This is a genomic window from Caldimonas brevitalea (assembly GCF_001017435.1).
In the GTDB taxonomy this organism is placed as follows: domain Bacteria; phylum Pseudomonadota; class Gammaproteobacteria; order Burkholderiales; family Burkholderiaceae_C; genus Caldimonas; species Caldimonas brevitalea.
Map to the genome: position 1 here is coordinate 5,894,587 of NZ_CP011371.1, position 56,758 is coordinate 5,951,344.

48 protein-coding genes and 1 riboswitch (2 of these 49 running past the window's edge) are annotated in these 56,758 nt (G+C 68.0%); of the genes, 24 read left to right on the forward strand and 24 right to left on the reverse strand.

The window, feature by feature from the left end; all coding sequences use genetic code 11:
• From AAW51_RS25130 to AAW51_RS25145, 4 genes are all read right to left on the reverse strand, one after another.
• Positions 1–68: the beginning of a potassium transporter Kup gene (locus tag AAW51_RS25130; RefSeq protein WP_047198279.1), read on the reverse strand. The gene continues 1,834 nt to the left of window position 1, outside the view; only the first 68 of its 1,902 coding nucleotides appear in the window; the start codon lies at positions 66–68; its stop codon lies beyond the left edge, outside the window.
• An 85-nt stretch (positions 69–153) separates the two neighbouring features.
• Entirely contained in the window at positions 154–1,449 is a 1,296-nt protein-coding gene (gene gshA, locus AAW51_RS25135) for a glutamate--cysteine ligase (RefSeq protein WP_047196814.1), read from the reverse strand.
• Positions 1,450–1,749: 300 nt separating this feature from the next.
• The gene (locus tag AAW51_RS25140; protein WP_047196815.1) at positions 1,750–3,171 is read right to left on the reverse strand and encodes an ammonium transporter; all 1,422 of its coding nucleotides are present in this window, start codon (positions 3,169–3,171) and stop codon (positions 1,750–1,752) included.
• Positions 3,172–3,190: 19 nt separating this feature from the next.
• Positions 3,191–3,529, reverse strand: a complete 339-nt coding sequence (locus AAW51_RS25145) for a P-II family nitrogen regulator (RefSeq protein ID WP_047196816.1) — start codon at positions 3,527–3,529, stop codon at positions 3,191–3,193.
• 324 nt (positions 3,530–3,853) lie between these two features.
• Here AAW51_RS25145 and AAW51_RS25150 point away from each other — a divergent pair, with 324 nt between their 5' ends.
• Positions 3,854–5,422, forward strand: coding sequence for a YifB family Mg chelatase-like AAA ATPase (locus AAW51_RS25150; protein WP_047196817.1), 1,569 nt, complete (start codon positions 3,854–3,856; stop codon positions 5,420–5,422).
• Between the two features lie 61 nt (positions 5,423–5,483).
• Here the strand turns inward: AAW51_RS25150 and AAW51_RS25155 are convergent, their stop codons facing one another.
• A complete protein-coding gene (locus AAW51_RS25155) occupies positions 5,484–5,663 on the reverse strand; it encodes a hypothetical protein (protein ID WP_047196818.1) in 180 nt (59 codons plus the stop codon).
• A gap of 520 nt (positions 5,664–6,183) precedes the next feature.
• On the opposite strand from AAW51_RS25155, the gene AAW51_RS25160 reads away from it, so the two are divergent.
• Together AAW51_RS25160 and AAW51_RS28540 are read left to right on the forward strand one after the other, a co-directional pair.
• Positions 6,184–6,831 (forward strand): 3-keto-disaccharide hydrolase, encoded by a 648-nt coding sequence (locus tag AAW51_RS25160; RefSeq protein WP_083438564.1) that lies wholly within the window; start codon positions 6,184–6,186, stop codon positions 6,829–6,831.
• 233 nt (positions 6,832–7,064) lie between these two features.
• Positions 7,065–7,496 carry a hypothetical protein gene (locus AAW51_RS28540; RefSeq protein WP_053013894.1) on the forward strand — a complete coding sequence of 144 codons (432 nt, stop codon included), beginning with the start codon at positions 7,065–7,067 and terminating at the stop codon, positions 7,494–7,496.
• Between the two features lie 17 nt (positions 7,497–7,513).
• Here the strand turns inward: AAW51_RS28540 and AAW51_RS25170 are convergent, their stop codons facing one another.
• Together AAW51_RS25170 and AAW51_RS28545 are read right to left on the reverse strand one after the other, a co-directional pair.
• Positions 7,514–8,008 (reverse strand): HrpB1 family type III secretion system apparatus protein, encoded by a 495-nt coding sequence (locus AAW51_RS25170; protein WP_053013895.1) that lies wholly within the window; start codon positions 8,006–8,008, stop codon positions 7,514–7,516.
• Between the two features lie 61 nt (positions 8,009–8,069).
• Entirely contained in the window at positions 8,070–8,759 is a 690-nt protein-coding gene (locus tag AAW51_RS28545; protein WP_053013896.1) for a hypothetical protein, read from the reverse strand.
• 357 nt (positions 8,760–9,116) lie between these two features.
• Here AAW51_RS28545 and AAW51_RS25180 point away from each other — a divergent pair, with 357 nt between their 5' ends.
• Together AAW51_RS25180 and AAW51_RS31020 are read left to right on the forward strand one after the other, a co-directional pair.
• Positions 9,117–10,043, forward strand: a complete 927-nt coding sequence (locus tag AAW51_RS25180) for a DUF6929 family protein (RefSeq protein WP_047196819.1) — start codon at positions 9,117–9,119, stop codon at positions 10,041–10,043.
• A 152-nt stretch (positions 10,044–10,195) separates the two neighbouring features.
• Positions 10,196–12,286: a PEP-CTERM sorting domain-containing protein gene (locus tag AAW51_RS31020; RefSeq protein WP_047196820.1), complete on the forward strand. Its 2,091-nt coding sequence runs from the start codon at positions 10,196–10,198 to the stop codon at positions 12,284–12,286.
• 47 nt (positions 12,287–12,333) lie between these two features.
• Here the strand turns inward: AAW51_RS31020 and AAW51_RS31025 are convergent, their stop codons facing one another.
• Positions 12,334–13,176, reverse strand: coding sequence for a PEP-CTERM sorting domain-containing protein (locus AAW51_RS31025; protein WP_047196821.1), 843 nt, complete (start codon positions 13,174–13,176; stop codon positions 12,334–12,336).
• Between the two features lie 388 nt (positions 13,177–13,564).
• Here AAW51_RS31025 and AAW51_RS25195 point away from each other — a divergent pair, with 388 nt between their 5' ends.
• Positions 13,565–14,539, forward strand: a complete 975-nt coding sequence (locus AAW51_RS25195) for an SDR family NAD(P)-dependent oxidoreductase (RefSeq protein WP_238947693.1) — start codon at positions 13,565–13,567, stop codon at positions 14,537–14,539.
• A 68-nt stretch (positions 14,540–14,607) separates the two neighbouring features.
• Here AAW51_RS25195 and AAW51_RS25200 read toward each other — a convergent pair whose 3' ends face one another.
• Together AAW51_RS25200 and AAW51_RS25205 are read right to left on the reverse strand one after the other, a co-directional pair.
• Positions 14,608–16,257: a glycerol-3-phosphate dehydrogenase/oxidase gene (locus tag AAW51_RS25200; RefSeq protein ID WP_047198285.1), complete on the reverse strand. Its 1,650-nt coding sequence runs from the start codon at positions 16,255–16,257 to the stop codon at positions 14,608–14,610.
• Positions 16,258–16,687: 430 nt separating this feature from the next.
• Positions 16,688–17,620 carry a LysR family transcriptional regulator gene (locus AAW51_RS25205; protein ID WP_047196822.1) on the reverse strand — a complete coding sequence of 311 codons (933 nt, stop codon included), beginning with the start codon at positions 17,618–17,620 and terminating at the stop codon, positions 16,688–16,690.
• A 106-nt stretch (positions 17,621–17,726) separates the two neighbouring features.
• On the opposite strand from AAW51_RS25205, the gene AAW51_RS25210 reads away from it, so the two are divergent.
• From AAW51_RS25210 to AAW51_RS25255, 10 genes are all read left to right on the forward strand, one after another.
• Positions 17,727–19,193 (forward strand): form I ribulose bisphosphate carboxylase large subunit, encoded by a 1,467-nt coding sequence (locus AAW51_RS25210; RefSeq protein WP_047196823.1) that lies wholly within the window; start codon positions 17,727–17,729, stop codon positions 19,191–19,193.
• A 13-nt stretch (positions 19,194–19,206) separates the two neighbouring features.
• Positions 19,207–19,647: a ribulose bisphosphate carboxylase small subunit gene (locus tag AAW51_RS25215; protein ID WP_047196824.1), complete on the forward strand. Its 441-nt coding sequence runs from the start codon at positions 19,207–19,209 to the stop codon at positions 19,645–19,647.
• A 48-nt stretch (positions 19,648–19,695) separates the two neighbouring features.
• Positions 19,696–20,676 (forward strand): CbbX protein, encoded by a 981-nt coding sequence (cbbX, locus tag AAW51_RS25220; protein ID WP_083438743.1) that lies wholly within the window; start codon positions 19,696–19,698, stop codon positions 20,674–20,676.
• The gene (locus AAW51_RS25225; protein WP_047196825.1) at positions 20,673–21,716 is read left to right on the forward strand and encodes a class 1 fructose-bisphosphatase; all 1,044 of its coding nucleotides are present in this window, start codon (positions 20,673–20,675) and stop codon (positions 21,714–21,716) included. The genes cbbX and AAW51_RS25225 overlap by 4 nt, the downstream gene beginning before the upstream one ends.
• Positions 21,717–21,734: 18 nt before the next feature.
• A complete protein-coding gene (locus tag AAW51_RS25230) occupies positions 21,735–22,610 on the forward strand; it encodes a phosphoribulokinase (protein WP_047196826.1) in 876 nt (291 codons plus the stop codon).
• Positions 22,611–22,620: 10 nt separating this feature from the next.
• A complete protein-coding gene (tkt, locus tag AAW51_RS25235) occupies positions 22,621–24,654 on the forward strand; it encodes a transketolase (RefSeq protein WP_047196827.1) in 2,034 nt (677 codons plus the stop codon).
• Positions 24,648–25,367, forward strand: coding sequence for an HAD-IA family hydrolase (locus tag AAW51_RS25240; RefSeq protein ID WP_047196828.1), 720 nt, complete (start codon positions 24,648–24,650; stop codon positions 25,365–25,367). Before tkt ends, AAW51_RS25240 begins: the two co-directional genes overlap by 7 nt.
• Positions 25,368–25,373: 6 nt before the next feature.
• A complete protein-coding gene (locus AAW51_RS25245; RefSeq protein WP_047196829.1) occupies positions 25,374–26,111 on the forward strand; it encodes an HAD-IA family hydrolase in 738 nt (245 codons plus the stop codon).
• Positions 26,112–26,246: 135 nt separating this feature from the next.
• A complete protein-coding gene (locus tag AAW51_RS25250) occupies positions 26,247–27,335 on the forward strand; it encodes a glycoside hydrolase family 43 protein (RefSeq protein WP_083438565.1) in 1,089 nt (362 codons plus the stop codon).
• 358 nt (positions 27,336–27,693) lie between these two features.
• Entirely contained in the window at positions 27,694–28,986 is a 1,293-nt protein-coding gene (locus AAW51_RS25255; protein WP_047196830.1) for a hypothetical protein, read from the forward strand.
• Positions 28,987–29,001: 15 nt separating this feature from the next.
• Here AAW51_RS25255 and AAW51_RS25260 read toward each other — a convergent pair whose 3' ends face one another.
• The 6 genes from AAW51_RS25260 to AAW51_RS25285 all read right to left on the reverse strand — a co-directional run bounded on the left by AAW51_RS25260 (position 29,002) and on the right by AAW51_RS25285 (position 37,686).
• Positions 29,002–30,087 carry a zinc ribbon domain-containing protein gene (locus AAW51_RS25260; RefSeq protein ID WP_047196831.1) on the reverse strand — a complete coding sequence of 362 codons (1,086 nt, stop codon included), beginning with the start codon at positions 30,085–30,087 and terminating at the stop codon, positions 29,002–29,004.
• 28 nt (positions 30,088–30,115) lie between these two features.
• Entirely contained in the window at positions 30,116–30,412 is a 297-nt protein-coding gene (locus tag AAW51_RS25265) for a hypothetical protein (RefSeq protein WP_047196832.1), read from the reverse strand.
• Between the two features lie 95 nt (positions 30,413–30,507).
• Positions 30,508–31,410 carry a 2OG-Fe(II) oxygenase gene (locus AAW51_RS25270; RefSeq protein WP_053013897.1) on the reverse strand — a complete coding sequence of 301 codons (903 nt, stop codon included), beginning with the start codon at positions 31,408–31,410 and terminating at the stop codon, positions 30,508–30,510.
• Positions 31,411–31,896: 486 nt separating this feature from the next.
• Positions 31,897–33,330: an efflux transporter outer membrane subunit gene (locus AAW51_RS25275; protein WP_047196833.1), complete on the reverse strand. Its 1,434-nt coding sequence runs from the start codon at positions 33,328–33,330 to the stop codon at positions 31,897–31,899.
• Positions 33,327–36,470 (reverse strand): efflux RND transporter permease subunit, encoded by a 3,144-nt coding sequence (locus AAW51_RS25280; protein WP_047196834.1) that lies wholly within the window; start codon positions 36,468–36,470, stop codon positions 33,327–33,329. Before AAW51_RS25280 ends, AAW51_RS25275 begins: the two co-directional genes overlap by 4 nt.
• A gap of 13 nt (positions 36,471–36,483) precedes the next feature.
• Positions 36,484–37,686: an efflux RND transporter periplasmic adaptor subunit gene (locus AAW51_RS25285; RefSeq protein WP_157360031.1), complete on the reverse strand. Its 1,203-nt coding sequence runs from the start codon at positions 37,684–37,686 to the stop codon at positions 36,484–36,486.
• Positions 37,687–37,892: 206 nt separating this feature from the next.
• Between AAW51_RS25285 and AAW51_RS25290 the strand changes: the two genes are divergently transcribed.
• Positions 37,893–38,528, forward strand: coding sequence for a TetR family transcriptional regulator (locus AAW51_RS25290; protein ID WP_047196836.1), 636 nt, complete (start codon positions 37,893–37,895; stop codon positions 38,526–38,528).
• Positions 38,529–38,624: 96 nt separating this feature from the next.
• Here the strand turns inward: AAW51_RS25290 and AAW51_RS25295 are convergent, their stop codons facing one another.
• The 3 genes from AAW51_RS25295 to metH form a co-directional block, all read right to left on the reverse strand.
• Positions 38,625–40,166, reverse strand: a complete 1,542-nt coding sequence (locus AAW51_RS25295; protein ID WP_047196837.1) for a DUF1501 domain-containing protein — start codon at positions 40,164–40,166, stop codon at positions 38,625–38,627.
• Between the two features lie 14 nt (positions 40,167–40,180).
• The gene (locus tag AAW51_RS25300) at positions 40,181–41,962 is read right to left on the reverse strand and encodes a DUF1800 domain-containing protein (RefSeq protein ID WP_083438567.1); all 1,782 of its coding nucleotides are present in this window, start codon (positions 41,960–41,962) and stop codon (positions 40,181–40,183) included.
• 306 nt (positions 41,963–42,268) lie between these two features.
• The gene (metH, locus tag AAW51_RS25305; RefSeq protein ID WP_083438568.1) at positions 42,269–45,007 is read right to left on the reverse strand and encodes a methionine synthase; all 2,739 of its coding nucleotides are present in this window, start codon (positions 45,005–45,007) and stop codon (positions 42,269–42,271) included.
• A 42-nt stretch (positions 45,008–45,049) separates the two neighbouring features.
• A riboswitch (S-adenosyl-L-homocysteine riboswitch) is annotated at positions 45,050–45,122 on the reverse strand.
• Between the two features lie 244 nt (positions 45,123–45,366).
• Here metH and AAW51_RS25310 point away from each other — a divergent pair.
• A complete protein-coding gene (locus tag AAW51_RS25310) occupies positions 45,367–46,050 on the forward strand; it encodes a YiaD family glycine zipper/OmpA-like lipoprotein (RefSeq protein WP_047196839.1) in 684 nt (227 codons plus the stop codon).
• Between the two features lie 179 nt (positions 46,051–46,229).
• Positions 46,230–46,838, forward strand: a complete 609-nt coding sequence (locus AAW51_RS25315; protein ID WP_053013898.1) for an OmpA family protein — start codon at positions 46,230–46,232, stop codon at positions 46,836–46,838.
• A 57-nt stretch (positions 46,839–46,895) separates the two neighbouring features.
• On the opposite strand, the gene AAW51_RS25320 is transcribed toward AAW51_RS25315, so the two are convergent.
• Positions 46,896–47,942, reverse strand: coding sequence for a homocysteine S-methyltransferase family protein (locus tag AAW51_RS25320; RefSeq protein ID WP_047196840.1), 1,047 nt, complete (start codon positions 47,940–47,942; stop codon positions 46,896–46,898).
• Positions 47,943–48,073: 131 nt separating this feature from the next.
• Between AAW51_RS25320 and AAW51_RS25325 the strand changes: the two genes are divergently transcribed.
• Complete coding sequence (locus tag AAW51_RS25325) at positions 48,074–48,466, forward strand: rhodanese-like domain-containing protein (RefSeq protein WP_047196841.1); 393 nt, start codon at positions 48,074–48,076, stop codon at positions 48,464–48,466.
• Between the two features lie 40 nt (positions 48,467–48,506).
• Here the strand turns inward: AAW51_RS25325 and AAW51_RS25330 are convergent, their stop codons facing one another.
• From AAW51_RS25330 to AAW51_RS25340, 3 genes are all read right to left on the reverse strand, one after another.
• Entirely contained in the window at positions 48,507–50,804 is a 2,298-nt protein-coding gene (locus AAW51_RS25330) for an ATP-binding protein (protein WP_047196842.1), read from the reverse strand.
• A gap of 209 nt (positions 50,805–51,013) precedes the next feature.
• On the reverse strand, positions 51,014–51,292 hold the full coding sequence (locus AAW51_RS25335) for a BTH_I0359 family protein (protein ID WP_047196843.1): 279 nt from the start codon (positions 51,290–51,292) through the stop codon (positions 51,014–51,016).
• A gap of 185 nt (positions 51,293–51,477) precedes the next feature.
• Positions 51,478–52,329 carry a DUF3108 domain-containing protein gene (locus tag AAW51_RS25340; protein ID WP_157360033.1) on the reverse strand — a complete coding sequence of 284 codons (852 nt, stop codon included), beginning with the start codon at positions 52,327–52,329 and terminating at the stop codon, positions 51,478–51,480.
• Here AAW51_RS25340 and AAW51_RS25345 point away from each other — a divergent pair.
• The 3 genes from AAW51_RS25345 to AAW51_RS25355 all read left to right on the forward strand — a co-directional run bounded on the left by AAW51_RS25345 (position 52,316) and on the right by AAW51_RS25355 (position 55,681).
• A complete protein-coding gene (locus tag AAW51_RS25345) occupies positions 52,316–53,299 on the forward strand; it encodes a fumarylacetoacetate hydrolase family protein (protein ID WP_047196844.1) in 984 nt (327 codons plus the stop codon). The two genes, AAW51_RS25340 and AAW51_RS25345, sit on opposite strands and share 14 nt — an antisense overlap.
• Positions 53,300–53,489: 190 nt before the next feature.
• Complete coding sequence (locus AAW51_RS25350) at positions 53,490–54,452, forward strand: porin (RefSeq protein ID WP_047196845.1); 963 nt, start codon at positions 53,490–53,492, stop codon at positions 54,450–54,452.
• Between the two features lie 257 nt (positions 54,453–54,709).
• The gene (locus tag AAW51_RS25355; protein ID WP_047196846.1) at positions 54,710–55,681 is read left to right on the forward strand and encodes a porin; all 972 of its coding nucleotides are present in this window, start codon (positions 54,710–54,712) and stop codon (positions 55,679–55,681) included.
• Between the two features lie 84 nt (positions 55,682–55,765).
• On the opposite strand, the gene AAW51_RS25360 is transcribed toward AAW51_RS25355, so the two are convergent.
• Positions 55,766–56,656, reverse strand: coding sequence for a pirin family protein (locus tag AAW51_RS25360; protein ID WP_047196847.1), 891 nt, complete (start codon positions 56,654–56,656; stop codon positions 55,766–55,768).
• 71 nt (positions 56,657–56,727) lie between these two features.
• Here AAW51_RS25360 and AAW51_RS25365 point away from each other — a divergent pair, with 71 nt between their 5' ends.
• Positions 56,728–56,758: the start of a retropepsin-like aspartic protease family protein gene (locus AAW51_RS25365; RefSeq protein WP_053013900.1), read on the forward strand. 452 nt of this gene lie beyond the right edge of the window; only the first 31 of its 483 coding nucleotides appear in the window; it begins with the start codon at positions 56,728–56,730; its stop codon lies off the right edge, out of view.

A 56,758-nucleotide genomic window follows, 5' to 3' on the forward strand; every position in this document is an offset into this window, starting at 1 on the left:
GTGAGGGTCGCGAGTTGCGAGCCCTGGGCGCGGGCAACGGGACTGGATTGCACAGGCAGCTGCGTCATGCGGTAGATGGAGTCATTGTGCTCCCGCGGCGGCGCCGGCACCGCGCGGTTTGTTGCAGTGCAGCAACGCGGGTGCCCGGCGGTGTCAATCGTAGGTTTCGGCGTCCGGATCGGTCGCTTCCAGCTCGTAGCTGGCCGCGAGCATCGCCAGACGGGCGATCACACCATACATATAGAAGCGGTTGGGCGCGCTGGCCCCGGGCCGCATGCCGGCCTTCGGCAGCTGGTTGGACTCGGCGAACGCCAGCGGCACGAAGCTGGCGCCGGGGGCGTTCAGGTTCTCGTCGATGCCGCGTTCGGCGTGTACCCGGTAGAACCCGCCGACCACATACCGGTCGATCATGTAGACCACCGGCTCGGCCACCGCCTCGTTGATACGCTCGTAGGTCGGCACGCCTTCCTGGATGATGACCTCGGTGACCTCCTGGCCGTCCTTGATCACCGACATCTTGTTGCGCGTCTTGCGGTTCAGCTCGGCCAGGTCCTTGGCGTCGCGCACCGTCATGATGCCCATGCCGTAGGTACCGGCGTCGGCCTTGACGATCACGAACGGCTTTTCCTGGATGCCGTATTCCTTGTACTTGCGGCGGATCTTGTTGAGCAGCGCGTCGGCGTTGCTCTGCAGGCAATCGATGTTGGTGCCTTCGTGGAAGTTCACCTGGCCGCACTTGGCGAACATCGGGTTGATCAGCCAGTGGTCCATGCCCAACAGCTTGGCGAACTTCTTCGCCACTTCTTCATAGGCCTGGAAGTGGTTGGACTTGCGCCGCACCGCCCAGCCGGCGTGCAGCGGCGGCAGCAGATATTGCTCGTGCAGCCCGTCGAGCACCTCCGGCAAGCCTGCCGACAGGTCGTTGTTGAGCAGGATGGTGCAGGGGTCGAAGTCCTTCAGCCCCAGGCGGCGCTTGGTGCGCACCAGCGGTTCGAGCGTCAAATGGCTGCCGTCCGGCAGCGTCAGCTCGGTCGGCTCCTTGATGCTCTCGTCCAGCGAGCCCAGGCGCACGTTCAGGCCGGCCTGGTGGAATACCTGCACCAGGCGCTGCACATTGGTCAGGTAGAAGGTGTTGCGGGTGTGCCGCTCGGGGATCATCAGCAGGTTCTTGGCTTCGGGGCAGATCTTTTCGATCGCCGCCATCGCCGCCTGCACGGCCAGCGGCAGCATTTCCTCGGTCAGGTTGTTGAAGCCGCCGGGAAACAAATTGGTGTCGACCGGCGCCAGCTTGAAGCCGGCGTTGCGCACGTCCACCGAGGTGTAGAAAGGCGGCGTGTGCTCCATCCATTCGAGCCGGAACCAGCGCTCGATCGCGGGCATGGACTCCAGGATGCGTTGCTCGAGTTCGTTGATCGGGCCGGTGAGCGCGGTGATGAGATGGGGGACCATGCGCAATGCCTCGTCGAAGGCTGTTCCAATGTGGCTGGGGCAGACGATTCTAGGTCAGGCACGTGAGGGCGAATCGCCGCCTCGCAAGGGCGCCTCGGGCGGCAGGCGGGCGGATGTCGCCCGCGGCCGCGCCCGGCGCGGCCCAGACAGGGCGCGAGTTTTTCCTATCGTCGCGATAGCCGGGCGCCGGCGCCCGGTCACCCCCGGTGGGCGCGGTCCCTTTTTCGCCCGCCAACAAGCAAAAAGGCCTCCTTGCGGAGGCCTCCGGGCGGGTTCCCCTTGCGGGGAGCCGGCGGTGGTTCAGTTGTGATAGGCGGTCTCGCCGTGCGAGGTGATGTCGAGGCCCTCGCGCTCGGCTTCCTCGGGCACCCGCAGGCCGACCAGCAGGTCGACCACCTTGTAGGCGACCAGCGACACGACGGCGGACCACACGATGGTGATCAGCACGCCCTTGGCCTGCACGAACAGCTGGTGGGCGATCGAGAACTCGGCGGCACCGGTGCCGCCCAGGCCCGGCGCGGTGAACACGCCGGTCAGCAGCGCGCCCAGGATACCGCCCAGACCGTGCACGCCGAACACGTCGAGTGCGTCGTCCGCACCGAGCATGCGCTTCAGGCCGTTGACACCCCACAGGCAGACGATGCCGGCGACCAGGCCGATCACGATCGCGCCCATCGGGCCGACCGTGCCGCAGGCCGGCGTGATGGCGACCAGACCGGCCACGGCACCCGACGCGGCGCCGAGCATCGACGCCTTGCCCTTGGACAGCGATTCACCGCCGATCCACGACAGCGTGGCGGCCGCGGTGGCGAGCAGCGTGTTGATCAGCGCCAGGGCGGCGCCGGCATTGGCTTCCAGGTTGGAGCCGGCATTGAAGCCGAACCAGCCCACCCACAGCAGCGAGGCGCCGACCATGGTCAGCGTCAGCGAGTGCGGCGGCATCGCTTCCTTGCCGTAGCCGATGCGCTTGCCCACCAGGTAGGCGCCCACCAGGCCGGCGACACCGGCGTTGATGTGCACCACCGTGCCACCGGCGAAGTCGATCGCGCCGTCCTTGAACAGCAGGCCCTCGGCGAACCAGACCATGTGGGCGATCGGCAGGTAGCTGAAGGTGAACCACAGCACCGAGAACAGCAGCACGGCCGAGAAGCGCACTCGCTCGGCGAAGGCGCCGACGATCAGGCCGCAGGTGATGGCCGCGAAGGTCGACTGGAAAGCGACGAAGACGTACTCGGGGATCTTCACGCCCGCCGTGAAGGTGTCCGCCAGCGAATCTTTGGTGATGCCGGCCAGGAACAGCTTGTCGAAGGTGCCGATGAACGAGCCGCCCCCACCGAACGCGAGCGTGTAACCGTAAACGGCCCACAACACGACGATCAGCGCGAACACCACGAACACCTGCATCAGCACCGACAGCATGTTCTTGGCGCGCACCAGGCCACCGTAGAACAGGGCCAGGCCGGGGATGGTCATCAGGATCACGAGCAGGGTCGACGTCAGCATCCAGGCGACGTCGCCCTTGTCGACGGTGGGCGCCGGGGACGCGGCGGCGGCCGCACCCTCCACGGGCGCTGCGGCATCGGTCGCGGCGGCCGCGGCGGCCGGCGCGGCTTCAGTGATGGCGGTGGCGGCAGGTGCCGAGGCGGCGTCCTGCGCCCAGGCCAGGTCGCCGATGCCCAGGGCCGCAGCCGAGAGCGCCAGAATCGCGAGAAGTTTCTTCATTGGTAGTCTCACTGTCGCCTCAGAGGGCGTCCTTGCCGGTTTCGCCAGTGCGGATGCGCACCACCTGTTCGAGTGTGGAGACGAAGATCTTGCCGTCGCCGATCTTGCCGGTGCGGGCGGCGGTCTCCACGGCTTCGATCACCTGGTCGACCACCGCATCGTCGACGGCCGCCTCGATCTTGACCTTCGGCAGAAAGTCGACAACGTACTCGGCGCCCCGGTACAGCTCGGTGTGTCCTTTTTGACGACCGAAGCCTTTCACTTCGGTCACCGTGATGCCCTGAACACCGATGTTGCTCAGGGCCTCACGCACTTCATCAAGCTTGAACGGCTTGACGATGGCGGTCACCATCTTCATGGGTTGCTCCTTTATAGGGAAGGTGAGGCGGGATCGGCGCCCTAGCATTGCGCCCAGCCGGGAAGCCGGAGTGCATGATCTGTGCCATGAACTGACGGGGTGCACGCGCCCCATAACGGCGCTGTAACGGGCTGCAAGCGCGATTTTTCTGCACCTGTTCTGTGCTTGCCGCGACTTTGCACCAAGAAGGAACATTTTGGGCGCTTCCATCGGCCCGCGGTGTACTGACCGTGGTGCATGGAGGCTGCCGGGCCGACACGGCGCCGTCTCGCGGACGCCGGCGGCCGACCGACCGACCAACAAGTTTCGAGGGAGGGGGTTCGCATGTCGCTTGCCGTCATCCGCAGCCGCGCGCTCGCCGGTTTGCAGGCACCCGAGGTCACGGTGGAAGTGCACCTGGCCAACGGGCTGCCCAGCTTCACCCTGGTGGGGCTGGCCGACACCGAAGTCAAGGAAGCCCGCGAGCGGGTGCGCGCCGCGCTACTGAACAGCGGTCTGACGTTTCCGCACAACAAGCGCATCACGGTGAATCTGGCGCCGGCCGACCTGCCCAAGGAATCGGGCCGCTTCGACCTGCCGATCGCGCTGGGCATCCTGGTGGCCAGCGGCCAGCTGCCGCCTGAGCGCGTGGCCGATCATGAATTCGCCGGCGAGCTGTCGCTGGCGGGAGACCTGCGGCCGGTGCGCGGCGCGCTGGCCATGAGCCTGGCGCTGCATCGCCAGGGCGCTGCGCACGCGATGGTGCTGCCCTGGGCGAGTGCGGAGGAAGCGGCGCTGGTCGAGCCGGCCCGGGTCTACGGTGCCCGGCACCTGCTCGACGTGGTGCAGGCCCTGCTCGGCGAGAACAGCAGCAGCAGCAGCATCAACGGCGACGGCGCGCCCGGCCCGCACGGCGAGAGGCGCCAGGGCTGGCAGAGAGTGCGCCCCCCTGCCGCGGGCGGCGCGGCCCCACCCTGCCCCGACCTGCGCGACGTGAAAGGCCAGTCGCTGGCCAAGCGTGCACTGGAAGTCGCCGCCGCCGGAGGCCATAGCGTGCTGATGGTCGGCCCCCCGGGCAGTGGCAAGTCGATGCTCGCCCAGCGTTTCGCCGGCCTGCTGCCGCCGCTGTCCACCGACGCCGCCCTCGAATCGGCCGCGCTGCTGAGCCTGGCCGGCGGTTTCGAGCCGGCACGCTGGCGGCAGCGCGTCTTCCGCAGCCCGCACCACAGCGCTTCATCGGTGGCACTGGTCGGGGGTGGCTCGCCGCCACGCCCCGGCGAGATCTCGTTGGCCCACCACGGCGTGCTGTTCCTCGACGAACTGCCGGAATGGTCGCGCGCCGCGCTCGAAGCCTTGCGCGAGCCGCTGGAAAGCGGGCGCATCACGATCTCGCGCGCCGCCCGCCAGTCGGAGTTCCCGGCACAGTTCCAGTTCATCGCCGCGATGAACCCCTGCCCTTGTGGCTGGTACGGCTCGACCCAGCGCAGCTGTCGCTGCAGCCCGGACGTGGTGGCCCGCTACCAAGGCCGGCTCAGCGGCCCGCTGCTGGACCGCCTCGATCTGCACGTCGAGGTGGGCGCCTTGTCGCCAGCCGAGTTACGCGCCACGCCGGACGGCGAGCCGAGTGCGGCCGTGGCGCAGCGCGTGTCCGCGGCGCTGGAGCGCCAGCAGCGCCGTCAAGGCGTTGCCAATGCGCAACTCGATTCGGCCGGCGTCGACCGGCACTGTGCGCTCGGCGCCTCCACGGCCGACTTCCTGTGTGCCGCCGCCGAGCGGCTGGGCTGGTCGGCGCGCAGCTACCACCGGGTGCTGAAGCTGGCCCGCACCGTGGCGGACCTTGCCGGCGCTGACACCATCGAGCGGGCGCAGCTGGCCGAAGCGATACAGCTGCGGCGGGGGTTGGTGGCGGGATGAGCGCCGCCCGAAAGTGCGCTGCGGGAGCCGGCCCGAGCCAGGTCAGCCGCTCCCGGTAACGCTATTCGTGACGCTTGCCGGCCGCCGCCTGCGGCGCATGCTTGCGCGGGCTCTGCGTGACTTTGGTGCCCTGGCCGCGCTGCGGATCGTTCTGTGACTCAACGGGCGGACCGGCGTTCTTTTCGTTGCTTCCGGACCCGGCGCTCGGGGTACGCGGGTGATTGTGCTGGGTATGGGCCATGACTCGATTCCTTTCAGATCTCGATGGAACGATCAACCGCCACGCTTGGCGGCCACAGGTGCGGGCGCCTTCTTGCCCTCACCACCTGACTTGCGGCCCGTCGCGGCCATTCCGTGCTCCGTGTCGCTGAGCTTCCTGGCATGACTGCTTTCGTCGTTGCGGGTGTGACCGCTGTTGGTGTTGCTCGCACGATGTTTCGTAGGACTGGACATCTCGGATCTCCTTCATCACGTTGGCAGGACCAGCAGCAGTCCATGCCCATCCCTCATCGAGCAATGCACATTCCTCGATTCGGCTTTGTCGACGGCCGCCCGGCACCTCCGGGTGGCCAACGTCGACGACCGCCTGCAGCTCTCGATCCGCTGCGGCGGCAGGTGGTCTTGATCCACCGCGCCTCCCTGTTCGATCGCCAAGCATCACTTCGCCTTGGCATCCGTGCCTCAGCGGCTGCCCGAGCGATTCGAGGACGGGCGAGGAAGTGGTGAGCGGCTGCGGAACGCCACTTGCACGCACGTTGCGCATGCAAGGCAATGTTTTCACTGGCGGACCGCCACCGGGCCGTTTCGCCCAGAACCTCGACGAGGAGCCCCTACCGCCCACGCTGTGGCGAGCGTATCGAGGTGAGGGCTTTCCGCTCGACAGCTGGCAGGTGCACGACGACGACGTGATGCAGGCGATTTCCGGCGCACCGGCCGTCGATCTCGTCTCGGCCGAGCGCTACGCCGACTTCGTGCTCGATTTCGAATGGGCCCTGCCTGCGGGTGGCAACTCAGGCGTTTTGTACCGGGTGCACGAGTCCGCGTCGGCCGCCTGGCAAAGCGGACCCGAAATGCAATTGCTCGACGACACACGGCACCCCGATGCTCGCGAGCCTGTCACCCGATGCGGGTCCGTCTATGGCATCGCACCGCCGGCCCCATTCCCACTCCCGCCCATCGGAGGTTTTGTCGCCTCACGCATCGTCGTACGGGGCTGGCACGTCGAACACTGGCTCGGCGGCCGCCTGGTGCTGAGCTGCGACCTGGACGAGGGCGGGCTCCGGGCCCGGATCGCGGACACCAAGTTCGCCGAGTTTCCGAACTTCGCTCGGGAACGCGAAGGCCACATCGTCCTTCAGCACCATGGCGCTGCGGTTCGTTTCAGACGGCTCCGCATCCGCAGGCTCTAGAGCGGACGCAGTGCCCAGCAGGGCAGCCCTGCCCTCGGCCCGCGCGCCGAGCAGGCTGTTCGCATTTGACGTCTCGAATTCGCATGGCGGCCCGGCCCTGCGGCGGAGGGCGCGTTGAATCGATGGCTCTACCTCGCCGTATGGCCGGGCCCGACTGTGGTGCCGCGAATCTTCCCGCGTCCACGACCGCCCCGCCCCTTGGGACCCCACCTTTCTCACCGGACAGCGTGAACATGAACCCAGACCGCAAGGGAGCGAGCAACACCTCGGCGTCGCATCCGCACAGTGCCGCCACGGAGGAGGCTGCGGGGGCGCCGGCGCGTGCTCGCATCGAGGACGGCGGCGTACGGAAGCCTGGGCGCTTCGATCTCAGTGGCAGCCCCCGCACGCAGGCGGTGGAGCGACACCGCATCTTCGAGCCGCTGCAGGCGTGCGCCGCGCTGCTCGACCGGCTGCCCGCGCTGTTGCGGGACCCCGAGCAAGGCCCTGCCCTGCGCCAAGTCTGCGCCGCGCTGGAACAGACGTCACAGCGCATCGTCGACGCCGGCCTGGGGGATGACGAGGAATGGCGGCGCGCGGCGCCGGCCATGTATCGGGGTTTGCTCGCGGCGTCGCGGGTCCTCACCCATCTGCACGAAAAGACGCTGCGCAGCAGCCGTTGGTAGGCCAGGGGCCCAGCGAATCAAGGGGCCCCGGCCTTGGCCTGCGCGTTCTTCAAGATCGCGGTGATCCGCTGGCGCACCTGCTCCGCCTCGGCCGCGTTGGGCGCCGGATGCAGCCCGCCGGCCTGGGCTTGCAGGAAGCCGTTGAGCAACTGCAGCGCCCCGTTGCTGCCGCCCTCTCGCAACAGCTTGGCGGCATAACGGGACCACTCGGCATCGCCCATCCGGAACAAACAGCCGGCCAGCAAGGCGCTGGTCAACGCGGGATCGATGCGGGTCGCCACCTCGATCTGCTTCAGCAGGCGCACCGCGCCGATCCAGTTTTCCAGCCGGATCTGCAGCCGCACTTCGGCGAGCGTCGCCTGGCCCTCGTCGTAATGCAGGCGCAGCGCGGCGGCGAGGATGTCTTCCAGGTCGTCGTGCCGTGCGGTCGCGAGGCCCAGCGAGAAGATCTTCATCAACACCTTCAAGGCCAGGTCGCTGCCCGGAAGCGGATGGGGTTGATCGGATGACATAGGGCGAAAGGCGGAGGGGCACCTGCCAAAGGACGCCGGCGGGTGCCCGCTGACCTATGCCTCAGAAGTCGTTCTCTTGGTTCAGGTCGCCGGCCGAGACCGTCACCTGGTTGGCGTCCCAGGTCACGCTGCCATCGCGACCATCGTCGCCCTCGGCCTCGTCAGGGCCGCCAAACGCTTTGAAGATGCCCTGGTCCCCGGTCTCCAGTCGCTCCCGTTCCTTGGTGGCGCCGGAGTTGAGCGTGATGCTGCCGTCCTGGCCCATGACGCCCACGTGGTTGCCGCTGCCGTTGTACAGATTGCCCTGGCTGTCGGCCTGCAGGTGCAGCGCCTCACCACCGGCGGCGGTGTTGATCTTCACGTCGCGCAGCCCCTGGCCGGCGCCGTAGCCGTCGTCAGCGGCCGTGCCCTGACCGGTCGGCCCGGGCCCGGCCGGCGGCTGCGAGTTCGGATACTGCCCCGTCTGGTACTGCGGCTGTTGTTGGAACTGCCCGCCGTCGAACTGCTGCTGTTGGCCGCCATAAGGTTGCTGGCCACCATAGGGTTGCTGGCCCCCGTAAGGCTGCTGGCCGCCGTAGGGGTCCTGCTGATCCAACGGTGCGCCGGCGAGTTGCTCGACCAGGTTCTCCAGGTTCTCCAGCAGGTTCTGGGCTTGGGCCAGCAGTTGCGTCGGGTCGGTGGGGGCCCCAGCGCCATACGGCTGAGCGGTGGGGATGGTCGGGTGCAAATAGGTTTCGCTGATGGGATTCAAGATCGTTGCTCCTGAGTGGGGTTTGAACAAGAGGGCAAGGCGCCCGAATTCACGATAGCGACGGGTGCTAGGGACCACTTCGACGAAACGAACGCATCCATCGGAATGCGAAGCACGCGTCGTCGGATTTGGCGTCGGCGTACCTGACGAGCACGCTCGAAAGCGCGAGCGGTGTTCAACAGGTGATGGACGGTTGTCGACCCATTTCGTGGACCCGGTTTGCCCTCGGCGCTGCCGCCCCTTCATCGCATGCCGCACACTCTCGGTAGGGCTCCCGTTCGTCGGGTCCTTCCGCGCGTTCATGCTCTGCTTCCACAACGCTGCTTTCACAACGCTGCTTTCACAATGACTTCCCAGATGCTTCAAGTCACCCCCCTCCGCACCCTCCAGCTGGACCCAGGACCCGACACGACCGCCCCGCTCCACTTGAGCGCCGCGAGCGGCCTGGTGCGCGTCGGTGAACGCCTCTACGTGGTGGCCGACGACGAAAACGCGCTGGGCGTCTTCGACCTGTCGAACGATGGAGCCGGCCAGCGCTTTCGCGTCTTCGAGGGCGCGCTGCCGGCGGGCCATCCCGAGCGCAAGGCCACCAAGCCGGACCTGGAAGCATTGACCTTGCTGCCAGCCTTCCCCGACCACCCGTTCGGCGCGCTGTTGGCCGTGGGTTCGGGATCGCGTCCTACACGCTTGCGCGCAGCGCTGGTGCCTCTCGATAACCGGGGGGAGATCGACGGTGCAGCGCGGCCGGTCGACCTGACGCCGCTGCTCGAGCCACTGCGCTTGCACTTCCCCGAGCTGAACATCGAGGGCGCCTTCGTCGCGCCAGATCGGCTGTGCTTGCTGCAACGCGGCAACCGGGCGACGCCGGTCAATGCTTGTGTCACCTTCACCTGGCCCGAGGTCGAACGCTGGCTGTGCGGCGCAGGCCCCGCACCTGCCGCTGTGTCGATCACCCGCTTCGATCTGGGCCTGCTCCATGGCACGCCCCTGTGCTTCACCGACGGTTGCGCGCTGCCCGACGGCGGATGGGTGTTTTGCGCGGCGGCCGAGGACACGCCCGACAGCTACGCCGACGGGCGCTGTCTGGGCTCGGCCGTGGGTGTCGTCGACGCGGCCGGAAGCGTCCGGGCCCTGGAAGCGCTGAACCTCGTCTGCAAGGTCGAGGGCATCGACGCCACCTTGCGCGGCGACCGCATCGACCTCCTGATGGTCACCGATGCCGACGACCGCGACCTTCCCGCGCGCTTGCTGTCGGCCACGCTGAGCCTGCCACCGACGAGCTGAACGGCGGGTTGCACCGGTCTCCCGGGCCGCGCTCCCATGGCTCGAGCGAGCGCCCCCGAAGTGAGGGGCCCGGGCACGAACGCCCAGTGCTACATCTCTCGCCGGAGCCGATCCAGATTCGGACGGCGTCCGGAAAGCGAGGTTTCAGGGAGATGAACAAGACGCTGTTGGCGCCATGCGCGGCGCTCATCCTTTCGGTTCTGCACGGTCCTCTCGACGCAGCGCCGGCCTACCAGGCCTTGCCTCTGCCATACGAGCCCGACTCGGTGCGGTCCATCACACTCGGTGAACGCGGCCACTTGGTCGTCTCGGTCAGCGGGTCGCCTTCGATGTACGTGCACGGACCTGACGGCACCGTCAGCCTGCTGCCGCCGCTGGGCACGAGTCCTCGTGGCTATGGCGACAGCGTCGCGTACGGCGTCAATGCGGCAGGCCAGGTAGCCGGCCATTCGAGCTACTTCGCCTCGGGCGTGTACGGCGGCAGCCGCGCGGCGATGTGGTCGCAAGGTCGCGTCACCTACCTCGGGGACTTCGGCCACGACCGGTGGGGCGAGGCCTACGGCGTGGCCCGTTTCATCAACGCGCGAGGTCAGGTGGCCGGCGACGCCTACACCTACAACACCTCGGGCGACGTCGAGAACTACAGCACCGGGTTCCTGTGGTCCGAGGGACGGCGGGTGCAGCTGGCCGGCTTCTCGGGCGCGACAGCCGGCATCTCGGCCCGCATTGAGGCATTGAACGTACACGGTCAGATCGCTGGCAACGTGGGCTGGTCCGATGGCGAGACGCATTACTCCAAGGCGGTGATCTGGGACAGCCACGGCGTCCCGACCGCGCTGCCAGGGCCCGACAGCCGCGCCATCTCGTTGAATGACGCCGGGCGGGCCGTCGGGGTGGCCTGGGGCAGCGAAGGCGGAGCGCGCGGCCTGCTGTGGCGCGACGGTGCCGCCATCGACCTGGGGCATCTCTGGCTGGATGGCCATGGGAACAGTTGGATCGAGCCGGTCAAGATCAACAACCGCCAACAGGTGCTGGTCCAGGCCTCCAAGTATGTGAACGGGGAACCGGCCGGCTACCGGGCCGCGTTGTGGGAAGCGGGCGTGCTGCGCGAGATCGATGCGTCAGCGGTGGTGGGGCACGATGGCCGGGTGCGGCCGATCGACCTCAACGGCGCCGGGCACGTGGTGGCCGCCAGCACCGTCGCGCTCGTGTCGTTCGACGGGCGCTCCTTCCAGGACCTGAATCGCCTGGTCGACACCGCAGCGCTGGCCGGTTGGACCCTGCGGGAACCGACGCAGATCAATGATGCGGGCCAGATCGTCGTGCGGGGCTGGCACGACGCGACCGGCCGTTCGTCCTACTTCCTGTTGACCCCGGTGCCGGAGCCCTCGAAGGGCCTGATGCTGGGGTTGGGCCTGTTCGCCACCGTCCGTCGAGGACGGCGGCCTCTCGCGTTCGGGCCGTTGCGTGCGGGCGCCCTCCTCCGCGGTGTGGTGCCCTTGCTGCTGCTCGCCGGCGGTTCCGTGTCGGCGGGGGAGAACCTGCTGCGCAACGGCGAGTTCGAGGAACGCCGCCTCTACGACCCCGACCTCTACTGGCCGCTGGACGTGCCCGAGCACTGGGACACGCCCCGGTTCAGCGCCGACGATCAGATCGCCGGCGGCGAGCTGTTCCAGAATGCGGTGTTGTGGTCGGACAAGCGTCTGCCGACGGCGGACGGCCGGCCCGACCCCGCCGTCTGGATGTTCAACGCGGCGGCCTTCGGGCAGGCCTTCACGGTGACCGAGGCCGGTCACTATCGCTTGAGGTGGACCGATGCCGGCACCTACTCGGTTCGCTATCCGTGGGAGAAGAGCATTCCCTTTTACGGTGACGAGCACCGCGGCCAGCGTTATGCGGTGCAGTTGGGGGACCAGTTGCTCGGTGAGTACCAGGCGGTGCACGGGCAGGCCGACCGGTGGCACGAACTGGATCTCACGTTGACGCCGGGCACCCACTCCCTGAGCTTCGCCGGCCTCTACCACGGCGAGATCGAGCGCTTTGGCGGCTCGAACCAGTATGCGCGGCAGACGGTGGTCTACTTCGCCGCCTTCGACAACGTCTCGGTCACCGCGATGCCGGAGCCCGGCACTTGGGCGCTCGTCGGGCTAGGCTTGCTCGGTTTGGCCGGCGCCAGCCGCCGGCGCCGACACTCGTGCGAGTCGGCCGCGAACGGCGCCGGGGTCGCGAGCCGCAGCGACTGACGCCGGCGTGCAGCACCAGCGCCGGCGTCAGCAGGGGCGGCCAAGCGTCAGCGTCGGGCGCGGCGCGCCGCCACCAGCGCAGCGAGACCGGCGAGCACCAGGGCCGCGCTGGCGGGTTCGGGCACCACAGCCGTCACCCCGAAAGCCGACGCGGTGGCCCGCGCCGACAAGTAGCCGAACAGCGGCGCCGCGCTCAGGTTGTGAAAGCTGATCGACAGCAGCCCCGAGTTGTCCAGGTCGTCCACCGCCGCGTCGACCGCGGTGATGGCGCTGCGTTGGCTGAAGCTGTCCTGCGGGCCGCTGCCATCGCCCGGGTCGGCACCGCGGATGCGCAGGAAGGCTTCGGCCCGGGCATGTTCGTAGGCGTGACCCTCGGCGCCGGCGGCACCGGTGTCGAGCGCCGTCACGCTCGCGTCGGCCGTGACCGTGAGCGCCGTGTGCGGTGACACGCTGATGCCGAAGTCGTCCGCGAAGAAGACGTTGCTCTCCGCCGAGGCAAAGGCGGTCGCGCTGCCGCGCGCCAGGCTGACCGCACGCGCCTGCAAGGACGTGTCGGTGGTGCTGGCCTCAGCCTGCTGGAGGGTGACCGACCGGGTGAGGTTCAGCGTCGCGATGAAGGAGAAGTCGGCCAGGATGGCGTCGTCGTGCGTGCCCAGCCCGCTGTGGTCGACCGACACCGTCAGCTCGGTGCGCTGGCGGTTGGGCGCGTCCGGGTCGGCCACGATCGAGAACGACGGCGCGATGCCGTCGTCCGGTGCGAGGTCGACCAGCGAGAACTGCAACTCGCTCAAACGCGCTTCAGCCACGGCACCCGCTCGACCAGGGCCGGCCAGCACCATGCCGACCACGAAAACACACACCACGGACACACCGGACAGTCGAGACGGCATCGCAGGGCTCCTTGCAGTTGGGGGCAGGGGCACACGTCGAGGGCGGCAAAGGCGTTTTCACCCAGAACAGGCTCCGAACGGCACTATCGACGACAGGGGCATCGCGGGCCACCCCTGAACAAAGGGGCGAGTGCGGCTTGAAAAGTCGAGCTGCATGTTCTATTGACGCGCGCGCCTTCGTGCGTCTTTGTGCATCTTCCTTGTTGACGCGCGCGTCTTCGCTTGACGTGCCCGCCCCCGTCCTCCACAGCCGCGAGCGGGTCACTGCGCCCCTAATGCCGGCTTCACGACGTCTTCCTACAGTCAGCCCCAGTCCTCGTCGCACACACACTCGCGTGCTGCGAGGGGTACGACCTGCGTTGACACCCACCCGATGGAGATCATCAAGATGAACCAGCCCGCTGCAGATCAGGACGACACCCTCTTGGTGGCTCCGCCGCCGCTGCCCGACCCCGGCCGCCGGCGCATGCTTGGCAGCGCTGCCGCCGGGACGGTGGGCGGCCTGGTGGCCGGCCTGGCCGGAGGTGTGGCGCTGGCGCAGGACGCGCGCCAGCCGGCGCTTCCGCCCCGTGTCGGCCCGCGCCGCTTCGACGGCAAGGTGGTGCTGGTGACCGGCGGCACCTCGGGCATCGGCCGTGCCGCGGTCTGGGCCTTTGCGGCCGAAGGCGCGCGCGTGAGCTTTTGCGGCCGCCGCGACGCCGCGGGCCAGGCGCTGGTCAGCGCCGTGACGGCGGCGGGCGGCGAAGCCCACTATCAACACGCCGACGTGCTGAACGAGGGTGAGGTGCGCGACTTCGTCAACCGCACGGTGCAGCGCCTGGGCCGGCTGGACATCGCCTTCAACAACGCCGGCATCTCGATCGAAAAGCCGCTGCACGAGTTCGGCACCGACGAATGGGACCGCGTGCAGCACACCAACGTGCGCGGTGTCTTCCTGGCGATGAAGTATGAGTTGCCGCACATGATGTCGGCCGGCGGCGGCGTGGTGCTGGTCACCTCGTCGATCGCCGCGCTGGGCAGCCACCCCGGCCGCTCGGCCTATAGCGCGAGCAAACGAGCCTTGCTGGGCCTGGTGCAGGGCGCCGCGCTCGACTATGCGCGCCACAACATCCGCATCAACGCCCTGCTGCCCGGGACCGTCGACACCCCGCTGGTGCGCGGGCTGGCGGGCATGACCGAAGTGCCGGATGCCATGTGGCAGGTGATGGCACGTCAATGGGCGAAGCTGAACGTGCCGGGCCAGCAACGCATGGCCACCGCCGAGGAGATCGCGGCCTTTGCGCTGGCCTTGTGCAGCGACGACTTCCCCTACATGACCGGCTCACACATGGTGCTGGACGGCGGCAAGACGTCGCTGGGCTGACGGGCACTGGGTGACCGGTGTCGGCTCGCCTCGAGCGGCACCGAAGACCGGCCGAGGCGCGCGAGATCTCAGGCGAGGGCCGCGGCGCGCTGCTCCGTTCGCACGGGTGCGGCACCTGACGCGAAATAGGCGTCCAGCTGACGCTGCGCGTCCTGGCCGAACAACAGCCGGCAAGCCTCCGGCAACCCCTTCGACGCCTGCAGTCGCGCCCGCCCCAGCGTCAACTCGATCTTGGTGCGCCGGCGCAGGAAATCTTCCAGCGTCGTCACCATCTCGCGCCGCGCACACAGCGCCAACTCGCAGCGCATGTAGTCGGTGCCTTCGATGACGATCTCGGCCGCGCTCGGGTCGGCGCGCAGCGTTTCGAGCAGCTCGAACGCCGCCTCGCCGTACAGACGCCACAACCGCTCGCCGCTCCCCTCCTCGCCGGCCGCCGCCGAGGGGGTGGGCAGCGCCAGCTCGGCGCACTGCCGCAACAACAGCTCGCGCTGCTCGGGCCGGCCTTCACCGTACCAGCGGCGGCGCGGGTGCGGCAGCGGCACGCCCATCTTGACGATCTCTTCGCACAGTTCCTCGCCGACGTTGAGGCAGTCGGTCAGCTTGCCGCCGAAGATGCTCACGTGCCGGCGCTCGCGGTTGCTTTCGACCACATGCTTGCGCGACATCTGCAGCCAGTCGGGCGTGCCGCCACCGCCCTGCTTGACCACCAGCGGTCGCACGCCGCAGCGCTCGGCAATGATGTCGCTCGTCTGCAGCGGCCGCGCCAGTTTCAAGCGCTTGTTGATGTTGTCCAGCACGAAGCGGCGGTCGGCCTCGGTGACCTGCGGCAGCGGGTCGTCGACCCGGGTGTCGGTGGTGCCGATGCAGGTCTTGTCGCCCATCGGGATCGCAAAGAACAAGCGGCCGTCGTCGGCGAAGAAGGTCAGGATGCGGCGGCTGTCGGTGATGCGGTCGACGATCAGGTGGATGCCCTTGGAGTACACGTGCGCATGCTGCGTGGTCTGCCGGCTGCGGATGTTGTGCTGGTCGACGAAGGCGCCGCAGGCGTTGACCAAGGTGCGCGCGAGGATCTTGAAACGTTCGCCGCTGATGCGGTCGACGGCCTGCACCTGCCACAGGCCGTCGCTGCCGCGCACTGCGCTTTGCGATTCGACGTAGTTGGCGGCCGCCGCGCCGGCGTCGAGCGCCGCGCGGATGAACTGGAATACGAAGCGCGCGTCGTTGTCGATCAAATAGGCGTCCGAATACTCGAAGCCGCCGTCGCAGCCGTCGAGGTTGATGACCGGCTCCTCGGCGCGGATCGTCGCCGTCGACATCCAGCGCGGGATGCGGGTCTGGCCCCGCCCCATCAGCCAGTAGAGCCAGGTGCCGGCGTACAGCTTGGCCAGCGAGTGCCGGAAGCCCGTTTCGTGCACCGTGAAGAAGCGCATTTCGCGCACCGACGACGGATAGCTGCGCATCAAGTGGTTGCGCGACGCGCACAGCTTGTTCACCAATGCGAACTCGAACGACTCCATGTATTTGATGCCGCCCCACACCAGGTTGGACGACTGCTGGCTGGCGACGCCGGCGAAATCGCGCGCATCGATCAAGCCGACGCGGGCGCCGCGTTCGGCCAGCGCGGCCGCCGTGACCGCGCCGTTGATGCCGCCGCCGACGACCAGGGTGTCGAACACGGCGGTTTTGAGTCGGGAAACACAGGTGGAACGCAAGGACATGGCAGACAAAAGCAGGACAAAAGGCAGCCGGTGGAGGAGCGGGCCGAAGGCCACGCTGGCAACCAGTGTCAGTTGAACCGCGCCGAAAGTCAACAAAAAGGAACACACTCGATCATTACGTTTGCGTTAAACGAAAACAAACGAACATTTTTGACGGAAAAACGGCGGACGCCGCAACGTGGCGCGCAGCGTGCTGAAGGCGGGCGAGCGCCCAGGCTGGGCCTGCAAAGGGCGTGGGAACGAGCACCGGAGTCGGCCGTTCGACACAGCGCGGGCGAAAGAGGACCACGTGGGCAGGGGCGGGCCGGATTGGCCGGCATGCATGGGCGCCAGGCGCCACTTCGATCGGCACCTCTTCGGCCTGCGGCGGAGAGCGCAAGCCGTGGCCGTGTTGCCCGGCGTTGCCCCGGGCTCGCGGGCGCCGCGTCGATCAGGTTCCGAGCAACTCCCGATCGTGCGCCATCAAGTGGCGTTCGCCCTCTTCGAGGATGAAATAGCGAAACGCTTCGGCGGCGGGCGACAACACCTTGGACGACGGACGCACGACGTTCCAGGTGCGCATCACTGGCGTGCCCTCGATGGGCAACACCGCCATCAGGCCGCTGCGAAGTTCGAGGCCGATGGTGTGCAGCGACAGAAAGCTGACCCCCATGCCCGCCATCACCGCCTGCTTGATGGTCTCGTTGCTCGAGATCTCGATGCGGCTGCAAGGCTCGAAACGGTGCTCCCGGAACACATCTTCCATCGCACTGCGGGTGCCCGACCCGGCCTCGCGCACCAGCAGGGCCTCATGGTCGAGGGCCGACAGCGGCGCCGGCCCGCGCTTGAGCAGCGGATGGTCGGGCAGCCCGACGAACACCAGCGGGTGGGCGGCGAACGGCTCGGAGCGGGTCGACAGGTCTTTCGGCGGCCGCCCCATGATGGCGAGGTCGACCTCGTTGTTGGCCATCAATGTGACCAATTGCTCCCGGTTGGCCGACACGTTGAGGCGCAACTCGACACCGGGATGCTGGTCGCGAAAGCGGGCCAGCAAGCGCGGCACGAAGTACTTCGCCGTGCTGACCAGCCCGATGCTGAGTCGCCCTGCCTCGACCCGCTTGAAACGGGCCATCGCATCCTCGGCTTCCTTCAGCGTTCCGAGCAGGCGTTTGGCATAGACCAGGAAGTACTCGCCGGGGGTGCTGAGCGACACCGTGCGCCCTTCACGGTGAAACAGCTGCATACCCACACTGGCCTCCAGATCCTTGACCTGCATCGTGACGGCCGGAGGGGTCAGGTGCAGCGTCTGCGCGGCACGCACGAAGCTGAGGTCACGTGCCACTTCGACAAAGATCCGCAGCTGCCGGAAGGTGACGCTTTTCATTCAGGCGCGCTTAATCGATGGCTAACGATCTTTGAATGTACCTGAGCCTTCAGCCTTTCTACAGTGCTCCCATCGCACCCTGAACCTGGCTCGAAGGAGGCCCCTCGTGAACAAGCCTGTCGAAGAAGGCGTCATCACCGACGCCAAGAAGCGCTACAGCGCCGGCGTCCTCAAGTACCGTCAGATGGGCTACTGGATGCCCGACTATGTGCCGCGCGACACCGACACCATCTGTTTGTTCCGCATCACACCGCAAGAAGGTGTGGACCCGGTCGAGGCCGCGGCCGCGGTGGCGGGCGAATCGAGCACCGCCACCTGGACCGTGGTCTGGACCGACCGGCTCACCGCCTGCGACAACTACCGTGCCAAGGCCTACAAGGTCGAACCGGTGCCCGGCACGCCGGGCCAGTACTTCGCCTGGGTCGCCTACGACCTGATCCTGTTCGAGGAAGGCTCGATCGCCAACATGACGGCCAGCCTGATCGGCAACGTCTTCAGCTTCAAGCCGCTGAAGGCCATCCGCCTCGAAGACATCCGCATCCCGGTCGCCTACGTCAAGACCTTCAAGGGCCCGCCCACCGGGCTGATCGTCGAGCGCGAACGGCTCGACAAGTTCGGCCGGCCCTTGCTGGGGGCCACCACCAAGCCCAAGCTCGGTCTGTCCGGGCGCAACTACGGTCGAGTGGTTTACGAAGGCCTCAAGGGCGGGCTCGACTTCATGAAAGACGACGAGAACATCAACTCGCAGCCCTTCATGCACTGGCGCGACCGCTATCTCTATGTGATGGACGCGGTGAACAAGGCGAGCGCGGCGACCGGCGAGGTCAAGGGCAGCTATCTGAATGTGACCGCCGCGACGATGGAAGACATGTACGAGCGCGCCGAGTTCGCCAAGGAGCTGGGTTCTGTGATCGTGATGGTCGATTTGGTGATCGGCTGGACGGCGATCCAGTCGATGGCCAACTGGGCCCGCAAGCACGACATGATTCTGCACATGCACCGGGCCGGCCACGGCACCTACACGCGGCAGAAAACGCATGGCGTGAGCTTCCGGGTGATGGCGAAGTGGCTGCGCCTGGCCGGCTGCGACCACCTGCATGCGGGCACGGCGGTCGGCAAGCTCGAAGGCGACCCGATGACCGTGCAGGGCTACTACAACGTCTGCCGCGACAGCTACACCCGCCAGGACCTGCCGCGCGGCCTGTTTTTCGACCAGGACTGGGCCGACCTGAAGAAGGTGATGCCGGTGGCCTCGGGCGGCATCCACGCCGGCCAGATGCACCAGCTGCTCGACCTGTTCGGCGACGACGTGGTGCTGCAGTTCGGCGGCGGCACCATCGGCCACCCGCAGGGCATCCAGGCCGGTGCGGTGGCCAACCGGGTCGCGCTCGAGGCGATGGTGAAGGCCCGCAACGAGGGCCTCGACCTGAAGGCCGAAGGCCCCGAGGTGCTGCGCCGCGCCGCGCAGTTCTGCGCGCCGTTGAAGCAAGCGCTCGACACCTGGGGCGACGTGACCTTCAACTACACCCCCACCGACACCTCCGACTACGCCGTCACCGCGGCGGTCGCCTGAAGGAGAGCCGCTCATGATGACCAACCCGACCGGGCGCTTGACCCAGGGCCAGTTCAGCTTTCTGCCCGACCTGACCGACGCCGAGATCGCGCTGCAGATCGAGTACGGCCTCAACCGGGGTTATGCCTGGAGCGTCGAATACACCGACGATCCGCATCCGCGCAACACGTATTGGGAGATGTTCGGCCACCCGATGTTCGACCTGCGCGACGCGGCCGGCGTGCTGATGGAGTTGAACCACTGCCGCAAGACCTTCCCGCGCCACTACATCCGCTTGCTGGCCTTCGACTCGACCCGGGGTGTCGAAAGTGTCGCGATGAGCTTCATCGTCAACCGTCCGGCGGTCGAACCCGGCTTCGGCACCGAGCGCCAGGAAGGCCCGGGCCGCACCTTGCGCTACACCGCGCGCGCCTACTCGGCGCGCTCGCCCGAAGGGGAGCGTTATGGCCAGTGACACTCGCCGGCACCGCGGCGCCGGGGTTTTGCCTGCCGGGAGCCGATGATGGCCCAGCCCCTCTACGCCATCCCCGGCACCGTGTCCGCCCCCCCACCCCAGGCCGAGCGCGGCGATGCCCCCGACACCCCTGCCGCGACCGTGGCCGAAGTGCTGGCGCAGACACGGGTGGAAGAAGTACTGGACGAGCTCGACCGTGACCTGGTCGGCCTGGCACCGGTGAAGCAACGCATCCGCGACATGGCGGCCTTGCTGGTGATCGACCGCCTGCGGGCCCACCATGGCCTGGCGGCTGCGTCGCCGTCGCTGCACATGAGCTTCACCGGCAACCCGGGCACCGGCAAGACCACCGTGGCGATGCGCATGGCGCAGATCCTGCACCGGCTCGGCTACGTGCGCAAAGGGCACTTGGTGGCGGTGACGCGCGACGACCTGGTGGGCCAGTACATCGGCCACACGGCGCCCAAGACGCGCGAAGTGCTCAAGAAGGCGATGGGCGGCGTGCTGTTCATCGACGAGGCCTACTACCTCTACCGCCCCGAGAACGAGCGCGACTACGGGCAGGAGGCGATCGAGATCCTGTTGCAGGTGATGGAGAACCAGCGCGACGACCTGGTGGTGATCCTGGCCGGCTACAAGGAGCGGATGGACACCTTCTTCCGCAGCAACCCCGGGATGTCCTCGCGCATCGCACACCACCTCGAGTTCCCCGACTACAGCCTCGACGAGTTGCTGCGCATCGGCGACCAGCTGCTGGCGCAGCAGCACTACCGCTTCGGCGAGGGTGCGCGGGCCGCTTTCGACGCCTACCTGACACGGCGCCTCACGCAGCCTCATTTCGCCAACGCCCGCAGCGTGCGCAACGCCCTCGACCGTGTCCGCTTGCGCCAGGCGAGCCGCTTGTTCGGCGACCGCGAGCGGCGCTTCACACGCGAGCAGCTCAGCACCATCGCCCCGGAAGACATCCTGGCCAGCCGCGTGTTCCAGAGCGTGGCCCCATCGTCCCCTGCAGAGGAGCATCCGAGATGAGCAACGTCGACCTCGCGAGCTGGCTGGCCCTCCATGCCCCGGCGCTGGCACCGACCCTGGAGGCCATCGCCGCCGCCTGCGTGCAGATTGCCGAGGTGGCCCACCGCGGCGGGCTCGCGGGTCTCTACGGCGCTGCGGGCACCGACAATCCGAGCGGCGAGCCGCAGCAAAAGCTCGATGTGATCGCCGACGAACACCTGGCCGAAGCCTTGGCGGCCTGCCCGCAGGTCGCCGGGTGGGCCAGCGAGGAGCATGAGCAGCCGATCGCCTCGCCTCGCCATGCCGAGCAAGGCGAGTATCTGGTGGTGTTCGACCCGCTCGACGGCTCGTCCAACATCGAGGCCAACATCTCGGTCGGCACCATTTTTTCGGTGCTGCCGCATACGATGCGCTCGGCCGCGCCGACCACCGCGTCGTTCTTGCAGCCCGGACGGCGCCAGCGTGCGGCCGGCTATGTGTTGTACGGTCCGGCGACGCTGCTGGTGCTGAGTGTCGGCAGCGGCGTGTGCCTGTTCACACTGGACCGCGACACCCGGACCTGGCGCTTGACGCGCGAACAACTGCTGGTGCGCCCGTCCACCTCCGAGTTCGCCATCAACACCTCCAACCAGCGCTTCTGGGAGAGGCCGGTGCAGCGCTATGTGGCCGAGTGCGTGGCCGGCGAGAGCGGGCCGCGCGGGCGCGACTTCAACATGCGCTGGGTCGCGAGCCTGGTCGCCGAGGTGCACCGCATCTTCACGCGCGGCGGCGTGTTCCTGTATCCGCGCGACTCGAAGGAGCCGCGCAAGCCCGGTCGGCTGCGCCTGCTGTATGAAGCCGCGCCGATGGCGTGGCTGATGGAGCAGGCGGGCGGCGGCGCCGTCACCGGGACCAGCCACCTGCTCGACGTCGTGCCCGACGTGCTGCACCAGCGTGTGCCGGTGATCCTCGGGTCGCGCAACGAGGTGGAACTGATCGTGCGCTACCACGCCGACCCGAACGAGAACGTCTCGTGGCAGCTGTTCAAGCACCGTTCCTTGTTCATCCAGCCGCAAGCTTGAACCGCCTCCGGAGACGCCATGTCGAGGAAACACCCCATCATCGCGGTCACCGGGTCGAGTGGCGCCGGCACCACCACGGTCAAGCGCACCTTCGACAACATCTTCCGTCGCGAAGGCATCACCGCGGCGATGATCGAGGGCGACGCCTTCCACCGCTACACGCGCGTCGAGATGAAGGAGCGCATCGAGCGCGCCGATCGCGAAGGCCTGCCCGTGAGCCACTTCGGCCCGGAGGCCAACGAGTGGTCGCGTCTGGAGCAGCAGTTTCGCGCCTATGGCAGCGAGGGCCGCTGCCAGACCCGCCACTACCTGCACAACCAGGAGGAAGCGGCCGCCTACGGCCAGGCCCCCGGCACCTTCACGCCATGGCAGGACACCCCTGTCGACACCGACCTGCTGTTCTACGAAGGCCTGCACGGCTGCGTCAAGACGGCCGAGGTCGACATCGCGCGCCACGTCGACCTGAAGATCGGCGTGGTGCCCATCATCAACCTCGAATGGATCCAGAAGCTGCACCGCGACACGCGCGACCGCGGCTATTCCAAAGAGGCGGTGGCCGACACGATCTTGCGACGCATGCACGACTACGTGCACTACATCTGCCCACAGTTCGGCGAGACCGACATCAATTTCCAGCGCGTGCCGGTGGTGGACACCTCCAACCCCTTCATCGCGCGCGACATTCCCACCGCCGGCGAGAGCATGACGGTGATCCGCTTCAAGAACCCGCGTGGCATCGATTTCCCCTACCTGCTCTCGATGATCGGCGACTCCTTCATGTCGCGCGCCAACACCATCGTCGTGCCCGGCGGCAAGATGGACCTGGCGATGCAGCTGATCCTGACGCCGATGATCTTGCGACTGGTCGAGATCGGCCGCGTTCAACACGCGTGAGGTACACAGCATGAGTCCACAAACCCCTCGGGCCAACTCGACCCTGATGGCCAACGCCTTGCGCGTGCTGGCGATGGACGCGGTGCAGCAGGCCAACTCGGGTCATCCCGGCGCACCGATGGGCATGGCCGAGACGGCAGTCGCGCTGTGGAGCCGGCATTTGCGCCACGATCCGGCCGATCCGCACTGGCCCGGCCGTGACCGTTTTGTGCTGTCGAACGGCCATGCCTCGATGCTGCTGTATGCGCTGCTGCACCTGACCGGTTATTCACTGCCGATGAGCGAGCTGCGGCAGTTCCGCCAGTTGCACAGCTGCACGCCGGGCCATCCCGAGCGGGGCCACACACCGGGGGTCGAGACCACCACCGGCCCGCTGGGCCAGGGTCTCGCCAACGCCGTGGGCATGGCGCTGGCCGAGAAACTGCTGGCCGACGAGTTCAACCGGCCCGGGCACACCGTCGTCGACCACCGCACCTATGTGTGCGTCGGCGACGGCTGCCTGATGGAAGGCATCAGCCACGAGGTCTGTTCGCTCGCCGCCGCCTGGCGGTTGCACAAGCTGGTGGTGCTCTACGACGACAACGGCATTTCGATCGATGGCCCCGTCGGCCCCTGGTTCCCCGACGACACGCCGGCCCGCTTCCGGGCCTATGGCTGGCACGTCGTCGGCCCGCTCGACGGCCACGATGTCGAGGCCGTCGATGCCGCGCTGGTTGCCGCGCATGCGTGCGACGACCGACCCACCTTGATCGTCTGCCGCACGCAGATCGGCCGCGGCTCGCCGCAGCGCGCCGGCACCGCCAAGGCGCATGGTGAAGCGTTGGGCGCGGCCGAGGTGCAACACACGCGAGAGGCGCTCGACTGGTCGCATCCGCCGTTCGAAATCCCCGCCCCGGTGTACACCGCGTGGAATGCGCGGGCCCGTGGCGCCGAGCTGCGCCGCGGGTGGCAAGGGCGCATGGCGGCCTATCGGCAACAGCATCCGCGGCTGGCCGCCGAACTGGAGCGGCGGCTGCGCGGCGAACTGCCGGCCGACTTCCAGGAAAGCCGCTTGTCGCTGCTGGCCCAGTTCGGCCAGGCGCGCGAGGCGGTCGCCACCCGCAAGGCCTCGCAGCAGGCGCTCGCGGCGCTGGCGCCGCGTTTGCCCGAGCTGCTGGGCGGGTCGGCCGACCTGACCGGCTCCAACCTGACCGACTTTCCCGGTTGCGGCGCCGTGCGCGGCGACACGCCGGGTGGGCGCCACGTGCACTACGGCGTGCGCGAGTTCGGCATGGCCGCGATCATGAACGGCGTGGCGCTGCACGGTGGCTACATCCCCTATGGCGGCACCTTTCTCACCTTCAGCGACTACAGCCGCAACGCCTTGCGCATGGCGGCGCTGATGCAGTGCCGGGTGGTGCATGTCTACACACACGACTCGATCGGCCTCGGCGAAGACGGCCCGACCCACCAGCCGGTCGAGCACGCGGCCAGCTTGCGGCTGATCCCCAACCTCGACGTCTGGCGGCCTTGTGATGCGGCCGAGACCGCCGCCGCCTGGATCAGTGCGCTGACCCAGCGCAGCCGCCCGACCGCCTTACTGCTGTCGCGCCAGTCCTTGACCGCGCAGTTGCGCACCGCCGAGCAGGTGGTCGCGATCGCGCGCGGCGCTTATGTCCTGAGCGACCGGGCACGGCCCCAGGCGGTGCTGCTGGCCACCGGCTCGGAGGTGTCGCTCGCGGTCGAAGCGCAGGCCGTGCTGGACGCGCGCGGTGTGCGGGTGCGGGTGGTGTCGCTGCCCTCCACCACCGTGTTCGACCGTCAGGACCGCGGCTACCGCGACGACGTGTTGCTGCCGGCCTTGCCGCGCATCGGCGTCGAGGCGGGCGTCACGCGCTGGTGGTCGCAATACGGCTGTGCGGCGGCACTCGGCCTGGACGGCTACGGCGCATCGGCGCCGGCAGCGCAGCTGTGGCCGCACTTCGGCTTCACCGTCGAGCGGCTGGTCGATCTGGTGCTGGCCCAGCTCGGCACGCTCGAGACAGAACTGCCGCGCCCATGCTGAGCCCCACCGCCATGCCCCCCTCGTTGCTCTGTTTCGATCTCGACGGCACGCTGGTCGACACGGCGGCGGGCATTGCTGCGGCCGTCAACGCCACGCTGGACGAACTGGGGCTGGCACCCCGCCCCCTTGACGAGATCCGCCAGCTGATCGGCGGCGGGCTGCGCGAGCTGATGCTGAAGCTGCTCGCGCGCCTGGCCGACGGGTCGCAAGGCGCCGTGGCGCTCGCGATGCCCCAGCACGCCGCGCTGACACGCCTCGACCATCACTATGCGCGCACCGCTGGCCATGACGCGGCGCCCTATCCGGGCGCGCTGGCGGCACTGGCACGTCTGCGCCATGCAGGCGTGCGGCTGGCCTGCGTCACCAACAAGGAAGCGCGCCACGTGCACCGGGTGCTCCAGACGGCGGGGCTCGATGGTTGTTTCGACCTGGTGATCGCCGGCGACACGCTGGCCCACAAGAAGCCGCATGCCTCGGTGCTGCGCCACGTGATGTGCGTGCTCGGCTGCCCTGCCCAGCGCACGGCCCATGTCGGCGATTCGCACATCGACGTGCAGTGTGCGCGGTACGCCGGTGTGGCGGCGTGGGCGGTGCCCTACGGCTACAACGCCGGGCTGCCGATCGAGACCGCGGCGCCGGACCGCGTCTTCGAGCACCTGCAACAGGTCGCGGACCACGTGCTGCAGACCGACCCGGCCACCCCGCTGCGGTGACCCGCCATGCTGCGTTGTGTGATCTGGGACATCGATGGCACGGTGGCCGAAACCGAACGCGACGGCCACCGGGTCGCCTTCAACCTCGCCTTCGCATCGCTGGGCCTGCCGTGGCGCTGGGACATCGAGCACTACGGCGGCTTGCTCGGCGTGACGGGCGGTTATGAGCGCCTGCTGTTCGACATGCAGGCGCGCCCCGACGCACCGCCCACGGCCGACGAGCGCGAAGGCCTTGCGCGCGAACTGCACCGGCGCAAGAACCGCTATTACACCGGCGAGGTGCTCGCGGGCGGCATGCCGTTGCGGCCGGGCGTGCGCGAGTTGATGGACGAGTGTGCCGAGCAAGGGGTGAAGCTGGGGATTGCGACCACCACCGGCCGCGCCAACGTCGACGCACTGCTGCGCGGCGCTCTCGGCGCCGGCTGGCGCGCGCGCTTCGACGCGGTGGTGTGCGCCGAAGAGGCGCCGCTGAAAAAGCCGCACCCGCAGGTGTACCGGCTGGCCCTGCAGCAACTCGAATGTGCCCCCGGCGACGCGGTGGCGGTGGAGGACGCGCCGAACGGGCTGGCGGCGGCACAGGCCGCCGGCATCCCGACCCTGGTGACGCGCAGCCTCTACTTTCGCAACGGCACCTTCGACGCGGCGTTGGCCGTCTGCGATGACCTGACCTGGCCGCAGCGCGTCTCGCTCGATCTGCTACGGCGGTGGTTGCAGCGCTGGCAGCCGGCCATGGCTTCGCGCTGAGCGCGCAGCGCCGTGCAGCCCGCTGAAAAACGGGCGGCTCCGCGAGATTTGTCGCAGACGCCGTGGCATCGGGCCCCGCGACGGCGCGAGCGCTCACCGACAATGACGTCACCCTTTCCTCCGGCACCCGTCACGATGTCGTCGTCTCCTCTCGCCCGCCGGGTGTCCCAGCGGCTCCTGTCGCTGTTGTGTCTGTTGCCCTGGCTGGCCAGCCCGCTTGCGCTGGCCGAGCCGGTCCCGCTGTTCGCCAATCCCGTCTACGACCGCAACTTTCCCGATCCCTTCGTGTTGCCGGCGGCGGGCGGCTACTGGGCCTATGCGACCAATGGCAACGGCCACCAGGTCCAGCTGGCCTACAGCTGCGACCTGGTGCGGTGGGAAGCGCGGCCCGACGCGCTGCCGACCCTGCCGGCCTGGGCGGCCAGCGGCCACACCTGGGCCCCGGAAGTGTTGCCGGTGGCCGGCCGCTACCTGATGTACTACACCGCGCGCGACCGCGCCACGCAGCGGCAATGTGTCGGCGTGGCCGAGGCCGACGCGCCGCAAGGACCGTTCCGCGACGATCGCGACGGGCCGCTGGTGTGCCAGCCGGACGAGGGCGGCAGCATCGACGCCAGCGCGGTGCGGGCCGCCGACGGCAGCCTTTATCTCTATTGGAAGAACGACGGCAATGCCGTGGGCCAGCCGACCTGGCTGTATGGCCAACGGCTCGGCGCCGACGGCAAGACACGGGTGGGACGACCGCAACGTTTGCTGCGCAACGACACCGCCTGGGAAGGCCGTTTGATCGAGGCGCCCACGGTGTTCGCGGCCGACGGCCGCTACTACCTGCTCTATTCCGCCAACGACTACGCCGGCTCGCGTTACGCGGTCGGCTATGCGGTGGCCGACCAGCCGCTCGGACCCTATACCAAGGCCGCGGGCCAGCCCATCCTGGCGAGCGAGGGAGAGGTCTCGGGCCCCGGGCACCAGTCGGTGGCGGTCGATGCCGAGGGCCGGCATTGGCTGTTCTATCACGCCTGGACGCAGGGCCTGGAGGGCGACCCGCGCGGCCGGCGCTCACTGCGCGTCGATCCGCTGCGCTTCGACGGCGCTCGGTTGCAACGGGTGCACACCAGCCTGGCGCCACAGCCGGCGCCGGCCGTGCCGTCCGACTCGAACTGCCCGGCGTCCGCACCACCTGCTTGGGTCACGTCGAGCCCGTCTGACGTCGGCGCGCCATAGGACGAACCGTTCGGCCTTGCGACGGCCGCGCGCAGCGACGCCAGTGGAAGCGACTGTTTCAGACGTGACGCCAGGTTGAGCGAGGGCGACGCGCCGTGTCTCGGCTCGAAGACCCGTCTTTGCGGCATGCGGCCAGCGCCGGCGCGCCCAAAGCGCCGGCCCCGACCGACAGGCCTAGCGATGCCATGCGTCGTTCACGGCTGCGCTTTCAAGCATTTCACGACGTCTTGTTGCCGGTCGGCCCCCTGCTCATCAGCCTTGCGTCAGCGCACAACACCGACACTCGGGCTCGCCGTCGCCGAGGCGCTTCCCCGCGCCGTGCGCGACGCATTGCAGCGACAAGACGAAAGGACCTCCGATGTCGAGCCCTCCCCTGCGCCGGGCGGCCTGCTGGCCCCTGGCCTTGCTGGCATCCCTGTTGACCGCCTGTGGCGGTGGTGACGCCAGCACTGCCGAGTCCTCCACCGCCGCACCTGCCGCGACACCCGCGTCGGCCCCGTCGCCGGCGCAACGGCACGCCCAGCCCTTGTTGCACAGCGCCGACGACGCGGAAGACCGGCGCGCCTGGCATCACGGCATCGAAGCGGTGCCGGCGGCCGAGGGCAGCTACCTGATCTTCTTCAGCAGTTCGGGCGTGCCGCCCACCGGGCCCGACGAAAGTGGTGCGTGGACACACGACGTCTACTTCTCGAGCTGGCATCCCAACGAACGGCGCATCAGCGCGCCGATGCCGTTCATTCACAAGCCGGAGGCGCAGGAGCCGGTGTCGGCCGCCAAGAGCGGCGACGGTCACATCATGCTGAGCTTCGAGGACGGCTGGGAAAGCCCCGACCAGGTCAGCCAGCGCTACGGCGTCTATGACGCGTCGCTGCGGCCGGTCGCGCCCTACCCTCAGGTGGTCGAGCACGGCGGTCACTCCGGCCATGTGGCCGCGACACACGACAAGTTCGTGGTGTTCTATTCCGACGGCTGGATCGACGGCGGCGGTGTCGACGACCTGGGCACCGGCAACGGCGTCTATGCCAAGGTCTACGACACGCGCGGGCGCTTGCTGCACGACGTCAACGTGGTGCACGCCGAGCGCGAGTGGTGGCCGATGGTGGCCGCGTCGCCGCGGCGCGCGCTGCTGGTGTGGCAGCAGTACGTGCCGGGCCAGCTGCACGCGCGCCTGCGCACCGCGGTGCTCGACCCGGCCAGCGGCACCGTGTCGGCCTACCGCACCATCGAGTCGTCGCTGCGCTATTACACCTACAAGGTGCAGTACGTCGCGGCGATCCGCCGCTTCCTGGTCACCGGCACCACCGAGGCCGGGCGCGGTTTTGCGCACTTGCTCGACGAGGCGGGCCGCACCACCGCGTCGCTCGACTGCATGCCGCCCATCGTGCGCGAGGCCGGCATCGCGGTGCACGAGCGCAAGGCCTACACGCCGTCGGGCGAACGGCGTTTGCTGCACCTGTCGTTGACGCCGACCTCGATCGCGTTGACCGGCGTGCAGCCGTCGCCGCTGGCCTGGTCGTACACCGGCAGCGTCGGGCTGATGCGCGGTGCCAACAAGGTGCACTGGGTGTCGCTGGGCCGGCGCGGCATCGAAGAGGCCGACTTCGACCTCACCCAGGCGGCGCCGCCGTCGGCCGAAGACCTCTGCGGCTGACAGCGGCGTGCTCCGTCACGGGGCTGCGGGCAGCCCGGCCGGGGCTGCCTCGGACGGCCCGGCCGGCGTGCCCGCGGGTGCTCCGCAGGCATGGCAGAACTTCGAGAACGCGCTCTTGCGGGCGTCGCAGCGCCCGCAGTGGTCGTGCAGGCCGATGCCGCAATGGGGGCAGTAGTCGTTGGCGGGGTCCTTCAGGTCGACCGGTCGCTCGCAACCCGGGCACACCCCCTTGGCGAGCCGCGCCAGCGCCACGTCGTAGCCCAGTTCGGCGCGCCGGCGCGTGTCGGGCAGTTGCTCGGCTGCCTTCTGGCGCTCGAGGTAGCGCTGCAGGCCGAGGATGGCCTTGCGGCCGACCAGCACCGTGACGACGATGCCCACCGCATAGCGGACAAAACCGCCATAGCTCGGCAGATAGGGCACCAGCTCGACGAAAAACGCGAACAGCGCGAAGAAGATGAAACCCCAGACGAAGGGCCAATAGAGGCTGCCGCGCTTGCGGGCGAACAGCCAGCCGGCCACGCCCAGCAAGGGCAGGGTCAGCGCGAGGCGGTAGCCGAACACGCGCAGTTCCTGGCGGCGCCACTGCGCTTGCAGCTGCTCTTCGGCGGCCTGCTCGAGCGTCTGCAGCCGCTGCTGCGCACGCGCCTCGGCCTGGCGCGCGTTCAGTTGGGTCTGCTGCTGCGCCTCGACCACCCCCTGGGCGCGCCGCTCGCGCGTGCGCAGTTCGTCGAGCGCGCGGGTCCGGGCGATCAACTCCGGGTCTTGCTCGGCGCGCTCGGTGGCGCGCCGGGTGGCGATCCAGTGATTGAAGGTTTCGCGCGCCGCGGCCACGTCCGCCGTCGCGACGCGCAGCTTCAGTTCAGCCTGTTCGAGCGCCTGGCCGGCGTCTTCCTGGGCTTTCCTCGCGGTCTGGACGGCGGCACGCGCTTCGGCGGCGGCGGGTTTGTCGATGAAGTCGTCGAGGCTGTAGCGCTGCTCGACCTGCGGCAGTTTCTCGACGATGGTGCCGCCGAGCCCGATCAGGAACGACGCGAACACGGCCGCCACCAGCCACAGGCCGCGGCGAAACCATTTTTCCGACAACCTCAGGGCTTTGCTCATGGAAGGATGAATGTGTGGGGTGGCGAGGTCAGCGCCGCCGCGCGGCGCCCGCGGCGGGCACGGGCGCGCCGCTTTGCAAACGGGCCTCGATCTCGGCAAGCAGCCGGGTTTGCTCGTCCGGCGTGGTGATGCGGCAACGCGAGAAGCTGTCGCCGTGCAACTTCACGTCGGCATACAGATCGTCGGCCTCGACGTGAAAGTGCAGGAAGGCCTTGGACTTCAGATAGAAGCAGCCGGCCGATTTCTCGACCAACGCGGCCTGACCGCGCAGCGCTTGTAGCAAGCTATCGAGACGGCGCAGTGCCGCCAGGTCGGCATGTTGCATCTGGCTCCCTCCGGGCTGCGGGACGGACCCTCGCCCGTGCCCTGTCGATTCGACGGTCCGGCCTCGCCGGACGGCGCGCGTCTCGGCGGGAACGGTCAGTGCCCGGTCAAACGCTTCAGCGCCTGCCAGATGATAGGGGGCGTCGCGAGCTTGGCGGCCGTCTTGAAGTTGTGCACGGTCTCGTTGAACAGGAACAACGAGGTGTTGCGGCGTTCCCGCTCGCGGCGCGCCAGGCGGTACGAGTAGTAGTAGCAGGCGACCGAGCGCCGGGTGCGGCCTTCGGGCGCCTGCAGCGGATGCGGATGGCCGTGGTAGCTGATGTCGCTGTGGCGCATCAGGACCGTGCGACCGAAATCGGGCGGGATGCTGCGCACGCACTGCTTGCCCTCGGCATCCCACAGCTCCAGTGCGCCGCCCCATTCCGGGTTCCACTGCTCGTTCAGATAGGTGATCAGCACCATCTCGTTGTCGAGCCCGGTGCGCGGATGGCGGTTGAAGTCGCGGTGGATGCCGAAGCGGCCACCGTTGCGGGTTTCGTGCAGGCCGCCACCGTACAGCTTGGGGTCGGTGATCAGGTCTTCGACACCCGACACCGTCGACAGCAGGTCGAGGAAATACGGCGAGTTGACCAGGCTGAAATAAAGCTTGGCCGCCGGGCCCAGGCGGGCGCCGGGCGTGGAGCGGTGGGTCAGCTCCTGCTGGCTTTTCACGACGCGCCAATCCTGCTCGCGGCAGTCGTCGAACTCTTCGGCGATGAGACGCAGCAGTTGCGGCGAAAACAGGCCGTCGATCACCAGGTGCGGGAAGGGCTTGGCCTCGCGCATCTGCTCCGCCAGTTGCTGCACATATGCAGGACTGGACAAATCAGGACTCAGCAGATCGGCGAACGCGAGCTGCCGCCCGCGGATGCTGACGAAGCTGCCGGAGCTGCTGCTCGTCGGTTCAGGCGGCAGGCCGAGAGCGCCGGGCAGTGGGGAGACCGCAAGGTGGAGGCTCATGGGTGGCGACGACAGGGCCAATGTACGAAGGCCCCGATGGTGACATGTGTGTGGACATGTCAGGTCACCGGATGTCCAATCTTGGCCCCCTTCCATCGTCGCTCCCCCCGACTTGGGGGGCTGGTCGGTCGGGTCCGCGCGACACCTCCTATGGGTCACGGAAGGAGTGCGTCGGGACGGCAGACGAGGTGCACCGATCGAGGCCAGGGCACGGAAACAGGCGGTGTCAGAGGCGGCGCGAGACCCATGCGGGCCAGCGTAACCACCCACTATCGCTGCAGCGCGCACTCAGAAAGAGGCCAGTGTTTTCAGTGCCGCTCGCCGCGGTCTCCAGACCGGGCACGACCGTGAGCGGTTACTTTCTAGAACAACCTCGCCCCGCGCTGCCCGCCGGGCGGGCGACGCAAGCGTCGCAGAGGTCGGGGCCGGGGCGCACCCGGCTCCGACCTCCGCCCCCGGTGGGGAGCGGTCCCCGCCGGGTACCGATCAGGGCTGCGATGCAGCGACCACCGGGTCCACCCAGCCGCCGCCCAGCGCCTTGAACACCGCCACCGTCGCGGCCAGCTGGGCTTGCCGGTTGTCGACCGTGCGCAGGCGTGCCGTGTTGGCGGTGCGTTGCGCGTCGAGCAGCTCCAGGTAGGCGGAGTAGCCGACGTCATAGCGCTGCTGCGCCACCTGCAAGGCGCGCAGTGCGGCCTTTTCGCTGGCCTCGACATCGGCCTGCGACTCGCGCGCGGCGCGCAGATTGGCCAAGGCGTCGGCGACGTCCTTGAACGCAGAGTGCACGGCGCCCTGGTAGGCGGCCACCACTTCACGTTGGCGCGCCTCGGCCTGCTCGGTCTGCGCGGCACGCCGGCCGGCGTCGAACAGCGGCAGCGTCAGGCCGAACCCGACCGACCAGATGCGCGCCCCGCTCTTCAACAGGTCCGACAGCTCGGCGCTTTCGCCGCCGGCCAGGCCGGTCAGCGACAGCTGCGGGAACATGGCCGCCTTGGCCACGCCGATCTGGGCGTTGGCCGACACCAGCTGCTGTTCGGCCTGGCGCACGTCGGGCCGGCGCGCGAGCAGCTCCGATGGCAGCCCCGCCGGCGGCACGGGCGGCAGCGGCAGCGTCTGCAGCCGCCCGCCGGCCAGCTCGAGGCCGGGCTGAGCGGTCAGCAGGCCCAGTTGCGATTGCGCCAGCGAGCGTTGCCGTTCCAGCTCGCGCAACTGCAGCGCGGCATCGGCCCGCAGCGATTCGGCCTGGTCGACGTCGAGGCGTCCGCTGGCGCCGCCCTGCAGGCGCACGCCGAGCAGGCGCACCGCCTCTTCGCGGGTCTTGAGCGTCTCACGCGTCAGGACAATCTGCTCGTCCAGCATGCGCAGCGAGAAATACGCCTGGGCGACCAGGCCGGCGACGGTCTGGCGCACGACTTCGCCCGCATAGCCGCTCGCCAGCGCCTCGGCACGCGCGGCCTCCGACGCACGCCGCAAGCGGCCCCAGAAATCGAGTTCGAACGAGGTCGACGCGGCAAGCCGGAAGTTGTTGCCAACGGTGCCGCCGCCCGGCAAACCGGTGGCGCCGCTGGTACGCCCACGCGCGGCGTTGGCGCCGAGATCCAGGCTGGGCCACTGGGCGGCGTTGGCCTGGCGCACCAGCGCCTCGGCCTGCTCGACCCGGGCGACGGCCTGCAGCAGGTCGGCGTTGCGCGCCAGCGCGGTGTCGACCAGCGTGTCGAGCTGCGGGTCGCCGAACAAGCGCCACCAGGTCGGCGAGACGGTGGTGGGCGCGCCGGCCGCCGGCACCGCCGCCGCGTCGGCCGCGTAGGCCGGTGGCAGCGTCACGTCGGGGCGCCGGTAGTCGGGCCCCAGCGCGCAGCCGGCCAGGGTGAGGGCCGTCAGCACGGCCGGGGCGACGCGAGTGTGCAAGCGCGTCTTCATACCGGAACCTCCTCGGTGGCACCAGGTTGGTGGCTGTGCTGCGGGCGCGGCTTGCGGGCCAGCAGTGCGAAGAACAGGGGCACGAAGATCGGTGCGACGAAGGTGGCGATCAACATGCCGCCCACCACGCCGGTGCCCATCGACTGCCGCGCCGCGGCGCCGGCCCCGGTGGCCAGCATCAGCGGCAACACGCCGAAGACGAAGGCCAGCGAGGTCATCACGATGGGACGGAAGCGCAGCCGCGCCGCTTCACGCGCCGCTTCGGCCGCACTCTTGCCGTGCTCCATGCCCTGCATCGCGAACTCGGCGATCAGGATGGCGTTCTTGGCCGCCAGGCCGATCAGCACCACCAGGCCGATCTGGAAGTAGATGTCGTTCTCCATGCCCCGCAGCATCACGAACAGCAGCGCACCGGTCAGCGCGAACGGCACCGCCAGCACCACCGCCATCGGCACCCCCCAGCGTTCGTAGAGCGCGGCCAGGATCAGATAGACCATCACCAGCGCGAACCCGAAGGCGAAGATCGATGCGCTGCCAGTGCGCTTTTCCTGGAAGGCCTGGCTGGTCCACTCGTAGCCGTAGCCGGGCGGCAACGTTTCGCGAGCCACCTGCTCCACCGCGGCGATCGCGTCGCCGGAGCTGAAGCCCGGCTTGGCGCTGCCCATCACCTTGGCCGCGATGTAGGAGTTGTAGCGTTCGATCTGCTCGGCCCCGGTGACCGTGTCGACGCGGATCAGTGCCTTCAGCGGGATCATGTTGCCGCTGGTGATCGAGCGCACATAAAGCCGGCCCAGGTCTTCAGGCTTGGAACGATACGGCGCGTCGGCCTGCATCGTCACACGATAGGTGCGGCCCGACCGGTTGAAGTCGTTGACGTAGAGCGAGCCCATCTGCGCCTGCAGCGCATTGAACACTTCGTTGACGGGCACGCCCAGCGCCAGCGCCTTCTCGCGGTCGACCTCGACCTTCAGCTGCGGCACGGTGGGCCGGTAGAAGGTGTTGATCCCAGTCAGCGCAGGATGCTTGGACAAGGCCGCGATGAACTCCTGGGTCACTTCGGCCAGCCGCTTGGGGTCCGACTCGGTGCGGCCCTGCACGTAGACCTCGAAGCCGCCCGCCTGCCCCAGCCCCTGGATGGCCGGCGGATTGAACGCGAAGGCGATGCCGTCGTTGAGGCCAAAACCCATGCCGCTCATCTGTTGCGCCAGCTCCTGGGCGGTTTGCTGACGCTTGTCCCAGGACTTCATCGGCACGAAGATGGTCGCGGCGTTGCTCTTGCTGCCGCCGCCGATCAGATCGAAGCCGTTGACGATGAAGAAGTGCTCGATGGCCTCGTTGCCGCTGTTCATCAGCCGCAGCTGCTCAGTCGTGCGGCTGGTGCGCTCCAGCGTGGCGCCGTCGGGCAGCACCACGGCACCGATGATGTAGCCCTGGTCCTCGCCCGGCACGAAGCTGCTGGGCACCTTGTTGAGCATCCAGCCCGCCGCCGCCACCATCAGCAGGAACGCGAACACCGCCGCAATGCGCCGCTTGAGGACAAGATTGACACCCCCCAGGTAGCGCCGCGTCGTCCAGTCGAAGAAGCGGTTGAACGGCGCGAAGAAGCGCTCGCTGCGCGTCACGCCGTCGTGGTGCGGCTGGAGCAGCAAGGCGCACAGCGCCGGCGTCAGCGTCAGCGCGACCACGCCCGACAGCACCACCGCGATCGCCACCGTGACGGCGAACTGGCGATACAACTGGCCGGCGATGCCGCCCATGAAAGCCACCGGGATGAACACCGCGCACAGCACCAGCACGATGCCGACGACCGCACCGGAGACCTCGCGCATCGCCTCGATGGACGCCGCGAAGGCGCTCATCTTCTCTTCGCGCATCAAGCGCTCGACGTTCTCGAGCACGACGATGGCATCGTCAACCACGATGCCGATCGCCAGCACCATCGCGAACAGTGTCAGCGTGTTGATCGAGAAGCCGAACAGCCACAGCCCGGCGAAGGTGCCGATCAGCGACACCGGCACCGCCAGCATCGGGATCAGGGTGGCGCGCCAGGTCTGCAGGAACACGAACACCACCAGCAGCACGATCACGGCCGCTTCGATCACCGTCTTGACCACCTCGCTGATCGACGCCGACACGAAACGTGTGGTGTCGTAGGGGATCAGGTAGTCGACGTCTTCGGGGAAGGTGTCGCGCTTGAGCTCGGCCATGCGCGCCTTGACCGCGTCGCCGACGTCGAGCGCGTTGGCGCCCGACTGCAGGAACACCGCCAGCGCGATGGCCGGCTGGCCGTTGACGCTGTTGGAGGCGTCGTAGCTCTGCGCACCCAGCTCGATGCGGGCGACGTCCTTCAGGCGCAGCACACCGTTGGGCCCGGTGGCACGCACGATGATGTCGCCGAACTGCTCGGGCGCCACCAGCCGGCCTTGTGCGGTGACGGTGTAGACCAGGTCCTGGCCTTTGGGCGCCGGCTCGGCGCCGATCTTGCCGGCGGCGTACTGGGCGTTCTGTCCGTTCACCGCGGCGGCGATGTCGGCCGTGGTCACACCCAGCTGCGCCATCCGGTCGGGCTGCAGCCACAAGCGCATCGAATAGTCTCGGGCGCCGAAGATCTGCACGTCGGCGGCGCCGGGGATGCGCTTGAGTTCGTCGAGGACGTTCTGCGTGGCGTAGTTCGACAGAAACAACGAGTCGTAGGTGCCCTTGGGCGAGTTCAGGCCCACCACCAGCAGGAAGTTGTTGGACCGCTTGGCCACCACCACACCATTACGCCGCACCTCGTCGGGCAGGCGCGGCGCGGCCAGCTGCACGCGGTTGTTGACGTTGAACGTGGCCTTGTCAACGTCGGTGCCGACCTCGAAGGTGGCGGTGATGACGGTCTGGCCGTTGGACGAAGAACTGGAGCCGAAATACAGCAGGTTCTCGACGCCCGACAGTTGTTCCTCGATGGGGCCCGCAACGGTTTTGGCCAAAGTTTCGGCCGAGGCACCGGGATAGGTGGCGGTGATCGTCACCGTCGGCGGTGCGATCTCGGGGTATTGCGCGATCGGCAGGATCTTCAGCGAGACCAGCCCTGCCAACACGATGATGATGGACAGGACCGCCGCGAAGATCGGCCGTTCGATGAAAAACTTCGAAGACATGCTCGCTCCCGTCTCACTGGGCCGAAGCGGCCGGTGCAGCGGACCCGGCGGACGCGGGTGCGGCAGCCGAGGCGCCGGCAGCGGCGGGGACCGCACCCTGAGGCGCCGCCGGCTGCACCGGTGCGCCCGGCCGCAGCTTCATCAGGTTGTCGACGATCACCTGGTCGCCAGCGTTCAAGCCGCTGCGCACCACCCAGTCGCCGCCGTTCCAGGTGCCAACCTGCACCGGCGTCGGCGTGGCTTTGCCGTCGCGCACGGTCCAGACCATGCTGCCCTGGTCGGTCTGCATCACGGCCGCCTTGGGCACCACAAAGGCCTGCACCTCACCGGCCACCACCTGCGCCCGCACGAACTGGCCGGGCAGGATGGTGAGATCGGGGTTAGGAAACTCGGCGCGCAATTGCACGGTGCCCACGCGGGGGTCGACACTGGAGCCGGCGAAGTTGAGCCGCCCTTGTGTCGCCAGCGGCTTGCCATTGGCATCGAGCAGACGCACTTGGGCGTTACGCCCGCCGCGCAGCTGTGACAGCTCCGACTCCGAGAACGAGAACCGCACCCACAGCGGGTCGGTCTGGATCACGGTGGTCAGCAGGCTGTCGGCGCCGGGCGTGACCAAGGCGCCCTGCGATCTCTGAGACCGGCCGCTGATGCCGCTGATCGGCGCGGTGACCGAGGTGTAGGACAGGTTCAGCTCCGCCTCGCGCACCTGCGCTTGGGCCGCGGCCAATGCGGCTTCGGCCAGCCGCAGCCCGGAAGCGGCGTCGTCGTACTCGCGCTGGCTGATCGCCTGCTGTTCGGCCAGCGGCTTCAGACGCTGGGCCTCGCGGCGCGCCTGTTCGAGCTGGGCCTGCTGCTGCGCGAGGTTGGCGCGCGCCTGCTGCAAGGCGATCTCGAACGGGGCACGCTCGATGCGGTAGAGCGGCGCACCGGCCTTGATGCGCTCGCCTTCCTGGTACAGCTGGCGCTCGATCAGCCCGCCGACACGTGCGCGCACTTCGACTTCTTTCGAGCCTTCGGCCTGGCCGACGGCTTCGAGCGTGATCGGCACGGTCTGCAGCGCGACCTGGCGGACGGCGACCGGCATGGCCTGCGGCGGCCCGCCGGCGCCGTGATCCTGCGCTTGGGCATCACCGTTCTTCTGGCCACAGGCGGACAGCAATGCCGCGACAGCGACCGCCGAGACGACCAGCAGACGCGACGGATGACGGCAGAGCATGGGCGCCGACGACGGCGACGCGCCGCTGTGTGAGGAGAGGCGGAAATAAGCCATGGAATGAACCCGCGATAAAAACAGCCGACTGCCGCGACCCGAAGGTGGCGACAAACGGCGAGATATGGAAAACGCTTGGGAACTACAGCGACAGCCGGGCTATCATACATACATTCGTGTATGTATGTATTAAGCACACCTTAACATTCGCCATGGCGCGCCGCACCAAAGAGGAAGCTGAGCAAACCCGGCGCCAGATCTTGGCCGCCGCCCGCGAAACGTTTCACAGCCGAGGCGTGGGCAACACCAGCCTCGAGCACATCGCGCAAGCCGCAGGCCTGACGCGCGGTGCCATCTATTGGCACTTCGCCAACAAGGAACAGTTGTTCAAGGCCATGTGCCAGGAGGTCACCATCCCGCTGGTCGACCAGATGGACTACACCTTGCTGCAGGACCCGCACGCCGACCCCTTGCAACGGGTCGCGAACTTCCTGATGCAGTTCGTCGCCGCGCTGTCGCAGAACAGCAGCTTGCTGTCGACGATGGAGATCCTGAACTTCAAATGCGAGTTCGTCGGCGAGCTGGCGCGGGACCTGACCGACTATATCGAACGCAACGAAGAGTGCCTGGCGAAGCTACAGCAGGCGTATCTCGCGGCCAGTCGCGCGCAACAGCTGCGCCCGGGCCTGACACCCAAGCTGGCGGCGCTCGAGACCCTGGTGTTCCTGACCGGCTTGCTGCGGCTGCGCTTGCTGGGCGTTCCCGCCTTCCAGAAATGCCCCGAGCTGAAGGCCTTGATCGCGGCCCATGTGGACAGCCGCCGGCTGTGTTTGAAATCGGCCGGGTAAGACGGCTGTGGATGGCGCCGGGGTGCCGCACGGCGTGGTGCGGCCCGGGCCGCGCGAGACGTGCGAGTCCCGCGTGCGGCCCCCGCACTCGCCTGGTCAGGCGAGCATGAAGCCGAGGTTGCGACGCGAGGCGTCGAACTGGGTCAGGTTGGGGAAGATGTCGAGCAACTGGCCGTCGCTCAGGCCGAACCAGCGCCCCATCGTCGCGGCATATTGGTCGACCGAGATCTCCGGTAGCAGCGCGCCGTTGTTGCCGACCTGGTTGTCGCTCGTGAAATCGTTGCGCCCGTTGCTCAGCCCGTAGACGGGGAAGCGGCCGTAGACGTCACCGCCGCGCACCGCGCCGCCCATCACGAAATGGTGCGCGCCCCACCCGTGGTCGGTGCCGTCGCCGTTGCTGGTGAAGGTGCGCCCGAAGTCGGAGGCGGTGAAGGTGGTGACCTTGTCCTGCATGCCGATGCCGGCCAGCACGCTGTCGAAGTACGCCAGGCCGTGCGACAAACGGGCCATCAGGTCGCCGTGGTTGCGGTTCTGGAAGTCGTGCGTGTCGAAACCGCCCAGGCCTACAAAAAATACCTGGCGGCGCAGGCCCAGATTGCCGGCCGCGCCGATCATGCGGGCGACGATCTGCAACTGCTGGGCGAGCGGGTTGGCGGCCTTGGCGCCGGTGGCGGGGTTGTCGTACTGCAGCAGCGGGTCGTTCTGCCCGTTCATGCCCGGGGTGCCGTAGGGTGCGACGACACCGGCGCCCAGCGCCGCGCCGAGGGCCCGCTCGGCTTCGATGGAACGACGTGTGGTGTCGACGTAGGCCTGCTCGAGCAGATGGCCCGAGCGCGAGGTGGTGACGATGCGCTCGAGCGCCGCGCCGGCCACGGCCGAATCGAACAAGCGACGGTTCGAGTCGACGGCGAGGCGGATCGCGCCGTTGCCGCCGACCTGGTATTGCATCACCTCGCGGCCGGCCAGCCAGACGTTGTTGCCGTTGGCCGAGATGCTGGTGAACAGCGACTGGCTGCCGTTGCCGGCGTGCAGCAGGTCGGCCATGCGGCCGCCCCAGCCGGCGGTGGCCCCTTCGGGCGCCAGCGCCTGCCAGGTCGATTGCTGGTCATTGTGCGAAAACAGCTTGGCCGGCTTGGGATGGTTGGAGGCGGCGTACTGCGCCTTGCTGGTGGGCCGCAGCAGCGGGCCCACGTTGGCCACGACGGCCAGGCGCTGGTGCGTGTTGAACAGCGCCTGTGCCGACCCGAGCAAGGGGTGCAGCGCGAAGCTGCGGCCCGTCTGCACGGTGGCGGGCGTCAGCGCGAGCACACCGCCGAGGCGGTCGGGCGACATCACGGCCGCGCCGGGCACCGGCGACGTGCCGGGGGCACGCAGGGCGATGGCGTCGCCGCTGCCCTGGCGCACCTTGTTGTAGTTCTCCCATGACGCCGCGTCGGTGGCGAGCACCGTGTTGTAGGTGTCGTTGCCGCCGAACAGGAAGATGCAGACCAGCGCCTTGTAGTCGCCAGGCGCGGTCTGGGCCGCGGCGGCGCCGAGCGTGGCGAGGTTGAGGGCAAACGGCGAGGCGGCCGAGCCGGCCAAAGACAGGGCGCTGGCGCGGCGCAGGAACTGGCGGCGCGACGAATCGTGGTGATGCATACGGATCCTCGGCTTCACTTCTGGGCGATGAATTCGGGCGACACCAGGGCCAGGAACACGGCGGCCTGCACGCGTTTCGCCTTGGCCTTGTCGATCGCCTCCTGGTTGGTGCGGGTCGCATTGAGGACCGGGATCGGGATGCTTTCGACCGCCTGGCGAATCTCGTCGCGCAGCGTGCCGCCCATCTGCCCGCACACCAGCAGCTGATTCAGCCGCTCGACCAGTTCCGCCGGCCTCTCGACCAGCAGCAGTTCACGGCTGAAATCGAGCTGCACATCGCGCTTGGGCGCGCGGTAGTCGAGGCCGTGCTGACCGACACCGTTGCGCACCACGTCGAGCATGAAGTTGGCGTAGCCGGCGACGGTCGTTTCATGGGTGATCTGCATTTCAGGCGCCACCTGCCCGGCTTCGGCGAGCCGCGTGTTGGGCGGCACATAGCCGGGGCGGTAGAAGTTGAACACCGAGGGTGAGCGCATCGGCGTCTGGCCCAGCTGCGAGCCCGGGTTGTCGGTGCTGCCAATCAGATAGCTGCCGCTCGCCGAGCGGGCGCCGAAGGCGCGCAAAAAGGCGCTCAGCCGCAGCACCGGCTCGCGCAGCTTGCCGTAGCCAGGGTCGGCCGCCGCGTTGGCAGCGCGCGCTTCGGGGTCGAGCAGGACGGCCTTGACCACGGCCCGCATGTCGCCGCGCACGCCGGCACCGTTGTTGTTGAACGCCGCGGTCACCCGCGCCACATAGCGCGGGCTCGGGTTGCTGGTGACCAGCCGCTGGATCAGCTGCTTGCCGATGAAGGGGCCGACGTTGGGGTGTTGGTAGAGCGTGTCGAGCGCAGCATCGAGGCTGGCCTCGGGATCGGCGGACGCCGGCGCGGTGCGACCCAGGAAACGCTTGTCGAGCACCGAGTGGAACTTGGGGTAGGCGCGCATCGTGCGCCACAGCCGGTCCGGGTCCTGACACTGCGACCAACCATGGAAACAGGCGTCGTCACTGCGGGTGCTGTACCAGCTGAAACCCGTGAAGACGCGCGACAGACCAACGATGTCGTCGCTGTTGTAGCTCTCCTGCGGCCGGCCCTGCGCGCCGAGCACCGGAGTGCCGTCGGGGTTGAGGCGGTTCAGGCCGATCGAGAACAGCTGCATCACTTCGCGGGCGAAGTTCTGGTCGGGCACGCGGCCGGTGGTCGGGTCTTCCTTCTGGTTGCGCAGGTGCGACAGGTAGATGCCCATCATCGGATGGCGGGCCACCGCTTCCAGCAGATCGCGGTAGTTGCCGAAGGCGTGTTCGGCCAGGGTGTCCATGTAGCCGGCCACACCGCGCGGGCGTTCGGCCACGTTGCCGTCGACCATCGAGATCACGAAGATCTGCGACAAGGCATAGGCGACGCGCTGGCGCAGCTGGTCGTCGCCTTCGACCGCGCGCTTCCAGAAGGTGTCGAGCACTTCGCGCTGGCCGGCGCTGCGGTTGGGGTCCTGGCTCTTCAGGGTGGCGTCGACGCTGTCCCAGTATTGCCGGTGTGCCCAGCCGTTGCCGCGGCGAAACTGCTCGTCGAGCCAGCCGTGGTAGCCGATCTGCATCAGCGTCTCGACCTCGCGCTCGGTGGGGCCGAAGCTGGCCTGGGTCAGGAAGCGGGCGGCCTCCTGGCGCGTCGGCGGCATTTCGGCCACCGGCTGCTCGCGCTCCGGCGTGTCGTCACGGTCGCCGTCGCTGCCGCCGCAAGCGGCCAGCAGCAGGCAAAGCGACAGCGCGTGCAGCCGACGCGGGCGGCGTAGCGCGGCCCATGCGGAAGTGAGCGGTTTCAAGGGGGGGTCCTCCGGTGTTCGTGTCGTGGGCGCACAAGGCGCCAGCGGCCGGAGGCAGCTTCCATGCCACGCGAGGGGCGCGACAGGCGGTCGAAAAGGCGGTTTCGGCGGCAAAAAGCCGAAACGGAGGGCAAATCTTGTCAGCTCGCCGATGCTGGGCCGGACTTACACGGCTTCTGCAAATGTCAGCAAGACGTCTTTTTTTGACACTTCAGTAAACAAACGAAACATGAAGGCGGCGCGGGGCAGCGATGCGCGACTCGGGCCGCGCGGTCGTCGCAGCGGCCCTCCTCTCGCTGTGTTCGCCTACAGCAAGGCTGACAAGGAGCGCTCGACCTCCGCCGCCGCCTGCCCGCTGCGAGCGGCCCAGTCGGCCACCTGGTCGGGCCCGATCTTGCCGACGTTGAAATAGGTGGCCTCCGGGTGCGACAGGTAAAAGCCGCTGACGCTGGCGGCGGGGGTCATTGCCAGGCTCTCGGTCAGCTCCATGCCGATCTCGTCGCACGCCAGCACGCGGAACATCTCGCGTTTGACGGTGTGGTCCGGGCAGGCCGGGTAGCCCGGCGCGGGGCGGATGCCCTGGTATTGCTCGGCGATCAACGCGGCGCTGTCCAGTCGTTCGTCGGCCGCGTAACCCCAGAGATCCGTGCGCACCCGGTGGTGCATGCACTCGGCCAGCGCCTCGGCGAGCCGGTCGGCGAGCGCCTTGAACATGATGGCCGAGTAGTCGTCCAGATCGTCGAGGAAGGCCCGCTCCTTCTTCTCGACGCCAAGCCCGGCCGTGACGGCGAACAGGCCGACATAGTCGTTGCCGAGCGGCGACACGAAGTCGGCCAGGCAGCGGTTGGGCCTGCGCACGCCATCGACCACCGGCCGCTCGCTCTGCATGCGCAGGCCGTGCCAGGTCATCAAGGGCTGGGTGCGGGCTTCGTCTGCATACAGCTCGATGTCGTCGTCGTTGACCTGGCGTGCGGGGTAGAGGCCGATCACGGCATTGGCGGTGACCCAGCGGCCTTCGATGATGCGCTTGAGCATGCGCTGGCCGTCGCTGTAGACGCGGCGCGCCGACTCGCCGACGACGTCGTCGTTCAGGATGGCGGGGAAGGCGCCGGCCAGGTCCCAGGTCTGGAAGAAAGGCGCCCAGTCGATGTATTGGGCGATCTCGGCCAGGTCGTAGTTCTTGAACACGCGGCGACCGATGACCTTGGGCTTGGGCGGCGTGTAGGCCGACCAGTCGATCGGGGTCTTGTTGGCGCGGGCCTGGGCCAGGCTGACGAGCGGCGTGGCCTTCTTGTTGGCGTGCTGCTGCCGCACCTTTTCGTAGTCGGCCTTCAGCTCGTCGAGGTAGCGGGCGGCCCGCTCGTCGCTCAGCAACTCGCTGCAGACGTTGACGCTGCGCGACGCGTCGGGCACGTACACCACCGGCCCTTCGTACTTGGGTGCGATCTTGACCGCGGTGTGCACGCGGCTGGTGGTGGCGCCGCCGATCAGCAAGGGCAGCTTCTTCTCACGGAAGTAGTCGTCCCGCTGCATCTCGCTGGCGACGTACTGCATCTCCTCCAGGCTGGGCGTGATCAGGCCCGACAGGCCGATGATGTCGGCACCCTCGGCCTTGGCCTTCGAGAGGATGTCCTGGCACGGGACCATCACGCCCATGTTGACGACTTCGAAGTTGTTGCACTGGAGCACGACGGTGACGATGTTCTTGCCGATGTCGTGCACGTCGCCCTTGACGGTCGCGATGACGATCTTGCCCTTGGCCTTGACGTCGCCGCCGGCCGCGGCCACCTGGCGTTTTTCTTCCTCGATGTAAGGCACCAGGTGCGCCACCGCCTGCTTCATCACGCGGGCCGACTTGACCACCTGGGGCAAGAACATCTTGCCGGCGCCGAACAGGTCGCCGACCACGTTCATGCCGGCCATCAAGGGGCCTTCGATGACGTGCAACGGCCGGCCGCCGCGGGCGCGGATGCGTTGCCACACCTCTTCGGTGTCGGCCACGATGAAGTCGGTGATGCCGTGGATCAGCGCATGGCTCAAGCGCTCGTCGACGTCAGCGTTGCGCCAGGCCAGCTTGGCGCTGTCGTCCTTGGCCGCGCCCTTCACTTGTTCGGCGATCTCGAGGAGGCGCTCGGTCGAGTCGGGGCGCCGGTTCAGCACGACGTCTTCGACACGCTCGCGCAGGTCGGCGTCGAGGTCGTCATAGACGCCGACCATGCCGGCGTTGACGATGCCCATGTCCATGCCGGCTTGGATCGCGTGGTACAGGAACACCGTGTGGATCGCCTCGCGCACCGGCTCGTTGCCGCGGAAGCTGAAGCTGACGTTGCTGACGCCGCCGCTCACCTTGGCGCCCGGCAGGTTCTGCTTGATCCAGCGGGTGGCGTTGATGAAGTCGACGGCGTAGTTGTCGTGCTCTTCGATGCCGGTCGCGATCGCGAAGATGTTGGGGTCGAAGATGATGTCTTCGGGCGGGAACTCGACCTCGTCGACCAGGATGCGGTAGGCCCGCTCGCAGATCTGGATCTTGCGCTGGAAGGTGTCGGCCTGGCCTTGCTCGTCGAACGCCATCACGACCGTGGCCGCGCCGTAGCGTTTGATCAGCTTGGCCTGGCGGCGGAACTCGGCTTCGCCCTCTTTCATCGAGATCGAGTTGACGATGCCCTTGCCCTGGATGCACTTCAGGCCGGCCTCGATGACGCTCCATTTGGACGAGTCGATCATGATCGGCACGCGCGCGATCTCCGGCTCGCCGGCAATCAGGTTCAAAAATCGCACCATGGCCGCCTGGCTGTCCAGCATCGCCTCGTCCATGTTGACGTCGATGACCTGGGCGCCGTTTTCGACCTGCTGCCGGGCGACGCTCAAGGCCTCTTCGAACTGGCCGTTGAGGATCATTCGCGCGAAGGCCTTGGAGCCGGTGACGTTGGTACGTTCGCCGATGTTGACGAACAGATGGCCGGCCCCGATGGTGACCGGTTCGAGACCGGACAGTCGCATCGGCGCAACGGCAGCAGCGGCAGAGGGAGTGGTGTGTTCGGACATGGCGCACCCAGCAGGTTACGGACGACCACGGCTCACCCGCGGCACGGGCGAGCGTCGTTGCATACATCCAAGCCTGACGCCCGCGTGTCGGGGCGCTGCAACGCTCCTTGGAGCGGCGGATTTTACGACATACCCTCGCGCTCGAGTGCGCCTGACGGCATCACGCCCGGAACGGTGCAAGAACAGGTCCCGCGCGGCCGCCGCCGCCTTCCGGAGGCTCCCGCTAGTACGTCCTCACACCAGGGCCGGCACAGGGCTTGCAGTGGCTCGGTTACATGTTTCACGCGTCCGGCCTAGTCGGGCCGGCGCGTTTCGGGCTCAATCGGATACCGCTGTCCAACAGAACAAAGGAGTGCATCGTGAAACGATCCATCATTTCGATCGCCGCCCTCGCCATCTTCGCCAGTGGCTGCGCCAACATGAGCGAAACCCAGGGCAACACCGCCAAGGGGGCCGGCATCGGCGCCGCCGCAGGCGCGGTGCTCGGCGCTGCGACCGCTGGCGGCAATCGCGGCAAGAGTGCGGCCACCGGAGCCGCCGTCGGCGCCGGCATCGGCGCGCTGGGGGGCTATATCTGGTCGAAGCGCATGGAAGAGCAGAAGGCCAAGATGGACCAGGCCACTGCGGGCACCGGCATCGATGTCGAGCGCACCGCCGACAACCAGATCAAAGTGCAGATCCCGAGCGACGCCGGCTTCGACACCGGTCGCTCGGCCATCAAGCCGCAGCTGGCGACGGTGCTCGACAAGTTCGCGGCCAGCATGCGCGAGCATGGCACCACCGAGATTCGCGTGATCGGCCATACCGACAACACTGGCAGCGACGCCACCAACGACCGCCTGTCGGTGGACCGCGCCGCCAGCACGCGTGACTATCTGGTCGGCCGCGGCGTGCCGTACGCCCGCGTCGCCATCGACGGCCGCGGCGACCGCGCGCCGGTGGCGTCCAATGAGAGCGATGCGGGCCGCGCGGAGAACCGGCGGGTCGAGATCTACGTCGCCGAGCGTGAGCAGGTGGCGCAGGGGGCCCAACCGGCGCGCTGATGGCGCGCCCGTAGCCCGCCCACCACCCCCGCACCAGGGGCCCCTCATCTGCGAGGTGCGCCCCCGGCTGGCACAGTGTGACAATTCGCAGCCAAGGACTTCACCGTCTTTGGCTGTCTTTTTTTGTGGGTGGGCCGCGCTCGAGGCGAGCCGGCCACGCCGTTCAAGGAGTTTTCTGAATGACTTTCGATCCGCGTCGCCACGGCCTCGCAGCGACGGTGCTGTCGGTTCTGGCTTTGGCCGCCGGCTGTGCCACCGACCCTGCGCCGAGCCCCTCGCCAGCCACCACCGCGCCCGCCGCCCCGCCGCCGCCGCCGCCGCCCTCGGTCATCGGCGGCAACGCCTGGAGCCCCGCGTTGGCCTCGCTGATGGCCGCCGCCCAGCAGGCCGCTCAGGCCGGCGGTGTCGATGTTTCGCGCACCGAGAACAACCAGCTGCTGATCCGCGCGACCGGCGATGCCGCCTTCGACAGCGGCCGCACCGGCATCAACAACCGATTCCGCCTCTTCCTCGACCAGGTCGCCGCCCCGCTCGCCGCCGCGTCGGCACTGCAAGTGCGGGTGGTCGGCCACACCGACACCGTCGGCTCGAACGCCGTCAATGACCGCATCTCGCTAGAGCGCGCCAACTCGGCACGCGACTACCTGGTGACGCGCGGCGTGACGGCCGAACGGATCATCGCGGAAGGCCGCGGCGAACGTGAGCCGGTGGTCGCGAACGACAACGCCGAAAACCGCGCCCGCAATCGGCGCGTCGAACTGGTGGTGTCCCACCCGGCCGGCCGCTGAAAGCGAGCGCCGCGCTTGCCCCCGCGCCCATGCGGCGGGCGGGCGTGCCGTGTGGCTTCAGGCCACCAGCTGCGTGAACAGGCCCTCGTGCCGGCAGCGCGGCTGGTAGCGCGCGACACGCCGGGCAATCTCGGCGATATGGTCGGGCGTCGTGCCGCAGCAACCGCCGACGATGTTGAGGAAACCGGCCTTGGCGAAGTCTTCCATCAGGCCCCCGGTGATCTCGGGGGTCTCGTCGAAGCCGGTGTCGCTCATCGGATTGGGCAGGCCGGCGTTCGGATAGCAGCTGACGTAGGTGTCGTCGGCGAGCTTGGACAGCTCTTCGATGTAGGGGCGCATCAGCGCCGCACCGAGCGCGCAGTTGAGCCCGATCGCGAGCGGCCGCGCATGCCGCACCGAGTGCCAGAAGGCACCCACGGTCTGCCCGGACAGGATGCGCCCGGACGCATCGGTCACGGTGCCGGACACGATCACCGGCAAACGCTCCCCGGTGGCCTCGAACAGCTCGTCGATCGCGAAGATCGCCGCCTTGGCGTTGAGCGTGTCGAAGATGGTCTCAACCAGGAACAGGTCGGCGCCGCCTTCGAGCAAGCCTTCGCCCTGCTCGTAATACGCCGCCTTCAATTCGTCGAAGCTGACGTTACGCGCGCCCGGGTCGTTGACGTCGGGGCTGATGCTCGCCGTGCGCGGCGTGGGGCCGAAGGCGCCGGCGACGAAGCGCGGCTTGTCTGGCGTGCTGTAGGCATCGCAGGCAGCCCGAGCGATACGGGCGGCTTCGACGTTCATCTCGCGCGCCAGGTGCGGCAGGTCGTAGTCTTCCTGGGCGATGCGGGTGGCGCCGAAGGTGTTGGTCTCGACGATGTCGGCGCCGGCGCGCAAATAGCCTTCATGGATTTCGCGGATCACGTCGGGCCGCGTGAACTGCAGCAGTTCGTTGTTGCCCTTCAGGTCTTTGCCGTGGTCGGCAAACCGCTCGCCCCGGTAATCGGCTTCGCCCAGCTTGTAGCGCTGGATCATGGTGCCCATCGCACCGTCGAGCACGACGATACGTTGCTTCAGGATCTCGGGCAGGCGGGCGGCGCGGGTGTAGGGATGGGCACTCATGCGCCGATTGTAGGGAGAGCGGCGCACCGCGCGACCGTCAGGGCTGACACAAACAACCGCGCGATCCGGGCAATCCTCCCTGGTGGTCGCCGCCGCCTTGCTCGAGAATGCGTCGACGGCATGTTTCCCTTATGAAGTATCTCGCTCCCAAACAGGCCTGGGCCTACCTGCAGGCGCACCCTGACACCGTGTTCGTCGACGTGCGCATGGAACTCGAACACCTCTACGTCGGCCATCCGCCGGGCATCGTCCACATTCCCTGGTACGAATACCCCGAGATGGTGCCGCAGCCCGAGCGCTTCGTTCAGCAGGTGCTGCGCGAAGCCGGCACGCACGAACGCCCGGTGATGCTGCTGTGCCGCTCGGGCAACCGCACCGAGCCGGCGGGCGTCGCGCTCGAGGCGGCGGGTTTCCGCGAGGTGTTGAGCGTGCTGCATGGCTTCGAGGGTGAACTCGACGCCGATTTCCACCGCAACACGCTCAACGGCTGGCGCCACGACGGGCTGCCCTGGCAGCAGATGTAGCGGCGGCAGGGCCGCGGGCACCGCCCTCCGATGCGGCCCACTAGTGCACGAACCCCATGCCGGCCTGACGCCGCACCTCGGGTTTGACGCGGTGCTCGGCCTCCAGCTGTGCCAGGAACTCTTCGGCGTCGAATTCGACCGCCAGGATGTCGACCTGCCGCCGCACCGAGGCGAAATCGCCGGGCGTCAGCGCGTCGAGCTTGGCCAGGCGGCGGCGCTGCTCGGGCGTCAACCGCTCGGCCTCCCCCGCCAACGCTTCCGCCACGAACATACGTTCACGCTGGTCCAGGCGCAGCGGCTTGAAGCGGATCTTGAAGGTGAAGCGACGCAGCGCCGCCTCGTCCAGTTCTTCGAAGAGGTTGGTGGTGCAAACGAAGATGCCGCGGAAGCGCTCCATGCCCTGCAGCATCTCGTTGACTTCGCTCACCTCGTAGTTGCGCTCCGCCATCCGGCGGCTCCGCAAGAAACTGTCGGCCTCGTCGAGGAGCAGCACGGCGTGTTCGGCCTCGGCCTCTTCGAACATGCGGGCCATGTTCTGTTCGGTCTCGCCGACGTATTTGCTGACCAGGTCGGAGGCTTGCCGCACCATCAGCGGCTGCTGCAGTTCACGCGCGATGTGCTCGGCCAGGGCCGTCTTGCCGGTACCCGGTGGCCCGTGAAAACACAAGGTGCCGAAGCCCTTGCGTCGCAAGGCTTCGACGATGCGGGGCAGCTCGAAGCGGGTTTCAGTGTGGAGCAGCGCGAGGTCGTACTGCGTGACGACGTGGCGGGCGCCGCGCTCGGGCGACGCCGCGCCGAGCGCCTTGTCGGCATTGCAGAGCTGCCGCTCGATCAGCGCCTCGACGCCGTCGTCCCCGCCGGCCAGGCGGGCAAAGCGCACTGCCGTGCGCACCTGCGCCGGGGTCAGGCCCTTGCGCGCCGACAGCTTGGCGACGAACTCGGGCGCGACCGGAACGCCGGCCAGCGCCTTGGCGACCAGCGCCTCGCGCGCGCCCGGCGGCGGTGATTTGAGCTCGAGGTGGTACTGGAACCGGCGCCGGAAGGCCGGGTCGATCTGCTCGATGCGGTTGGTGACCCAAACCACCGGCACCGGGTTGCTCTCGAGGATCTGGTTGACCCAGGCCTTGCCACTGACCGAGCCGCTCGGCAAGCCGTCGCCCACCTCCAGCCGCGCCATCAGCTGCGCGGTGTCGGTGCTGAGCGGCGGGAACACGTCTTCCACTTCGTCGAACAGCAGCGCCACATTGGGGCTGCCCTTCAGAAATACATGGCTGATCTGCAGCGAGCGATAACGGTCGCGGCCCGACAGCGAATTGCCGTCGCGGTCGGCGTACTCGACCTCGTAGAGCTCCAGCCCGGCCGCCTGCGCGACCACCTTGGCCAGCTCGGTCTTGCCGGTGCCGGGCGGTCCGTACAGCAGGATGTTCACACCCGGCTCTTTTTGCGCCACCGCGTTGCGGAGCAAGGACACGAGCATGCGGACGTCGTCGGCGACGTAATGGAAGTCGGCCAGCGACAGCTCGCTGCGCGACGCGGGCCGCGTGAACACCGCCATCAGCTCGGACTCGTCGCGGTATTCGCGCATCAGCACCGGCGGCAGCTGCTCGGAGACCTTCATCAGGTCGGCCAGGTCGGTGATGTTGTGCTCGGAGATCAGGTTCTCGACCATGCCGATGCGCTCGAGCCGCGAGCCCGCCCGCAACGCCTCGGCGACGTCTTTCTCGTCGACACCGGCGATCTCGGCGAGCACCGCATAGGCTTCCTGCGCGTTGGCCACCTTGAACTCGACCAACAGGCCGCGCAGCTCGCGCTGGTAGCGCGCCAGCGTGCCATACAGCAGCAGCGCGCGCTCGGCGGGGTTCAGCTGCAGCAGTCCGGCGAGCGCGTCGATGTTCTTCTCGACCAGCGTGCTCTGCTTCTTCAACTGCCGCCCGAGCCACTCGCAGGTGGCGCCGAGCACGGCCAGCAGGTCCTTGGGCGCGTCCTTGATGTACTCGTCGATGTAGAAAAAGAGTGTGCCTTCTTCATAGGGCCCGGCCCACACACCGTGCCGCGCCAGGAACTCGGCGTCGTTCAGCTGCTCGTGGCCGGCCCAATGCTCGTTGCCCGCACAGCGGCGAGCGAGGAATTCGCGCAAGCGGGCCAGCACCGTGGCCGGCCACACCAGATGCTTGCCGGTCAGCGCCAGCAGGCTGCTCCAGTCACGCCGGACATTGAAGCGGCCGACGTGCCGCAGTGTCAGGGTCAGCAGGAAATGAGAACACATGCGGTCGAGCACCGGGGCTTCGGCGAGCCCGGGCGACACGAGCACGCGTGTCTCGATATGCCGTTTCACCATCAACGCCTCCTTCCTGGGGCGGTTGCGCCCCGGGTCGCCGCACGGCGGGGCCGTGCGTCGGGACGAGGCACGATACCCCAGTCGTCTGCACAAGGAAAGGAGGGATCGGACCGCGGCGACAGCAGGGCACCGCGCTCACCCCGGCCGGCACGCATGGCGTACAGCGGCGGGCATCGACAGCCGCCGGGGCGAGCCCCGGCGGAGGAGGATCAGTGCAGCACCACCGGCTGCAACATCAGCGACGAGAAGCGCTCGATGTAGGCGTCGATGTCTTCGACGGTCGGCGAGCCTTCGATCAGGGCTTCGACACCCTGCTTGAAGCTCTCCGCCAGCGCGCCTTCGATGTAGATCTCTTTGCGCTTGAACTTGTCGACGATCTCGTAGCCACCCCGCGTCAGCCCTCCGATCTCGGCCTCGTCTTCGAGCGCCGACGCCGGCACTTCGAACTCGACGACCGCGAAGTTCTCTGAGTTGTAAAGCATTTGCATGACGGACTCCTTGGAGGAGACCCCCCGCGGACTGCAGGGGGTTCTCGTGACGCGATGTAGATGGAGCATGACACGCAAATTTCAAGCCATCCCCAGCCTTGTGGTTATCGGGGCCGGTGGAGCCTGACATCGGGCTGAACAGCGGCGTGGCAGCCCATGCGGCGCCTGCGGCGCTGGGATTTCTGTCAGCCTTCGTTCTGCAACAACAGTTCCAAGGGGTCACCGCGCCCATCAATGAGGCGCGCGCGAACCGGCAGATATTGACGTGTTGGGTCGAGCCAGACTTCCGCGGCGGCGCCCCCTTCCCGCTGCGCCGGCCGTACCAGCCGGGCAGCGCGGACGGCCCCTCCCGCGAGCGGCACCGACTGCGGCGGCTGACACTGGAACCGCCAGCTCTCAGTGTCGCCGTGCCGGTTGACAACGGGCATCGTGAGCGTGCGGCCGGGGCTGACGTTCTTCGGGTCCGCCAGCGCGAGCGCGGCGAGTTGCACCATCCAGCTGACGCGATCCTGGGCACCGGGCACCAGCGGGTGTTCGCCGCCCTCGCCGCCCAACACGACGACCTTGCCTTGGTCGGCGCGGAATTCCGTGGCTTGTTCGTCGCGGCCCCGCCGGCGTTCAGTGAAGCGTTCCGGCAGCAAGCCCGCCGGGCCCAACCGACCGACGCTGAGCTGCTCGATCAGCGTCCCCAGCAAAGGCGCCCGGCCTTCGAGCCGCAGTTGGTAGGACGAGGCGACCGGCGCCCAGACGAGCTGTCCGGTGCCGGTCAGGCCGCTGCGCCGCAACTGGTAGACGAACGAGAACGCGCCCGGCGCGCGCGCCTGTGCCTTACTGAAACGCGGTGCGGCGCTCACCCCTGAGCCGATGCCGCACAGCGCGGCGGCGCCGAGGCCGCACAGCAAGCGACGCCGGCCGGGATCGCCGTCGAGCCGGGGTGCTGGGCTCAGCAGACCGGGAGGGTCTGCCTGGGAGCGGGTGTGGCCGTCTTTAGAATCGCGGCCTCGATCGAACAGAACCGCAGACATGAAGCTCGCCACTTACAAGGACGGCTCGCGCGACGGCCAACTGGTTGTCGTGTCGAGAGATTTGAGCATGGCGCATTATGCGAGCGGCATCGCATCGCGCTTGCAACAGGTGTTGGACGACTGGAACTTCGTGTCTCCGCAGTTGCAGGACCTGTACACCACCCTCAACCAGGGCAAGGCGCGGCACGCCTTCCCCTTCGACCCGTCGTTGTGCATGGCACCTTTGCCGCGCGCCTACCAATGGGTGGCGGGATCGGCGTACTTGCAGCACGAGCAGGTGCTGCGCAAGGCCCGCGGTGCGCCCGCGCTGGAACATGCCAAGAGCGACCCGCTGCTCTACCAGGGGGCCAGTGACGACTTTCTCGGCCCGCAAGACGACATCGTCGTGCGCAGCGAGGACTACGGCATCGACTTCGGCGCCGGCCTCGCGGTGGTGACCGGGGACGTGGCGATGGCGACCCCGCCGCAAGAGGCGCTCGAATCGGTGCGACTGCTGATGCTGGTCAACGACATCACGCTGCGCCAGTTGATGCCGCCCGAACTGGCCAAGGGCTCCGGCCTGGTGCTCAGCCGCCCGACCGCCGCCTTCGCCCCGGTGGCGGTGACGCCCGACGAACTGGGCCCCGCCTGGCAAGGCGGGCGGGTGCACCTGAACCTGCAGGTGAGCTGGAACGGCAAGAAAGTGGGCTTGTGCGAGACCGGCCCGGAGATGCAGTTTCACTTCGGCCAGCTGATTTCGCACCTCTGCAAGACCCGGCAGCTGCGCAGCGGCGCCATCGTCGGCAGCGGCACCGTCAGCAACCAGGACACGGCGCGCGGCTACTGCTGCATCGCCGAGAAGCGGGCGCTCGAGACGCTGGAGCACGGCGCGCCGAAGACCGAGTTCATGAAGCTGGGCGACACGGTGCGGATGGAGGTCAAGGGCGGCGACGGCGTGTCGGTGTTCGGCGCCATCGATCAAGCGGTGGCGGCGCGCCGCTGAAAGCGAGCGATCACCACCGAGGTGTTGCGAAGCTGCATCACTTCCGGTGTGTTCCAGCGCAATTCCCGGTCATTTCATGGGTGGCCGCGCGGCCCATTTTTACAATCGTATGACTCGTCAGGACACGCCGGTTGCACGGCGTCCGGCTTGTGTCGACCTCTCTCTCACACTCTCTCAGAAGGAAGCACACATGAAACGCATCGCTCTTGTGGCCGCGCTCGCCGGTGCCGTGGCGGTCCCGGCTTTCGCGCAAAGTTCTTTGCAGGTGTATGGCCGCCTGAACACGTCGGTGGAGCGCCAGCGGCAGCAGAACGAGACCACGGTGAAACTCGTCGACAACGCCTCGCGTCTCGGCTTCAAGGGCACCGAAGATCTGGGCGGCGGGTTGAAAGCGGTGTTCCAACTCGAGCATGGCTTCAACGTTGACGACGGGAAGACCGCCAGCGCCAGTTTCTGGGGTCGCGAAAGCTGGGTGGGCTTGGCCGGCGGATTCGGCACGGTGCGCTTCGGGAACACTCCCAGCGCCACTTACTTCGCGACGGCCGACTACGTCAGTCTTCACAACCACGATACCGGCAGTTCTGAAGACAAGCTGTACGCCTACGTGATGCGCACCACCAACAAGGTCGCCTACACCACGCCGTCCTTCGGCGGCCTGACCCTGGAAGGCCAGTACAGCCTGCGTGAAGGTGTCGCCGGACAAGGCAACGCCTGGGAAATCGCGGCCAACTTTGACCAGGGGCCCCTCCACCTGGGCGGCGGTTTTACGCGCAACGAAGACGACCGTGCAGCCACCGTCCGGGCGTTGTTCGAGTTCGGTGCCTTCACGTTCGGCGGCTACTACCAGCGCGACGAATTCGAAGACGAGTACCGCAACAACTACCGGCTGGCCGGGATGTACACGATGGGGGCGTCCGAATTCCACCTGAACTTCGGGTACGCCGACGACCGCGGCGGTGTCGACGATACCGGCGCGCAGCAAGTCACCGCGGCCTACAACTACAACCTGTCGAAGCGGACCAAGCTGTTCGCGTTCTGGACCAAGGTGCGCAACGATGACGACGCGGTCTATTTCCCCAACGAAACGACCGGGGGCCCCATCGCGGGTGGCGATTTCTCGTCTTTCGCGCTTGGCGTACGGCACAACTTCTGATTCGGGTCCGCACTGCGGAAACGGCCCTTCGGGGCCGTTTTTTTTGGTTCACAGCCGCGATCGCGCCTCCACGGGTCGACCTCCATGCCACACCACTGTTGCACCAATGCGTCAGTTCTACGGCCTGACACCCTCTTTCTAGGGGTTCGTACCGAGAAAGAACGTTTGTCATTTCTACAATGCAAGTACTGACCCGGAAACGCGAAGTAACTTGAACAGGGGTCGGTTCTCTCTCCTCAACTTCACATCTATACAACATGAAACGCATCGCTCTCGTGGCCGCTCTGGCCGCCGCGTTCGCCGCCCCGGTGTTCGCTCAAAGCTCCGTGACCGTGTACGGCCGTCTGAACACCTCGATCGAGCGCCAGAAGGCCGGCGACGAGTCGCGCACCGTGCTGCAGAACAACGCCTCGCGTCTGGGCTTCAAGGGCTCGGAAGACCTCGGCGGCGGTCTGAAGGCCAACTTCATGATCGAGCATCGCTTCAACGTCGACGATGGCAAGACGAGCGGCGACGCCTTCTGGAGCGGCGACAGCTGGGTCGGCCTGTCCGGCAACTTCGGCGCGGTGCGCCTGGGCCGTCAGACCAGCGCCCTCTACTACGCGACCGCCGACTACGTCAGCCTGCACAACCACGACACCGGCTCCTCGTCGGACGCGCTGTACGCCTACAACTCGCGCAACCAGAACAAGCTCTCCTACATCACCCCCAGCCTCGGCGGCCTGACCGGTGAAGTGCAGTACAGCCTGCACGAAGGCGCGTCTGAAGACGGCGAAAAGCTGGCCAACCAGTGGGAGCTGGCGCTGAACTTCGACCAAGGCCCCCTGCACCTGGGCGGCGGCTACAGCAAGAACGACGACCTGAAGGTGTTCGCCGTGCGCGCGCTGTACGAACTGGGCGCCTTCACCTTCGGTGGCTACTACGAGCGTGACAAGTTCGACGACGAGAAGCGCAACAACTTCCGCCTGTCGGGCATGTACACCCTGGGCGCCTCGGAGTTCCACCTGAACGTGGGCGTGGCCGGCGACCTGGGCGACTTGGACGACACCGGTGCCAAGCAGTTCACCGTGGGCTACAACTACAACCTGTCCAAGCGCACCAAGCTGTTCGCCTTCTACACCAAGCTGGCCAACGACGAAGCCGGCATCTACGGCGTCGGTGCTGACAACGCCAACGCGGCTCCGGACGACTTCTCGTCCTTCGCCGTCGGCCTGCGCCACAACTTCTGATCCAGGCACTGCCTGATCGAAGCTGCGAAAACGGCCCTTCGGGGCCGTTTTTCTTTGGTGCGCGGCGAGCGCGGAGCGCCCCGCTCACGGATACGCAATGAACCCGCTCTCGCCCGGCACCGGCGGAAACGCCTGGTGATCCTGGCGCCGCCAGGCCTCCACCGCCGCGTCGATGCGCGCCTGCCGCGACGACACGAAGTTCCAGCGGATGTGGCGCGGATGCGTGTGGCTGTTCTCAGCTCCCAGCTCCAGCGGCTCGCCGCCCAGCAGCACCGCCACCGTCTTCTCCAATGCACGCAACCGAGCGGGCCGTCCGGGCAGCACCAGCATCTCGCCGCGATCGACCGGCTCGCCTTCGACGCTCAGCGAACCCGAGACCACGTAAACCGCGCGCTCCGGATGATCCAGCGGCAGCTCGATGCTGCAGCCGAACGGCATTTCCGCCACCACGTAGAGCGTGCCACTTCTGACCGGCACCGGCGAACGGCGGCCGAACGCATCGCCGACCACCACCCGCAACACCGCACCGTGCGCCTCCAGCACCGGCAAGGCGTTGGCGTCAACGTGCACAAACGCCGGGGCCGATTCCTCCTCGCCGGGCGGCAGCGCGAGCCAGGTCTGCAGCCCGTGCAAGCGCGGCCCGGACACCCGCTCGCCCTCGGGCGAGCGCTCGGAGTGCACGATGCCGCGACCGGCACTCATCCAGTTCACTTCGCCCGGGCGGATCTCGCGCACGCTGCCCAGACTGTCGCGATGCACAATCACGCCCTCGAAGAGATAGGTGACCGTGGCCAGGCCGATGTGCGGGTGCGGCGCAATGTCCATGCCCCCGCCGGGCGGCAGCTGCGTGGGGCCGAAGTGGTCGAAGAACACGAAGGGGCCGACCGCCTGCAAGGCCGCCGCCGGCAACAAACGGCGCACCTGCAGGCCGGCGCCGAGATCTTTCACGTGTGAATGCAGTCGAACCGGTTCCATGTACCCTCCTCCTGTTGATCCATTGCGCGCTGGCGTGCCGGCGAGGTCTATCGCTTGTGGGATGCGCCATCATGAGTGAGTTCCCCCGCACGCTCAAGATCA

What these genes read in the sequence shown, in the direction of transcription:
- AAW51_RS25335 (WP_047196843.1), bottom strand. Translation starts at nt 51,292, where the DNA reads ATGCAAATGCTTTACAACTCAGAGAACTTCGCGGTCGTCGAGTTCGAA.
- AAW51_RS25200 (WP_047198285.1), bottom strand. Translation starts at nt 16,257, where the DNA reads ATGTCCTTGCGTTCCACCTGTGTTTCCCGACTCAAAACCGCCGTGTTC.
- AAW51_RS25150 (WP_047196817.1), top strand. Translation starts at nt 3,854, where the DNA reads ATGTCGCTTGCCGTCATCCGCAGCCGCGCGCTCGCCGGTTTGCAGGCA.
- AAW51_RS25180 (WP_047196819.1), top strand. Translation starts at nt 9,117, where the DNA reads ATGCTTCAAGTCACCCCCCTCCGCACCCTCCAGCTGGACCCAGGACCC.
- AAW51_RS25205 (WP_047196822.1), bottom strand. Translation starts at nt 17,620, where the DNA reads ATGAAAAGCGTCACCTTCCGGCAGCTGCGGATCTTTGTCGAAGTGGCA.
- AAW51_RS25265 (WP_047196832.1), bottom strand. Translation starts at nt 30,412, where the DNA reads ATGCAACATGCCGACCTGGCGGCACTGCGCCGTCTCGATAGCTTGCTA.
- cbbX (WP_083438743.1), top strand. Translation starts at nt 19,696, where the DNA reads ATGGCCCAGCCCCTCTACGCCATCCCCGGCACCGTGTCCGCCCCCCCA.
- AAW51_RS25350 (WP_047196845.1), top strand. Translation starts at nt 53,490, where the DNA reads ATGAAACGCATCGCTCTTGTGGCCGCGCTCGCCGGTGCCGTGGCGGTC.
- AAW51_RS25295 (WP_047196837.1), bottom strand. Translation starts at nt 40,166, where the DNA reads ATGCATCACCACGATTCGTCGCGCCGCCAGTTCCTGCGCCGCGCCAGC.
- AAW51_RS31020 (WP_047196820.1), top strand. Translation starts at nt 10,196, where the DNA reads ATGAACAAGACGCTGTTGGCGCCATGCGCGGCGCTCATCCTTTCGGTT.
- metH (WP_083438568.1), bottom strand. Translation starts at nt 45,007, where the DNA reads ATGTCCGAACACACCACTCCCTCTGCCGCTGCTGCCGTTGCGCCGATG.
- AAW51_RS25240 (WP_047196828.1), top strand. Translation starts at nt 24,648, where the DNA reads ATGCTGAGCCCCACCGCCATGCCCCCCTCGTTGCTCTGTTTCGATCTC.
- AAW51_RS25320 (WP_047196840.1), bottom strand. Translation starts at nt 47,942, where the DNA reads ATGAGTGCCCATCCCTACACCCGCGCCGCCCGCCTGCCCGAGATCCTG.
- AAW51_RS25270 (WP_053013897.1), bottom strand. Translation starts at nt 31,410, where the DNA reads ATGAGCCTCCACCTTGCGGTCTCCCCACTGCCCGGCGCTCTCGGCCTG.
- AAW51_RS28540 (WP_053013894.1), top strand. Translation starts at nt 7,065, where the DNA reads ATGAACCCAGACCGCAAGGGAGCGAGCAACACCTCGGCGTCGCATCCG.
- AAW51_RS25245 (WP_047196829.1), top strand. Translation starts at nt 25,374, where the DNA reads ATGCTGCGTTGTGTGATCTGGGACATCGATGGCACGGTGGCCGAAACC.
- AAW51_RS25195 (WP_238947693.1), top strand. Translation starts at nt 13,565, where the DNA reads ATGAACCAGCCCGCTGCAGATCAGGACGACACCCTCTTGGTGGCTCCG.
- gshA (WP_047196814.1), bottom strand. Translation starts at nt 1,449, where the DNA reads ATGGTCCCCCATCTCATCACCGCGCTCACCGGCCCGATCAACGAACTC.
- AAW51_RS25315 (WP_053013898.1), top strand. Translation starts at nt 46,230, where the DNA reads ATGACTTTCGATCCGCGTCGCCACGGCCTCGCAGCGACGGTGCTGTCG.
- AAW51_RS25155 (WP_047196818.1), bottom strand. Translation starts at nt 5,663, where the DNA reads ATGGCCCATACCCAGCACAATCACCCGCGTACCCCGAGCGCCGGGTCC.
- AAW51_RS25255 (WP_047196830.1), top strand. Translation starts at nt 27,694, where the DNA reads ATGTCGAGCCCTCCCCTGCGCCGGGCGGCCTGCTGGCCCCTGGCCTTG.
- AAW51_RS25325 (WP_047196841.1), top strand. Translation starts at nt 48,074, where the DNA reads ATGAAGTATCTCGCTCCCAAACAGGCCTGGGCCTACCTGCAGGCGCAC.
- AAW51_RS25330 (WP_047196842.1), bottom strand. Translation starts at nt 50,804, where the DNA reads ATGGTGAAACGGCATATCGAGACACGCGTGCTCGTGTCGCCCGGGCTC.
- AAW51_RS25250 (WP_083438565.1), top strand. Translation starts at nt 26,247, where the DNA reads ATGTCGTCGTCTCCTCTCGCCCGCCGGGTGTCCCAGCGGCTCCTGTCG.
- AAW51_RS25280 (WP_047196834.1), bottom strand. Translation starts at nt 36,470, where the DNA reads ATGTCTTCGAAGTTTTTCATCGAACGGCCGATCTTCGCGGCGGTCCTG.
- AAW51_RS25225 (WP_047196825.1), top strand. Translation starts at nt 20,673, where the DNA reads ATGAGCAACGTCGACCTCGCGAGCTGGCTGGCCCTCCATGCCCCGGCG.
- AAW51_RS25170 (WP_053013895.1), bottom strand. Translation starts at nt 8,008, where the DNA reads ATGTCATCCGATCAACCCCATCCGCTTCCGGGCAGCGACCTGGCCTTG.
- AAW51_RS25140 (WP_047196815.1), bottom strand. Translation starts at nt 3,171, where the DNA reads ATGAAGAAACTTCTCGCGATTCTGGCGCTCTCGGCTGCGGCCCTGGGC.
- AAW51_RS25275 (WP_047196833.1), bottom strand. Translation starts at nt 33,330, where the DNA reads ATGAAGACGCGCTTGCACACTCGCGTCGCCCCGGCCGTGCTGACGGCC.
- AAW51_RS25215 (WP_047196824.1), top strand. Translation starts at nt 19,207, where the DNA reads ATGATGACCAACCCGACCGGGCGCTTGACCCAGGGCCAGTTCAGCTTT.
- AAW51_RS25230 (WP_047196826.1), top strand. Translation starts at nt 21,735, where the DNA reads ATGTCGAGGAAACACCCCATCATCGCGGTCACCGGGTCGAGTGGCGCC.
- AAW51_RS25260 (WP_047196831.1), bottom strand. Translation starts at nt 30,087, where the DNA reads ATGAGCAAAGCCCTGAGGTTGTCGGAAAAATGGTTTCGCCGCGGCCTG.
- AAW51_RS31025 (WP_047196821.1), bottom strand. Translation starts at nt 13,176, where the DNA reads ATGCCGTCTCGACTGTCCGGTGTGTCCGTGGTGTGTGTTTTCGTGGTC.
- AAW51_RS25285 (WP_157360031.1), bottom strand. Translation starts at nt 37,686, where the DNA reads ATGCTCTGCCGTCATCCGTCGCGTCTGCTGGTCGTCTCGGCGGTCGCT.
- AAW51_RS25360 (WP_047196847.1), bottom strand. Translation starts at nt 56,656, where the DNA reads ATGGAACCGGTTCGACTGCATTCACACGTGAAAGATCTCGGCGCCGGC.
- AAW51_RS25290 (WP_047196836.1), top strand. Translation starts at nt 37,893, where the DNA reads ATGGCGCGCCGCACCAAAGAGGAAGCTGAGCAAACCCGGCGCCAGATC.
- AAW51_RS25160 (WP_083438564.1), top strand. Translation starts at nt 6,184, where the DNA reads ATGCAAGGCAATGTTTTCACTGGCGGACCGCCACCGGGCCGTTTCGCC.
- AAW51_RS25345 (WP_047196844.1), top strand. Translation starts at nt 52,316, where the DNA reads ATGAAGCTCGCCACTTACAAGGACGGCTCGCGCGACGGCCAACTGGTT.
- tkt (WP_047196827.1), top strand. Translation starts at nt 22,621, where the DNA reads ATGAGTCCACAAACCCCTCGGGCCAACTCGACCCTGATGGCCAACGCC.
- AAW51_RS25145 (WP_047196816.1), bottom strand. Translation starts at nt 3,529, where the DNA reads ATGAAGATGGTGACCGCCATCGTCAAGCCGTTCAAGCTTGATGAAGTG.
- AAW51_RS25355 (WP_047196846.1), top strand. Translation starts at nt 54,710, where the DNA reads ATGAAACGCATCGCTCTCGTGGCCGCTCTGGCCGCCGCGTTCGCCGCC.